This is a genomic window from Enterobacter sp. GD03975, assembly GCF_029838645.1.
GTDB classification, from domain to species: Bacteria; Pseudomonadota; Gammaproteobacteria; order Enterobacterales; family Enterobacteriaceae; genus Enterobacter; species Enterobacter quasihormaechei.
Window position 1 is genome coordinate 1 of sequence record NZ_JAOBZC010000002.1, and the last position, 56,609, is coordinate 56,609.

Genomic DNA, 56,609 nt, shown 5'->3' on the forward strand with positions numbered 1-56,609 from the left:
ACTGCGGGGCGGGTGGAATTTATATATATATACGTCCAATCCAATAACAGAAATTGACCCTCTTGGATTAGCGGGGTGGAATTCATTAGGTTCCTATATTAACCAACCAGGGTATAAATCAAAAGTTACAAATGTAGCCCAGGAAGGGGTCGATACTACAAATCCAGTTTCATTAAGGCCTGATGGTTACCCTTGGGGATATGGTTGCGGAGATGAAAGTACAGATAAATTTGTTCCAGATGGTCTGTATGGTGTTAGTTTTATGCAAGCTTGTAGAAATCATGATATCTGCTATGGAACATCAGGAAGCAGTAAGCAATCATGTGATACTCATCTTGGGAACGATATAGTGTTGGCATGTGACAGAATCTGGAAGGATACACTGAGCTCAGATGATATGCTTTATAAATGCTATACTGCTGCGGGTATTTATCAGTTAGCAGTGGAAAAAAAAGGTGGCCCCGCTTTCGAAGCGGCTCAACGAGAGGCGGCAAATAAAACATCAGGGAACGGTACAAACTAATGCACATAAAAAATATACCGTTTACCCCCCTAAAAATAGCGACCCTAACCCTTACATTATTCATTGTTTCCTGCGATGCCTATGAGGCTGAAAAAAATCTATCACTGACATCTATGGCAAGTTCACCTATTGCTATTGGTGGGTTAAAGGAGATATGGTTTTTTTGTGAAAAATGTTTGAAAAAAAACATGTGCAAACAAAATGAGTTTAACCAATGTTCATTAGTGACAACCCAAGAAAAGAATGAAGCGCTAAACTTAGCTGTAGGAAGCGCAAATATTGAGGCAGTACACTTTTTAGTTGAAGTAGCTCAAGCAGATGTAAATTCTGTTACTGGCAGGTATAATGAGACACCTTTAATAATTGCTGCATATTATGGAACGGAGAAGCATAGAGATATAGCTAACTATTTACTATCTCATGGCGCTGACATTGATGCAATAGCAAAATCACCAATAGATACTGCATTAATTACCGCCATTTGGAAAAACAATATTAACTTTGCAAAGTTATTGCTTGAAAAGGGAGCTAATCCTTCGCTTTCGGATGTTGGGCTAAAGCAAGATTATGCGTGTAAATATGCCATTCAAAAAAAGCAGGCAGAAATCTTGCCATATATACCAAATTGTTGTTCTTTGATCGAGCAGAATTCACATTGGGTTACGGATATAGGTTATTTTTGTCCTTAGATAGGCATACTGAGCAGTCAGCGGTGCGGCTCGATGCGGATAGCTGAACCTATACAACTTGCAGGACGGTATAGAATGTTTTTTTACAAATTACATCACATGGAATCGTACCGGAGGATCGAATCCGGAATTCAGCGTGACCTTCCCGCCGGAACTAAGGCTATGGTAGATAATCTGGAAGCGGAGCTACAGCGCGGGGAACTCAGTGAAGCAAACCAGCGGTGACTGGCGCAGGGCGGGGTGACACCGGAGCACCAGATAAAGGCGGAGTACGCGCCGAAAAGAAATATCCACCAGTACCACTGCGGCCACCGGCCCTGGTCAGCCATTCCGGGAAAAAACACTGGTCGGCAGAATACGATGCGTGGGGGAATGTGCTGCGCGGGCAGAACCCGCACAATCTGGCACAGCTCATCCGCCTGCCGGGGCAGCAGTATGATGCAGAGACGGGGCTGTACTATAACCGGCACCGGTATTACGACCCGCAGCAGGGACGGTATATCACGCAGGATCCGATAGGACTGCGGGGGGGGGGGGTGGAATTTTTATCAGTATCCGTTGAATCCAATTCGATTTATAGATCCACTAGGTTTGGCACAAATATGTACAAGACCGCTTAAAGGTTCGAGAGGTTTTAGGACAAATGGCAAGACAGGTTTCGATCTTGGCATTTTTCATGCACACATATTCTTTGATGATGGTACTAATATCGGCTATGGTGGTGATAGTGGATTATTCAGTGAACCTAGAACCAATGATTATACCTGTAATAAAGAAAAATATAGCGATGAAATAATGAAAAAAGCAGTGGAAATAGTCAAACATGAACCTGATAGCTTATTACTTCCGAAAGGAAGCAAACAATATGGAAGTGATAACTATGGTTTTATAGTAAATAACTGCCAAGACTGTGTAAGTGATGTTCTGGATGAGTACAAAAAAAATAGAAGGCGCGAAACAATGAACGGTTTCTTGGTAAGAATTTTTATTGCTGACATATCTATATTGTCAATTCAGGCCGCATTGCTACTTTACCATCCATTTAGCTCGCAGAAAAATGATGTAATATCTGATTTTATTATTCGTTTAACGTTTACTATAAAAAATGATACTATTCTTTTTATAAACCCTCCTTTGTTAGTTTTTATATATTACGCTCTATTTTTTTTAACAAATAAAACTGATGGATTGATACTGAGGTTATCTCTGTTAGGGATTTTAAATTTCATTACTCTGTATTTCTTTTCTTGGGTTGAAATGCTTCTGTTAATAGCCAATGACGTTAGGGTATAGAAGCACGAATACGATTAACTCTGAGAGGATGATTTTAGTTAAATGAACATGCCCCGTATCAGCAGTTGGCGGAACAACTGGAGAAAGAGTACCTATAGGAGATGAAAGTTCATCTGCATAACTGCAACCACCGGGGCCTGATGCTGATACACAGCGACGGCAGAATCGGATGGCGAGCGGAATATAGCGAATGGAGCAATGAGCTGCGGGAGGATAACCCGGAGAATCTCCGGCTACCGGGGCGAAAGCAAGATAAAGAGACGAGGCTGTGTATAACCGGTACCGGTATTACGACCCGCAGCAGGGGCAATATAAAACTCAGTACCCGATAGTATTGATGTGTGGGTGGAATATATATGATTAAGGAAAACATGAGCGTGATCCTGACCCACTTAAGGGAAGCCATGGTTGTATGGCAAAAAATGGCAGTTCTATTCATTGGCATTATGATGTAAATAATCAAAATCCCAAAACATGTGAGTGCAACCATGCTAAACATGAATTTGGTGGGTGCGGTGTTGTACCATGATACAAGGACAATGATTATGACACACGATTTTGAAAATATCTCATTGCATGACAATGCGATACATGGAATATTTTTGCCGGAAAATATTGATGGTAGAATATCTCCTTTACGTTTTGATATAGATCATATAATAGAATGGAGTGAGGATACTTTTAGTGGAAAGCCATTATTTTCAGTTTGCCAGGCTGTTGTTTCTTTTTCTGATGTTACAGATCTCAAAGTTGATATTGAATGGGCTGAAAGTAAGTACACCGCCTCAGAAACTGGTTTATACATTATTGATATAAATAAAATAAATGTAAAAACAACACTTCGATTTCCACAGTACTATAAATGGGAGATAATAACAAACAATAAAAATTGTTATTTTTCTTTCGGTGCATCAACATTTTCAATGAGTCTTTTAGGTGATACAAGATTGATTGGCAGACAATATCTATTGGGAGAAGAGAGGGCATCAACCTTACAACTTACTGACAAATAATCTTCACAAAAAGGGGGTTGTAAAATGGATGACAATAATTTTATTATACAGTAGCATGATTGAGGAGATAAGTAGTGGTATATACACAAAAGCGATAAATCTATATCTACCACTGCATCCGCCGATTCTTAGTAGGGTGACGAATAATTCGGTGGCGCTGATGTAGTCCTTGCAGGTCAGCGTTCAGAAATCTCTGCTGGTTGGCAAAGGGGATGACGCCAGCGTCACTGTGGGGAAAACGCGGACAGAAAGCTCCGGAAAGATGGCAGTCTACAGCGCCGGGGAGTATCACTTTCTGGCACGGTCATAAATGCTTCACTGTCGTCTGGTTCAACTTATTCTAAGCAATAACTACTGATGTAGGATTAGTGGCTAATGGCTCAGTATCGGTTCTTTCTCAATTAAATAAAAAAGGAAAAACCTACAGATATATCAGCAATTATGGGTGATGGTTAAGTATTGGAAATACCGCCAGAAATATGTCACATAAAAAACATCTAAGCTATTCTAATTAAGAAAAAATGATAACCGGAACGATAAATAGTTTCGGTTATCAACGAGAATCAAATACTTTGCTGCGTTAGTTGACCCTGACGATACTCCCCCTGCCGCTCCAGCATCCAGCCCGGATATTCACGCGGCAGCGCGCTGACGGCATCCAGTTGCTTAAGCTCGTCTTCGCTTAAGCGGATCCCGGTGGCGGCAATGTTATCGTCAAGCTGATCGACGCGTTTCGCACCAATAATAACGCTGGTCACTGCTTTCTGGTGCAGCAGCCACGCCAGGGCGATTTGTGCGACGGAGACGCCCTTGCTCCCGGCAATCTTGCGCATAACGTCCACGCAGTCGAAGGCGCGGTCTTTATTTACCGGCGGGAAGTCGAACGCCAGACGACGACCACCGGTCATGCTCTGCCCGTCTCGATCGTATTTTCCGCTCAGCAGACCGCCCGCCAGAGGGCTCCAGACCATCAGTCCGACGCCTTCGCTCTGCATCATTGGCACCAGCTCGCGCTCAAGGTCGCGTCCGGCGATGGTGTAGTACGCCTGCAACGACGCAAAACGCGCCAGCCCCAGACGCTCGGAAATGCCCAGCGCTTTGGCAATCTGCCATGCCGCCCAGTTCGAGACGCCGATGTAGCGCACGTGGCCATGCTGCACCAGGTTATCCAGTGCGTAGAGCGTCTCTTCAACAGGCGTTGCCGGGTCAAAGCCGTGAAGCTGATAGAGATCGATATGATCGAGCTGCAAGCGGCGCAGGCTCTCCTTCACGCTACTGATGATGTGATACCGCGAGCTGCCGCGCGAGTTCACCCCCGCGGTGCCGGTTTCACCAAACACCTTGGTGGCAACCACCACGTTTTCGCGCGGAATTTTCAGGTTCTTCAGCGCCTGCCCGGTAATCTCCTCTGAACGCCCTTCCGAGTAAACGTCAGCGGTGTCGATGAAGTTAATGCCGGCATCCAGCGCGCGGCCCACCAGCTGCTCGGCCTCACTCTGCTGTAGCTGACCAATCTTGCCCCACATGCCGCCTTCACCCCCGAAGGTCATGGTGCCGAGGCACAGTTCAGAAACAAACAGCCCGGTATTGCCCAGTTTTTGATAACGCATAAATCATTCCTCGCATGTCGTTTGGGTGTCTGTCAGTTATACCCGCCCCTCTGCCCTCGCGAATGTGGCGTTCCTGTCCGTTTCTTGCCCATTTCTCTGAATTTATCCGCGCGGAGCGTCGCCAAAGACAGCATAATCCGGCAGTCGCACCTGCTGATACGGCTCCCAGCCGCCGCCGAGGGCTTTATAAAGCGCCACCAGGTCAAGCGCGCTTTGCACCTGCGCCTGCGCGCGCTGCTGTTCGGCCTGGGCCAACTGACGCTGGGCGTCCAGCACGTCGATAAAGCTGGCGATCCCCTGCCGGTAGCTGTCGCTGGCGAGATCAAAGGCGTTTTGCAATGCGTCGATGGTTTTCGCCAGACCCGCCTCACGCTGCTGATCGGTGCGATAGCTCACCAGCGCGTTCTCGACATCGCCGAGCGCCGTCAGCACCGTCTGGCGATAGTCCAGCACTGCCGCGCCCTGCTGCGCGCGCGCCACCTTGACGCTGGAGACCAGCCGACCGCCCTGGAAAATCGGAATGGAAACCTGCGGGCCGAAGCTGTAGAAGTGGCTGCTCCAGTCGGTCAGCCAGCCGGATTCGCTGTTGCGCAGGCCAAACTGTCCGGAGAGGGTGAAGCTCGGGAACAGTTCAGCCACCGAGACGCCAATCTGCGCCGTGGCGGCGTGGAGGTTCGCCTCCGCTTCACGCACGTCGGGACGGCGGCGGGCCAGCGTCGACGGAATGCCGGTCTGCACGATATCCGGCAGCGCGGGCATCGGCTGCGCCGATTGCAGCTCGGCGTCCAGCGCTCCCGGCGGTTTACCGAGCAGGATCGCCAGCCCGTTCATCGCCTGGCGTTCCTGGGCCTGATACTGCGGCAGCTGGGCTTCAAGATTACCCAGCTGCGCCCGGGCGTTTTCCACGTCCATCTGCGGCGACAGCCCGCCGCGCTGGCGGCTTTCGGTCAGATCCAGCGTCTGCTGCGCGCTCTCAATTTGCGTATTGAGCGTGGCGATGATGCTCTGCGCCCCGCGCAGCTGTAGCCACGCCCGCGCCACTTCGGCCTCCAGCGACACCAGCGCATCGTTACGCTGTTCGATGGCGGCTTTCTGCTGTGCTTCAGCGGCTTCCACCTGACGGCGCACCTTGCCCCAGAGGTCGATTTCCCACTGGGCGTCAAAGCTGCCCTGGTAAAGATTGATCGGCTGCGTCAGCGGGCCTAACGCGCTTCGCAGCTGCGGATCGACATTATCCAGCTGGTCGTACACACCGTGGGATTTTAGCTCCCCTTCCAGCCCAAGCTGCTGGCGCGTTGCCTGCACATTGCCATTCACCGACGGGAAAAACGCCCCGCCCGCCTGGTTAATCTGTTCGCGCGCACCGGCAATGCGCAATACCGTTTGCTGTAACGTCAGATTCCCGGCGATGGCGCGCTCAACCAGGCTGTCGAGCTGCGGCGAGCCGAAGGTTTTCCACCAGCGCGGGTTAGTGGCGGCGGAAGACGTTTGCGATTTCACCGCGCTGTCGCCCTTATCGTTCCAGTGCGTAACGGCGGGCGGCGCGGGCGGCTGGTAGTCCGGCCCGACGGCGCAGCCCACCAGCAGCATCATTATCATCAGGGGGTGTAAACGTCTGTGTATCATCAGTGTGCTCCTGCACTCCCCTCGCTCTTAACCGGCGAGAGCAACAAACAAAACGGAATCAGTAAGAAGGCCACCGCGCTCAGAATGGTGAAGACGTCGATGTAGGCCAGGAAACGCGACTGCTCGATCATCGTCTGGTACATCCGCCCGGTGGCAATGCCGGTCGGGTCACCCACCTGGGTGGTGAAGTTCTGGATCGCCTGCGCGCTTTCACGTATTGCCAGCTGGAACTGCTCGTTAAACGGCGAAGCGTGGTAGGCCAGGTGCGCGCTGTGCGCCTGCGAGCGCTCGGTGATTGCCGCCGTCGACAGCGAAATGCCAATCGAGCCGGCCACGTTGCGGAACATGGTAAACAGCGCCGCCGCGTCGGCGTTGAGCCGCCTTGGGATCGAAATAAAGGCGATGGTGGTGAGCGGCACAAACAGGAACCCCAGCCCAATCGACTGGGCGCTGCGGAACAGAACCAGCGTCTCGAAATCGATGTCCGGGGTCAGGGTGCGGGACCAGAAGAACGACACCGCCAGGCAGGTAAAGCCAAAGGCGATGATCCAGCGCGTCTGCACCACCGGCATCAGCTTCAGCACCAGCGGAATAGTCAGCACAATCAACACCGCCCCGGGCGACAGCACCAGACCGGACCAGGTGGCGGTATAGCCCAAATCCTGCTGTGCCAGCTGCGGGATCACCACCGAGCTGCCGTACAGGATCATCGCCATTCCCGCCATCAGCAGGCTGGAGATCGCAAAGTTGCGATCCTTCATGCAGTGCAGATCCACCACCGGCTTTTTGGCATACATCAGCCAGTAGATCGCGCCAATAATGCCGATCAGGGTCAGTACCGCGAAGGTGCGGATAAAGTTCGAATAGAACCAGTCATCGTCTTCGCCCCGGTCGAGCATCACCTGCAAACAGCCAAGGCCGAGGGCGATCAGGCCGATCCCCGTCCAGTCGACGGTGAGCTTCTCTTCCGACTTTTTCTCCCACGGCGGATCTTCCAGCAGCTGGTAGATCGCCAGCACCGTCACAATCCCCACCGGAATATTGATGAAGAACACCCAGCGCCAGGAGTAGTTGTCGGTGATCCAGCCCCCCAGCGTCGGGCCGAGCACCGGCGCAACGATAATCGCAATGGAGGAAAGCCCAAACGCTTTGCCCCTGTCCTCCGGCTTGAAGTAGTCGAGCAGCACCGACTGCTGGGTGGGCTGCAACCCGCCGCCAAAGAAGCCCTGCATCACGCGGAAGAGGATGATTTGCCAAAGCTCGGTGGCGATGCCGCACAGGAACGAGCAGATGGTGAACATCACAATGCAGATCAGGAAGAACTGCTTGCGGCCAAACAGCCGGCTCAGGAAGGCCGAGATCGGCAGCACGATGCCGTTCGCCACCAGGTAGCTGGTCAGCACCCAGGTGGATTCGTCGTAGCTTGCCGAGAGCGACCCCGCCACGTGCGGCAGCGCCACGTTGACGATGGTGGTGTCCAGAATCTCCATAAACACCGCCAGGGTGACCACAATCGCCACCGCCCACGGGTTACTGGCGGGCTTCCAGTTTTCGTGGCTGCTGTCCGTCATTCCACGGTGACCTTCGGTTCAACCGACAGCCCAAGCGGCAGCGACTTGTTCGGATCCAGCCCTTTATCAATGACGATTTTCACCGGCACGCGCTGCACGATCTTCACAAAGTTACCGGTGGCGTTTTCCGACGGGAAGGCGGAGAAGCGCGAGCCGCTGCCCTGCTGGATGCTGTCAATATGGCCTTCCAGCGCCATATCCGGCCAGGCATCGACGGACACGGTCACTTTATCGCCCGGCTTCATGCGTTCAAGCTGCGACTCTTTAAAGTTCGCCACCACCCACACGTTCGGGGAGACCAGCGAGAACAGCGCCGTGCCCGCCTGCACCAGCGTACCGGGCTGGACGTTGCGCTTAGTGACAAAACCGTCGAACGGGGCGCGGACTTCGGTATAGGAGAGGTTCAGGTTGGCGGTTTCCAGCTGCGCCCTGGCCTGATCGACCTGCCGTTCCCGGGCTTCAACATTCGTTTCCTGCTGGCGGATTTGCAGCTGAACCTGCTCCGCCACTTCCAGCTGCGCCTGCGCGCTGGCCAGACCCGCCTGTGCGCTGCGCAACTGAGCGTTTGCGGAATCGATACTTTGTTGCGTCGTCGCGCGCGGGTCAACGCCGCGCTGACGGCGGTACTCCGCCTGCGCGTTGGCCATCTCCGCCTGCGCTTTCAGTACCTGGGCTTTGGCTTCATCACGCTGGGCGGGGTATTGCACTTTTGAGAGCGCCAGCTGCGCCTGGGCCTGATGCAGCTGCGCCAGCGCCAGCCCAAGCTGGGCCTGAGCCTGATCGCGCTGGGCGGTGGTATCGCGAGGATCGATCACCACCAGCACGTCCCCTTTCTTCACGCGCTGGTTATCCCGCACGCGAAGTTCAGTTACGTAGCCCGCCGTTTTAGGGGCAATGGTCACCACGTCGCCGTCGGTAAAGGCGTCGTCGGTGGTCTCTTCGTTGCGGGTTAAAAACCACCAGACCAGCGCCACAATCACCATCACGATGACCACAATGCCGAGGATAATTAACGGTTTTTTGCCCGGGCGCTTGCGCTCGTTATTGTTTTTATCCTGCTCGTCAGCAGGTGAAGTTTGATCTTCTGCCATAGTTCAGCAACGGTCCTGTCAGTGAGCGGCATCACACTATGCCGTTCACTAAAGCTAGGACGTTGCTATACATTTGCCAGGAAAAACTGACAAATTGCGCACTATATGAGAAGGAATAGTCCGAAACCTATCGCCGCTGACCAGAGCAGCATCGGGATTGACCATAGATGGAAGCGCCACCAGATGCGGCGATCGTTGGCCATGCGCAGGGCGATAAGGTTTGCCAGCGAGCCGGGCAGCAGCCCAAAGCCACCGACGTTGACCGCCCACGCCAGCAGCACCGTAGGGGGGACATAGTTAAGCAGTAAAATGGTGGACGGCACGTTACTGATTACCTGCGAAAGACCAATCGCCGTCAGCCATAATCCCGGCTGCGACAGACCGCTGACGCTCTGGAGAACGTTCTGCAATGCCGGAAGCTGAACCAGCAGGTGCACGTCAATAAACATCGCCATAAATACCAGCAGCAGCGTCCAGTCGACGCTCACCAGCACCCGCCGGGCGAGGAACAGGAAACCGCACGCCACCAGCAGCGCGCCCGCCAGCGCCTGGTTTAGCTCCAGCGCGGTGAGGAAAACGATATACAGCCCCAGGCAGCTCCAGACGAGACGCGGCTGCCACTGGGGGCCGGCTGTACCGCTGTGGTACTGCAACGTTTTATTGGGGAAGGCAAACCAGCAGACCCCCAGCAGCGTCGCCACGATCGCCAGCGCCAGCGGCGCCATCTGCCCGGTAAACGCGGTAAACGACAGGCCCGAGCGTCCCCACAGCAGAATGTTCTGCGGGTTACCGATCGGCGTAAGCAGCGAGCCCGCATTGACGGCCAGCGCTTCAAAAATAATCAGGCGGGTGACCGGTATTTCGCACAGCTTACGCAGCGTAAGCGTCAGCGGCACCACAATGAACAGCGCCACGTCGTTAGTGAGAAACGTCGACAGCAGCGCCGCCGAAAAGACCATGAACAGGGCCAGCTTGCGCTCGGTGGCAAAGCGGCGCACCATTTTGCGCCCCAGCACGTCAAAATAGCCGCTCAGCTCAACGCCTTTGGTGAGCATCATCAAACCGCTCAGGGTAATAATGGTGCGCCAGTCTATTGCCGCGGGCCAGGCCTGCGGCCTGAAGGGCACAAAGACGCTGAGCCCAACGCCAATGATGAGTAAAAGATGGAAAAAGCGATCGCGTTTCAGGGCCTGCAAACCGGGAATGTTCATTCAGCGGAGGGACCGTATTTGAGCGTAAATTCGCGGAACTTCACCAGCGTCTCTTCGCTGACGTGGTGCTCCATCCCTTCGGCATCCCGACGGGCAATGTCCGGGCTGACGCCCAGCACCAGTAAAAAGTTCTCGACGATCTGATGGCGCTCGCGGCTCTCCTGCGCCAGCTTTTCGCCTTCAGCGGTCAGAAATACCCCGCGCCAGGGGATCATTTCGATCAGCCCTACCGACGCCAGACGTTTTAACATTTTGGCCACCGTTGGCTGAGACACCCCCAGCCGGGCGGCCATATCGACCTGGCGCGCTTCGCCCACCTCACGGATCAGGTCGGAGATCAGCTCTACATAATCATCAATCAGTTCCCGGCGGTGCGCCTCACGCACCTGACGGAAGCCTTCCACATGCTCTTCAACGTTCACCAGTTGCGTCGTTTTTTTTGTTGTTGGCTTACCTGCGCGACGGTTCATTGTGCTTCCTCAATGGGGTTGACGCTTCCAGCGCCTTGTAACGGAGCGCACATTGTAAACCATAGCTCTACAAGCACAAAAAATTAACGAATTAGCCATAGCTATACAATATAGCCTGTGCTATATCTGTATGTAATGCAGTCACCCTTCACGGATCGAAGGGATCATGAATCAGGAGGTCTTATGAATGAATTCAAGAGGTGTATGAACGTGTTTACCCACTCTCCTTTTAAAGTGCGCCTGATGCTGGTGAACATGCTGTGCGATATGTTTACCACCAAACCGCAGCAGGACGACAAATCTTCCCACTAAGCGGCGTCGCGGTACGCCGCTTCATTTTCCCGTCATTTTTCCCCGGCACACTGTCCTTTTCCCGATTATTTTTGCGGATTTGCAGCCCCCTTCGCAAAACATCTGTTTAGCAACTGTTGACCTTACTTCACGCTCGCACTATCTTCTTGCAGCCCTGCATCCTTTGCGGCTCGCTGAAGCGGACCCCTCATTCCCTTTTCACGCACAGTCAGGCAGGCTTTGACCCTTGGCGCCAGGGTGAGCACATGGCGTTTTCGTGATAGCGATCTATGAACGTAACCCTGATTGATACACTTGTTACCCGCAGCCGGGCCTTAAGCCCGTGGACGGGATTCTATTTTTTGCAATCGCTGCTGATTAACTTTGCCCTTGGCTACCCGTTCAGCCTGCTTTATGCCGTCGGATTCACCTGCATCCTTCACCTGCTGTGGCAAAGCGCACCGCGCGTGCAAAAAGTGCTCATCGGGATCTGTTCTCTGGTTGCTGCCGCCTATTTCCCGTTTGGCCAGGCCTATGGCGCGCCGAACTTTAATACCCTGCTGGCGCTACACTCCACCAATATGGAAGAGTCCACGGAGATCCTGACGATCTTCCCGTGGTACAACTACGTGGTTGGCCTTTTCATTTTTGCCCTGGGCGTGATGGCGGTTCGTCGTAAGCCCGTCGAGAAAAAGCGGTGGGGTAAAATTGAAAGCCTGTGCCTGGCCTTTAGCGTGGTGACGTTTTTTGTCGCGCCGGTACAAAACCTGGCCTGGGGCGGCGTGTTTAAGCTGAAAGATACCGGTTATCCGGTGTTTCGCTTCGTTAAAGACGTGGTGGTGAATAACGAGGAAGTGCTCGACGAGCAGGCGCGTATGGCCGAGCTTTCCACAATGAAAGACACCTGGAACGTGCTGGCGGTAAAACCGAAGTATCACACCTACGTGGTGGTGATCGGTGAAAGCGCGCGTCGCGATGCGCTCGGCGCGTTTGGCGGTCACTGGGATAACACGCCGTTTGCCAGCGCCGTCAACGGTACGCTGTTTACCGACTACGTGGCGGCCAGCGGCTCAACGCAGAAATCTCTCGGTCTGACGCTCAACCGCGTCGTGGATGGAAAACCGCAGTTTCAGGATAATTTTGTCACCCTGGCCAACCGGGCCGGTTTTCAGACGTGGTGGTTCTCCAACCAGGGGCAGATTGGCGAATATGATACCGCCATTGCCAGCATCGCGAAGCGTGCCGACGAGGTACAGTTCCTGAAAAGCGGTGACTTTGAAGCGGACAAAAATACGCAAGATGAAGCACTGTTGAAAATGACCGCGCAGGTTTTTGCCACCCAGCGCACCCAGCCGCAGCTGATTGTTCTGCATCTGATGGGTTCCCATCCGCAAGCCTGCGACCGCACGAAGGGAAAATACGCAGATTTCGTGCAGTCGAAAGAGACCTCCTGCTACCTCTATACCATGACGCAAACCGACGATCTGCTCAGCAAGCTGTACGCACAGCTGCGCAACAGCGGCGACAGCTTCTCAATGGTCTATTTCTCTGACCACGGTCTGGCGTTTAAGGAGCGTGGAAAAGAGGTGCAGTATCTGGCCCACGATGACAAATTCCAGCAGAACTTCCAGGTACCGTTTATGGTGCTGTCGAGTGATGACAAAACGCATCGCATCATCAAAGCGCGTCGTTCCGCGAACGATTTCCTGAAATTCTTCTCCCAGTGGACGGGGATTAAGGCGAAAGAGATAAAAAATGATTACCCGTTTATCTCCGGCAAGAAGGGCCCGCCAGTGTACATTACCAACTTTAAGTTACAGAAAGTTGACTATAACCATCTGGGAACGGATATTTTCGATATTAAGAGTAAGTGATCTCTGCCGTCTCGTGCGGACTGATGCCTTCACGCTGGCCTCTCCCACCGGAAGAGGCACAAACACTAAAAACGGCAACCTCTGGTTGCCGTTTTGCTTTATCTTCCATAAAAAAAATCCGCCTCAAAGGGCGGATTTTTTACTGGCTCACCGAAGTGATTAGAAGCGGTAACCTACGCCCGCAATCCAGGTGCCAACGTCAACGTTGCGGATACGGCTCTGCTCATAGGAGAAGTCCAGAGCAACGTTTTCGATTGGGTTGAACTGCATACCTGCGCCATAGGAGAAACCGTAGTCGCTGTTGCTAGCAGTACGGTTCAGACCCTGGTTTTCGGTCTGCTGGAATTTACCGTAGCCAACACCTACAACACCGTAGATGCTTGCCCAGTCATTCAGGCGGTAAGCAGGACCCGCGGTGATGCCGTAGTACTGACCTTTATTGTAAGAGCCATTTTCAGTACGATCTTTCTCGGTGTAAGTGAAAGAACCGATCACACCCAGCGGGTTGTTGTCTTGCTCGTAACGGTACTTCAGGTTGAAACCGTTGGTTTTGTTCATCACGCCCTGCATATCGCTCTGAGCGTAACCACCAGTTACAGTAGAAGTTGCCGCTACAGCGGTACCTGCGGAAACAGCCAGAACAGCTGCCAGTGCTGAAAGACATGCAATTTTTTTCATAACCACCTCAAATGTGCTTCAAGTAAGTCCGTAAGTTTTAAATATATCAAAAAAATCTGTGAAACTCTTTGTCATTCACGATGTCTAATGCGACCTTTCCTGTAACAGAACATTTCCAGCACCAGCTATCTTGTTCAAATAACTCCAGATTTTCACCTTCAAACGTTAATAGTGCGCGTCATCGCCAGAAAGTTCATCCAGATTATTCCTAATCTTTCAGGCGATAAAAGCATCAACCTTTCCTCATTTTACGGATTTTCCCTGGATTTTTTTCAACAGTAGCTCAACCGTCGCAGCTTATTTCCATTACACTGCGACTTTTACCTCTTTTGACAAAAATTGACAGGAGAAAGGATGCCTGGTTTACCCCGTAAATCGTCGGTCTGGATGCCGGTGGTCGTCATACTTATCGCGATGATGTCCATTCAAAGCGGCGCGTCGCTGGCAAAATCGCTCTTTCCGCTGGTTGGTGCGCCGGGCGTTACGGCGCTGCGTATCGCGTTAGGCACCCTGATCCTCGTGGTTATCTTTAAGCCCTGGCGGCTACGTTTTAAAAAGGAGCAGCGCCTTCCCCTGCTCTTCTATGGGCTGGCGCTGGGAGGGATGAACTACATGTTCTACCTCTCTATTCAGACTATCCCGCTGGGGATCGCGGTTGCACTTGAATTTACAGGCCCGCTGGCGGTTGCCCTCTTCTCTTCTCGTCGTCCGGTGGACTTTATCTGGGTCATACTGGCCGTGCTGGGGCTCTGGTTCCTTCTGCCGCTCGGTCAAAGCGTTTCACAGATCGATCTGACGGGGGCTGCTCTGGCGCTGGGCGCGGGGGCTTGCTGGGCGGTGTATATCCTCACTGGCCAGCGTGCGGGGGAAGAGCACGGCCCTGCGACGGTCGCCCTGGGCTCGCTGATTGCCGCCATCATCTTTGTCCCGATCGGCATGGCGCAGGCCACGGATTCGATCTGGCAATGGTCCATCCTGCCGGTTGGGCTGGCGGTCGCCATTCTCTCCACGGCGCTTCCCTACTCTCTGGAGATGATCGCCCTGACGCGGCTGCCTACGCGTATTTTTGGCACGCTCATGAGCATGGAGCCCGCGCTGGCCGCAATCTCCGGCATGATTTTCCTCGGCGAAACCCTGACGCTGGTGCAGACGTTGGCGCTCTGTTCCATTATCGCGGCGTCAATGGGCTCCACGCTGACCATGCGCCCGGAACCAAAAGTTGAAAAAATTGACCTCAACTAGCCCTTAAATTCTGCATGGCTTACCGGCCATGCAGAATAGAGGTCTCGTCCGCGCTTCAAATAATTTCTTACAAACTCTCTTATATTGCCAAAATATTTCAGCTGCCCGCCTTGTCTGGGAAGGAATTAAGATTGATCTGCATCAATTTATATAAAATATATAAAAGTCAGTAACTTAAAACTTCAACCCACCTTTCGCTATTAAACCAATAGGCAGAGCCAAACCGCAGGGAAAAAATCCGGTGCTATACTTAATCCCGTAATTACCTGGGACACAAACATCAAGAGGATATGAGATTATGAGTACCGCTAAACTGGTGAAAACGAAAGCGTCTAATCTGCTTTATACCCGTAACGATGTATCGGATAGCGATAAAAAAGCGACCATTGAGTTGCTGAATCGCCAGGTGGTCCAGTTCATCGATCTTTCGCTGATCACCAAGCAGGCCCACTGGAATATGCGCGGTGCAAACTTTATTGCCGTTCATGAAATGCTGGATGGCTTCCGCACAGCACTGGTGACTCACCTGGATACCATGGCCGAACGCGCCGTACAGCTGGGCGGTGTGGCGCTGGGTACCACGCAGGTGATCAACAGCAAAACGCCACTGAAAAGCTATCCGCTGGATATCCATACCGTTCAGGATCACCTGAAAGAGCTGGCGGACCGTTACGCGATCGTCGCGAACGACGTGCGTAAAGCGATTGGCGAAGCGAAAGATGAAGACACTGCGGATATCTTTACCGCTGCCTCCCGCGACCTGGATCAATTCCTGTGGTTTATCGAGTCCAACATCGAATAATCCCTGCGGATTGTCTGAATAACCCTCGCCCCCGGCGGGGGTTTTGCACATTTATGGTGCGCACTTTTGCCCGCAATGGTCGCAAAAGTGAATGAAATGTAATAATCACCTCACACAACCGTTAACGGAAGATTGTTTTTTCGTCAGATTCTGCGCTAAATATCCCCCTGTCAGAAGACCTTAACGAAGCGCACCAAAACGGTGCTCCATTCTGGTGCAACATGACAGGATTGCCACGCTTTTTGTGCAATGCGTGACATCATCCCCTTTGCAAAACAACAGCTTGTAAAACTGGCATGATTTTTTCATTGTGCCAGAGGTTCTCGCAGGGGATCGCCCCGTGGATATAAAAGGAAATGCTATGAAGTCTGTATTAAAAGTTTCACTGGCTGCACTTACCCTGGCGTTTGCGGTGTCCTCGCAGGCCGCCGACAAACTTGTTGTGGCGACTGACACGGCGTTCGTACCGTTTGAATTCAAACAGGGTGACAAATACGTTGGTTTTGACGTCGATCTGTGGGCCGCTGTCGCAAAAGAACTCAAGCTGGATTACACCCTGAAGCCAATGGACTTCAGCGGTATCATCCCGGCGCTGCAAACTAAAAACGTTGACCTGGCGCTGGCGGGCATCACCATCACCGAAGAACGTAAAAAAGCGATCGACTTCTCTGACGGCTACTACAAAAGCGGCCTGCTGGTGATGGTAAAAGCGGATAACAACGACGTCAAAAGCGTGAAAGATCTCGACGGTAAAGTGGTCGCCGTGAAGAGCGGCACCGGTTCCGTGGATTACGCGAAAGCCAACATCAAAACCAAAGACCTGCGCCAGTTCCCGAACATCGACAACGCGTATATGGAACTGGGCACCAACCGCGCTGACGCGGTGCTGCACGACACGCCTAACATCCTGTACTTCATCAAAACCGCAGGGAACGGCAAGTTCAAAGCTGTAGGCGATTCTCTGGAAGCACAGCAGTACGGTATTGCGTTCCCGAAAGGCAGCGACGACCTGCGTAATAAAGTGAACGGCGCGCTGAAAACCCTGAAAGAGAACGGCACCTATAACGAAATCTACAAAAAATGGTTCGGTACCGAGCCTAAATAACTTCACCTGAACTCAGGTTTGTAACGCCCGGTGGCGCTCACGCGCGCCGGGCCTACGTTTTTCGTTTTTCACCACGGTATACAGGAATACATCATGCAGTTTGACTGGAGCGCCATCTGGCCTGCCATTCCTCTCTTGCTTGAAGGCGCTAAAATGACCCTGTGGATTTCGGTCCTCGGTCTGGTTGGCGGGTTGATTATCGGTCTGGTGGCCGGTTTCGCTCGTACCTACGGCGGCTGGATTGCAAACCACATCGCACTGGTTTTCATCGAAGTGATCCGCGGCACCCCCATTGTGGTGCAGGTCATGTTTATCTACTTCGCCCTGCCGATGGCCTTCACCGACCTGCGCATCGACCCGTTCAGCGCAGCCGTTGTCACCATCATGATCAACTCCGGCGCCTACATTGCGGAAATCACCCGCGGCGCGGTGCTGTCGATTCATAAAGGCTTCAGCGAAGCCGGTCTGGCGTTAGGCCTTTCCCGTCGCGAAACCATCCGTCACGTGATACTGCCGCTGGCGCTGCGCCGCATGCTGCCGCCGCTGGGTAACCAGTGGATCATCAGCATTAAAGACACCTCGCTGTTTATTGTCATCGGCGTGGCCGAGCTGACCCGTCAGGGCCAGGAGATCATCGCGGGTAACTTCCGCGCCCTGGAAATCTGGAGTGCGGTCGCCGTTGTCTACCTGATTATCACGCTTGTCCTGAGCTTTGTTCTGCGTCGTCTTGAAAGAAGGATGAAAATCCTGTGATTGAATTTAAAAACGTTTCCAAGCACTTCGGCCCAACCCAGGTGCTGCACAATATCGATTTGAACATCAGGCAGGGCGAAGTGGTGGTGATCATCGGGCCGTCCGGTTCCGGTAAATCCACCCTGCTGCGCTGCATTAACAAGCTCGAGGAGATCACCAGCGGCGATCTGATCGTCGATGGCCTGAAGGTTAACGATCCGAAAGTGGACGAGCGCCTGATCCGCCAGGAAGCAGGCATGGTGTTCCAGCAGTTCTACCTGTTCCCGCACCTGACGGCGCTGGAAAACGTCATGTTTGGCCCCCTGCGCGTGCGCGGGGCCAGCAAAGCGGCGGCGGAAGCGCAGGCCAAAGATCTGCTGGCGAAAGTGGGTCTGGCAGAGCGTGCCCACCACTACCCGTCAGAGCTGTCCGGCGGCCAGCAGCAGCGCGTGGCCATTGCCCGTGCGCTGGCGGTGAAGCCAAAGATGATGCTGTTTGACGAGCCCACGTCCGCGCTCGACCCGGAGCTGCGTCACGAGGTGCTGAAAGTGATGCAGGATCTGGCGGAAGAAGGCATGACGATGGTGATCGTGACCCACGAAATCGGCTTTGCCGAAAAAGTGGCGTCTCGTCTGATCTTCATTGATAAGGGCCGTATCGCGGAAGACGGCAATCCGCAGGCGCTGATTGCGAACCCACCGAGCCAGCGTCTCCAGGAATTCCTGCAACACGTCTCCTGATAGCCATACACTGAGCCGGGCATGCCCGGCTTTTTTACGCCGGATTGTTCCCAAAAACTCCCCTCCGCGTCTCGCCCTCTATACTTATCATTTTGCACGATATTTTTGTCGGAGGACGCCGTGCCGTGGATCCTGTTACTCCTGTTTAGCCTGTTTAGCGCGCCATCGCTCGCTGTAACCATTCCCGGCGTCACCACCGGAGCCACCGCCACCCAGCAAAATGCGGCCCCAGAACCGGACGCTGAAAAGAAAAAAGCCGCCTACAGCGCGCTTGCCGACGTGCTTGAGAACGATACGTCCCGGCAGGAGCTGGTCGATCAGCTGAGGAAGGTGGCCGCCACGCCGCCTCAGGATCCAGTTCCGACCATAGCGCCGCCGGAAGCCGAAGAAGAAAAGACGGTGCTGGAAAACGTCACCGACATCAGCCGCCACTACGGGGAAGCCCTGTCGTCGCGTTTTGCCCAGCTCTATCGCAACCTGATTGGCACCTCGCATAAGCCTTTTAACCCCCACACCTTCTCCGCAGCCGCCACGCAGTTTTCTATTCTGGCGGGTGCGGTATTTATCTTTTACTGGCTGCTGCGCCTGTGCGTCTGGCCGCTCTACCGGAAGATGGGCCAGTGGGGGCGTAAAAAGAATCAGCATAAAAGCAGCTGGCTGCATCTCCCGGCCATGATTACCGGGGCCTTTATCATCGATTTGCTGCTGCTGGCGCTGACGCTTTTTGTCGGTCAGCTGCTGGCCGACCGTCTTAATACCGGGAATAAAACCATCGCCTTCCAGCAGGGGCTGTTCCTGAACGCCTATGCCCTGATCGAGTTCTTTAAGGCGCTGCTGCGGCTAATATTCTGCCCGAACGTACCTGACCTTCGCCCCTTCGCCATTCAGGATCGGAGCGCCAAATACTGGGCGGTGCGGCTGAGCGTGCTGAGCGGGTTGATCGGCTACGGCCTGCTGGTCGCCGTGCCGATTATCTCCAACCAGGTTAACGTGCAGTTCGGGGCGCTGGCGAACGTGCTGATCATGCTCTGCATTACCGTCTGGGCGCTGTACCTCATCTTCCACAATAAAAAGGCCATCACCGACAGCCTGCTGAACCTGGCCGACCGCTCCCTCTCCTTTTTCAGCCTGTTTATTCGGGCCTTTGCGCTGGTGTGGCACTGGCTGGCCAGCGCCTATTTTATCGTGCTGTGCTTCTTCTCCCTGTTCGATCCGGGCAACAGCCTGAAATTTATGATGGGGGCGACGTTCAAAAGCCTGGCGATTATCGGCATAGCGGCGTTTGTTTCTGGCCTGCTTTCCCGCTGGCTGTCGAAAACCATCACCCTGTCGCCGCAGATTCAGCGGAATTACCCGGAGCTGCAAAAACGGGTTAATGGCTGGACGTCGGTGTCGCTGAAGGTGGCGCGCATTCTGACCGTCTGCGTGGCCATCATGCTGCTGCTGAACGCGTGGGGCCTGTTTGACTTCTGGAACTGGCTGCATAACGGCGCGGGGGAAAAAACCGTCGATATTCTTATTCGTATCGCGCTGATCCTGTTCTTCTCCGCCGTCGGCTGGACGCTGCTGGCAAGCCTTATCGAGAACCGGCTGGTGTCGGATGTTCACGGCAGGCCGCTGCCGAGCGCCCGCGCCCGCACGCTGCTGACCCTGTGCCGCAACGCGCTGGCGGTGATCATCAGTACCATTACCATCATGATTGTGCTGTCGGAAATCGGGGTCAATATCGCCCCGCTGCTGGCAGGTGCCGGTGCGCTGGGGCTGGCGATCTCCTTCGGCTCACAGACGCTGGTTAAAGATATTATCACCGGCGTTTTCATCCAGTTTGAGAACGGGATGAACACCGGTGATCTGGTGACCATCGGACCGCTCACCGGCACGGTGGAGCGGATGTCCATTCGTTCGGTAGGCGTGCGTCAGGATACCGGGGCGTACCACATTATTCCGTGGTCATCGATCACCACCTTTGCCAACTTTGTGCGCGGCATTGGTTCGGTGGTGGCGAATTACGACGTCGATCGTCACGAGGATGCCGATAAGGCTAAGCAGGCGCTGCGCGCTGCGGTGAGCGAGCTGATGGAGATGGAGGATATTCGCGGGCTGGTGATTGGCGAGCCGTCGTTCGCGGGCATCGTCGGGCTGACGAACACCGCCTTTACCCTGCGCGTGTCGTTTACCACCCAGCCGCTAAAACAGTGGACAGTGCGCTTTGCCCTCGACAGCATGGTGAAAAAACACTTCGATCTGGCGAACGTGAGAGCGCCGGTGCAGACGTATCAGGTATTGTCGCCGCCCGCTTCGCCGCTCCCTCCGCAGGAGCCGACGCTGTAACCGAGCCGGGTGGCGGCTTCGCCTTACCCGGCCTACGATGGGGTGCTATTTGCGGCGTTTGTTATCGTCCATAAAGGTCCAGGCGATAAAGCGGCTCTGCTTCTGGCCCTGCGCCATCTCTTTTTTGACGACCTTCACCGCACCGACGTCGGTGAGCGCACGGTACAGCGGCGGCAGGTTATCGCCACGGGAGACCAGCGTGGTAAACCATTTCACCTGGCGACCGAAGCCTTTACTCTCGGTAATCATGCGCAGAATGAAGGCCACTTCCCCGCCCTCGCACCACAGCTCCTGCTGCTGGCCGCCAAAGTTTAGCGCGCCATCTTCAGCCTGACCCAGGTTACGCCGCTTGCGTTCGCTTCCCGCCCGTGCGGAGGCGGCGGAGTCGTGGAACGGGGGGTTGCACAGGGTGGCATCATAATTTTCGTTCTTGTGAATAATGCCGTTGAAAATAGCGGCCGCATCCTTCTGACGACGCAGGCGAACGGCTCGGCTTAACCCCGGATTAGCGTTAATAATGGCCTGCGCGCTGGCGAACGCTTCGTTACCAATCTCGCTGCCGGTAAATCGCCACTGGTACTCATGCGCGCCTATCAGGGGATAAATCAGGTTCGCGCCGGTACCGATATCAAGAACGGTAGCCTGTTTCGGCACTACTCCATCGTGGTCTTCCGCCAGCAGATCGGCAAGGTGGTGGACGTAATCCGCACGCCCCGGCACCGGCGGGCAGAGAAAGCCTTCAGGGATGTCCCAGTGCGTAACGCCATAAAAATGGGCCAGCAGCGCTTTGTTCAGCGTTTTAACCGCCAGCGGATCGGCGAAGTTGATCGACGGCCCACCGGCTGGGGTCTGAACGATAAAATCCTGCAACTCAGGGCAGCTCTGGCACAGGGCTTTCATGTCGTAGCGGCTACGGTGGCGGTTACGCGGGTGCAATCCCGGCTTTTGGGAAGTCATGGCATTCTCCTTTAAACAGCCGCGTAAGATACCCTGTGACGGCGCGGGGGTAAATATCTCTCTGAGCCGCACAAAAAAACGACAAAAATCAGCCACCTGTATGTCTATGATCTGTCAGCAAATTGTCAGTATTTATCGTTCAAAAAACACGCAGATCATCATCAAATTTTTGCGTTAAATCACACTCGTCAGGCTTCTAAACTAAAAAGGAATCACCTGTTGTTTCCCTGAGGATGTGAAGATGAAAACGTATTTGACCTTTATTATTGCGGGTGCGCTGGCAGGCGCATCGTTCTCCGCCTGGTCCGTTCAGCCTCTGACCGACAGCACCGACACCGGTCAGCTACACGCTGCCGGGACTGTCTCCGTCAGCCGGGCCAGCAACCTTGATGACCTTCAGGACAAGCTGGCCGAAAAAGCCCGTCAGGAAGGGGCTAAAGGCTTCGTAGTAAATGCCGCCGGTGGCGATAACCATATGTACGGCACCGCGACTATCTATAAATAACCCACCTCCTTCCGGACTGCATCCGCCCTGCGGATGCAGTTCTCTTTCTCTGCGCCTTGACTGTGCGTTTTTTAACCCCATATTGATAATATGGCTTTAACCACTCAGGGGAACAGTATGGCTTCCGGTTGGGCGAATGACGACGCCGTTAACGAACAGATCAACAGTACCATTGAAGATGCGGTCGCGCGTGCTCGTGGCGAAATTCCGCGCGGCGAAAGTTTGACGGAATGCGAAGAGTGCGGGGAACCCATTCCCGAGGCACGGCGTAAAGCCATTCCCGGTGTACGGCTTTGCATCGCCTGCCAGCAGGGGAAAGATTCAAAAAACGCTTCACATTCAGGATATAATCGCAGAGGATCGAAAGACAGCCAGTTACGTTGACTTTCCTTTACCGAAGCTAACCCCACTTGCCGCTTCCTTTACGCTCACGACTTTTAGCGAAGCGCGTAGCAAAACGTGCCCTTGTCATCCGTTCTGTAAAGCGCTTCAGCAAGAAGTGTAAATCGTGCGTCTGAATTTATTAATAATCAATAAGTTATTTGTCATTCAAATTTTTTGAGCAACCACGTCAATTCTCTTCGATTTTATCTCTCGCAAAAAAGCGTGATACTTATCACATCGACGGAACATCGTCCCCTTAACAGAATATCCTGCGAGAATTTAGCCATGAAAACGATCAAATATGCTGTTGCTGCTGTTGCCCTGTCCGCCCTCTCTTTCGGCGCTTTCGCTGTAGAGCCTGTTTCTTCTACTCAGGCACAGAATCTGAATAAAATCGGTGTGGTGAGTGCAGAAGGCGCAACCACGCTGGACGGTCTGGAAGCAAAACTGGCTGAGAAAGCAGCGGCTGCCGGCGCAAGTGGATACACCATTACCTCCGCTAACGGTAATAACAAACTGAGCGGTACTGCGGTTATCTACAAATAATCGAACGAATTTTGCTCCACCCTCACCCTCCCTCTGGTGAGATGCTCCAACCCTCATTGACCCTGTTGTTGTTACCCTTTGTTTGCCCGTCCGCCACTGGACGGGCTTTTTTTTATTTAAAAGGACTGCGCCACGCGCTGCATTCCGGCTTCTACCGTCTCCACTTCTCCCGTAGCCAGCAGGCAGCAGGCCATTTGCAGCCGGATCGACTGCGGAACCGGCACCTTTCCGGCCAGACACTGCACGATCCAGTGCGCGGTAACCTGCGGATCTTTCGATTCAGGCAGAATGACATCGCTGCTTTCTTCCCCACGTTCGAGCACAACGCGGGTCCCGGCAGGCTCAATGAGCATCATCTGCGGACAACGCTGGGGATTGGCGTAAACCTCCCCTTCGGTTCCATGCATCAGCAGCGCCCGCCCACCGATTTCGGCAAAGAATTGCCCGACGCGCGTCACGTACTCCGGATGGGAGACGCTGGAAAGACGCAGCGCGGCGTCTTCGGCAAACGGCGTCACCAGCTTTGCCAGCGTGTGAGCGCTGTTACGTACGCCCATGCGCCAGCGCATGTCCAGCTGCTTTTCCAGCGGCGGGCAGAGCGCACTCACGGGGATATAGACCGGCTGGTTCCCTTCCAGCTTTGCCTGCGCCTGGCCGGCATGGAGGGTCGGTTCGATGCCTAACAACTCAAGTATGGTTTCTGTCAGCACGCGCGTCGGATCTTCGCTCACGCCATGGACCACCACCGGGAAACCGAGCTTCTGCAACAGAATAGCCAGCAGCGGCGTGAGGTTTGCCTGTTTACGCGCGCCGTTATAGGTCGGGATCACAATCGGCATCGGCTTCGTGACGGGCGGGGTTAAGCGCATTGTCTGCGACTGCATGGCCTCATAAAAGCCGCGCATCTCCGCCTCACCTTCCCCTTTAATACGCAGCGCAATCAGTATGCCGCCCATTTCCAGTTCCGGCACGTCGCCATTCAGCATGTGCGTGTACAACGCACGGGCTGTTTCCTGGTCCAGATCGCGAGCGTGGTTTTTTCCACGCCCTACCTCTTTGATAATTTTGCGGTAATCCACGACATTTCTCCTGACTGCATCATCTTGTTAACAATATAGCCCTGATGACTGGCTGGCCGTTAGTTTTTTATCAGGCAAGGCAACCTTCTGTTTTGATGATAAAAAATAAACACAACCTTTTTTTCAATTATTTGTGATTTCTATGGCTAATTCATAACCATACATTTTTTGATTAAATAACCCACGAAAAGTCATTAAGGGTCAACGGTGAAACGTCCAGGCAACGTTCTCGCCAGAAACATATCAGGATTTGCTATGAACAAGGTTGCTTTAGGTTTAATCATCGCCGCAGCGGTGGGATGTTCTGCATCCACGTTTGCGGCAACAAACGGTGAAGGACAAATAAACTTCACCGGTGAAATTATCGATTCTGCTTGTCAGGTCGTGAATGGATTAAGTAATCCATTAAATGTGCAGTTGGGTAAAGTGTCTAAAACGGTATTTACCGGTGCAGGCTCTACCAGCACCTTAACGCGGTTTGATATTAAGTTAACGAATTGCCCTGACACGGTCACCTCCGCTGCGATTAATTTCGGCGGTAAGCCGGATGCGAATAACAATTCAACGCTTGCCTTAACGCCAGATACCGATGCGGCGACGGGCGTGGCGATTCAGCTGGTGGATGCGTCAGAGCAGCCGGTCAGCCTGTATACGCCGTCGCAGCAGTATCAATTAACCTCCGGTACGGCGGTTAACGATCTGGAGTTCGGCGCGCGCTATATTCAAACCGGCGCGGCAATTACCGCAGGCCCCGCTAACTCTGTATCGACCTTCACCGTTATTTATAACTGATCTTATCAATCCGGAGAGAGTAATGCTTTTGCGAGCATTACTCTCTCCTCTATTAATTGAGAAATCTTTATGCGCCACGGTTATTTACTGAGCACGCTTTTACTGGTAGCCGCCACTGCACATGCAGGCGTCATTATTAATGGCACCCGGCTGGTCTATCAGGGAGATAAGAAGGAATCTTCTCTTGGTCTTTCAAATCCAGATGCGACGGATTATCTGGTGCAGTCCTGGGTCGATTCCGGCGGTAAAAACCAGGCCAAAGCCCCGTTCCTGATCACCCCGCCGCTTTTCCGTCTGGATGCGCAGGAAGATAACGTTCTGCGCGTGGTGCGTACGGGCGGAAATTTACCGGAAGACAGGGAATCCCTGTACTGGTTGAACATTAAAGCGATCCCTTCCTCAAAGCACGTTGAGGGCGTGAATACGCTGCAAATTGCAATCAACACCCGCATCAAACTGCTGTATCGCCCGTCTGCGGTAAAAGGCCGACCGGAAGATGTGGCCGATAAACTTGAATGGCATCGCGAAGGCAACGACCTGGTGGTGAATAACCCTACGCCCTTCTATATGAATTTCCAGACCGTCACGCTGAACGGTCAGAAAGTCACGAAAGCGACCTGGGCCGTTCCGAAAACGGAAACGCATTTTGCCTTACCGGGTAATGTCGGGGGCTCGAACGTGACGTATTCCATTATTACTGATTACGGCAGCATCAGCCATACGTTCTCGAAATCCGTTCATTAATACTTCCCCGGTAATAAAATAATCATGTACAGCGATAAAAAGCCGTTCACCTGCCGAATTTCATCACTGCTGGTCATTCTTTGTGGCCTGGCAATGGCGATCTTTGCCCAGCAGGTAATGGCTGATGATTATTTTAACCCGGCCCTGCTGGATATTGATAATCCCCAGCAGGGAAAAACCGATCTGTCCGTTTATGAAAAAGGGCCCGGTCAGGCACCGGGAAAATATGAGGTCGCGGTGTTTATCAATAATAATAAAATTGATACCCGCAACGTGACCTTTACGCTTGAGAAAGATCCGCAGGGCAACGGCACGCTGCAACCATGTTTTAGCCTGGACGATTTAAAAAGCCTCGGTATCAAGACCAAAAAATTTCCGCAGCTGATGGCCAAAGGCCAGTGCGCCAATTTACGCGTCATCCCTGCGGCATCCGCAACCTTTCGCGTTCGCAACCAGCAGCTGCTGCTGAGCATTCCTCAAACGGCGCTGGGCCAGGTGCCTCGCGGTTACATTGACCCGGAAGCGTTTGACGAAGGCATCACTGCGGGCCTGCTTAACTACAGCGCAAATGCCAGCCACAGCCGTGCTCGCCAGCGCGGCGAGCAGGATAACAGCAGCCAGTACGTTAACCTGCGTCCGGGTTTGAACGTTGGCGCATGGCGCGTTCGCAACTATTCCACCTGGAATCGCAGCACCACGGGTAAGGAAGAGGAGCAAAAATTCACCTCCGTTTATACCTATGCGCAGCGCGATATTGTGGCGATGAAAAGCGACGTCACCGTCGGCCAGAGCTCATCGCCTGCCGATGTTTTTGACAGCGTGCCCTACACCGGCGTGGAGCTGAAATCCGACAACGACATGCTGCCGGACAGTGAGAAAGGCTATGCGCCCATTATTCGCGGCACCGCCCACAGCAACGCGCTGGTGGTGGTTCGCCAGAACGGCTACGTCATTTATCAAAACACGGTCGCGCCGGGCGCGTTCGAAATTAACGATCTTTATCCCACCGGAAGCAGCGGCGACCTCCAGGTGACCGTGAAAGAGACCGACGGCAGCGAAAGCCATTTCGTGGTGCCGTTTGCCTCCGTGCCGGTATTGCAGCGTGAGAAAAACCTGCGCTACAGCGTGACCGCCGGGCGCTATCGTTCTTATGACAAAGACGTGGAAAAGGCTCCGTTTGCCCAGGGCAGCGCCATCTACGGTTTACCCTACGGTGTTACCGCCTACGGTGGCGTGCAGCAGAGCAGCCATTATCAGTCTCAGGCGGTCGGCGTCGGGAAAAACATGGGCGATTTAGGCGCCTTCTCCATTGACGTCACCCGTGCCAAAGCCCTGCTGAAAAAACAGCAGGCCAGCAAAGGCCAGTCGTGGCGCGTGCGCTACAGCAAAGATATCGTCCGCTCGGGCACTAACTTCTCGCTGGCCGGCTATCGCTATAACAGCAAAGGGTTTTACACCCTGGAAGACACCTTGGAGTCCTATACCCGCGCTGACGACTGGTCTGCACCGCAGCAGCGCCGCGCCCGCACCGAAGCCACCGTTGACCAGACGCTGCCGGAAGGCTGGGGGTCCCTGACCCTGAGCCTGGTGAAAGAGACCTACTGGAGTCAGAGCCAGAACATGACCTCCGTGAGCGTCAGCTACAACAACAGCTGGCACGGCGTGAGCTACAGCCTCAGCTACAGCATGAACAAAAACACCAACGACAGTGACGAAGACGGCAATGAGGTGACGAACGATAACCAGTTCGCGCTGAGCGTCTCGGTTCCGCTGGATCGCTGGATGCATAACACCTGGGCCACGTACAACCTGAACAACACCAAAGAGGGCACCACGCAAAACATCGGTCTGAACGGTACGGCCCTGAAAGAGGACAACCTGAACTGGAACATTCAGGAAGGGCTGAGCAGTACCGGCAGCGGCAACTCCACCAGCCTCAACGCCGATTACAAAGCAACGTACGGCGAACTGAGCGGCGGCGTCAGTCAGGATAAATATCAGCAGAGCGTGAACGTCGGGCTACAGGGCGGCGTGGTGGCCCACGCAAACGGGATAACCCTGAGCCAGCCGCTCGGTGAGACCATCGCGCTGGTGAAAGCGCCGGGCACCCACGGGACGCACATTACTAACCAGACCGGCGTTGAAACCGACTTCCGCGGCTACACCGTCGTGCCGTTCGTCACTGCGTATCGCCACAACACCATTGCGCTGGATACCGAAACGCTGCCGGACGACGCCGACGTCACCCACGCGGCGCAGATCGTCACCCCAACCCGCGGGGCCGTGGTGCGCGCCAGCTTTAACACCCGCGTGGGCAACCGCGTGCTGATGACGCTCACGCACAACGGCAAACCGCTGCCGTTCGGCGCGACGGTCACCACGGAGGATAAGGACAGCGAATTTATCGTCGGTAATGACGGCCAGACCTATCTCTCAGGTCTGCCGCAGCAGGGGCATCTCGCCGTTTCCTGGGGACAGGACGCGAGCGAGCGCTGCATCGCTGACTATGCGCTAACGGATGAGAAAGAGAAAACCAGCATCATTAACGCTGCCGCGCAGTGTCACTGATCCACCGTTCAGGCTAACGATTATGCAAATGATTAAACAGTGCTTTTTCTTACTGGTTCTCGGGACCGCGGCGTTATTTATCCCGCACGCGAAGGCAACCTGTACGTCGTCCGATTTGCCCCGGCAGATTAACGTCGCCGCCATCTCCGTCTCCAGCACCCTGCCCGTGGGCGCCACTATCCCGGGTACGGAACAAACCGTTCACGTGGCGGGTAACTGCTATAACCCTTCTGACTACGGGCTGCCGATTGTGGCGTGCTACTACGGCTCGGGTCTTGAAATACCGGGGCTCTCCGGCGTTTATGAGTCGGGCGTTGAGGGCGTTGGCGTGGCGCTGATGAATGATAAAGGTCAGCGAATTACCGGCGCGGGCGGCATGTACTGTAATTCCACCGCCACGCCGCTCGGGTTTGTTTCAACGGATTCCAGCGAGGCGTTCAATTTTAACGTGACGCTGGAGCTGGTTAAAACGAGCGATACGGTGAAATCCGGTTCGCTTTCTCAGGCGCAATCAAAATTTGGCATCGGCGTTTATCAACATGAAGGCATCAGCGATCCGAACACCATTTCCTATGCCGGGAACGTTGAACTTCAGAACGTGACCTGCTCCGTCCTGCCGAAAAACCTGACCGTAAACCTGGGCGATTTCCCGGTGAGCGATTTTGTCAGCGTCGGGATGCTGTCAAGTCCGGCGCAAAACTTTGACGTTACGGTGAACTGCAACAGCACCGTGCAGCCAGAGGTTAAGGTCACCAGCGCCAACGGCTATGAATCGGCGTTCGAAGGGGTGCTTAAGCTCACGCAGCAGACCGGCGTGGCAACCGGCGTCGGGGTGAGAATGCTGTTTGATGACCATATCGCCACCTTTGATACCTATGTGAACACGCAAAGCGAGGCCATTGCCAACGAAACGCTGGTGATCCCGTTTGAGGTTCGTTACGAGCAGGTCAGCGATGTCGTTACGCCAGGGCCTGCCAACACCGTTGCCACCATTACCCTCGCCTATAAGTGACCGACATGAAAAAGCGTATTGCGATTCTGGCGCTGGGGCTGATCGCCCAGGCCCACGCCGACGATATCCAGATCCAGATGAACGGGAATATTTACGCCAACACCTGCATCATTGACAGCGCCAGCCGCAACCTGACGGTAGATTTAGGCCAGGCGGTGTCGGGCAGTTTCAAAGACGTGGGGGATACCGGCGAGTGGAAAGACTTTTCGCTCTCGGTGTCGCACTGCCCGGCTACGCTTGCGCTTGCCACGGCCTATTTCTACGGCCAGGCCGACAGCGTGCACCCGACGAAATTCGCCAATATCGGCAGCGCAAAAGGGCTGGCGCTCGAGCTGGCAGACCGTCAGGACAAAATCCTGATTGCCCCGCAGGCCGCCTTTAACGCCGCCATTAACCCGAGCGATCATACGGCCACGTTCCCGCTGTCCGCACGCTACTACGCCACGGCCATGCCCGTCACCGCCGGCACGTTCAGCAGCGTGATTCAGGTGACCTTCACTTACCAGTAGGACCGCGCCCCTTAGCACGGATGCTTTTCCTGCGCCCGGCGGCCAGTTTTGCCGGGCGTTTTTTTACCTCCGGCACTTCCGGCTGCTCAATCGGGAAGATCGGCAGCGCGTTCAGCAGTCGCTGACCGTAGCTTTTGGTGAGCAGACGCTTGTCATAGATCACCACTTCCCCCCAGCAGCCGTGACTACGAATCAGACGCCCCACCTGCTGAATCAGGTTAAACGAGGCGGCGGGCAGGCTTTGCACCTCAAACGGATAGCGGTTGAGGCTTTTCAGCCACTCGCCCTCGGTGATCACCACCGGGCTGTCGATGGGTGGGAAGGCGATTTTATGGATATGCACCTGCGTCAGGTAATCTCCCTTCAAATCCAGCCCTTCAGCAAAGGACTGTAGCCCCACCAGCACGCTGCGCTCGCCGCTGTCGATGCGCTTGCGGTGGGTTTCCACCAGCCGGTAACGGGGCTGGTCGCCCTGCACCAGCAGGAGTAAACGCAGGTCAGTGACGTGCTCCAGGAAACGCTGCATCGCCCGTCCGCTGGCAAACAGCACCAGCATGCCGGGGTATTTTTTACTCTCGACCTGCTCGCGGAAGTAGGCCGCCATCTCCGCAATATGCTGCTCTTCATTGTCGATGAGCGGCTCGTACTGCATGCGTGGAATAACCAGCTTGCCCTGCTCGCAGTGGTTGAACGGCGAGTCCAGCGCCACAAAGCGGTCGCCCGCTTTCTCTTTCAGGCCGCTCATCTCCTGCAACCGTGAAAAACTGTTCAGGGAGCGCAGGGTCGCGGAGGTCACCACCACGTGCGGCACGCTGCGCCAGATGAGCTTTTCCAGCTGATCGGCCACGCGGATGCCCACGCAGTGGAAGAACAGGTGGACCTGCCCGTCCCGCACTTCGCGGGTGGCCCATTTGGTGACCGGTGCGCCCGACGCCTGCGCCATAGAGGCCAGCCGCCAGAGCTTGCTCTGGGCTTCAAACATGCCCAGCGCGCGGTTCATTTGCAGCAGAATACGGTGCAGACGCACCACGTCATGGCTACCGGTTTTCTCGCTGAGATCGTTTAAGAACATCTCCGCCAGCCCGCGCAGCTTTTCGAGGTGCTTCGCCAGCTGCTGGCAAATGTCCATCACCTCTTCCGGCAGCTCCCCCATTGCAAAGCGGTGTTCCGCTTCCTGGGCGGCGGGAAGATAGAGGTTGAGAATGTTATTGAGCGAGGAGATAAGGCCGTACACCTCTTCGCAGTGCTCGCTCAGCCGCTCCGGAACCGCCAGCGGCGGCGTGGTTTTCGGGCGGAATTGCTCCATGCAGGTCGCCACCAGCTTGCAGAAGAGATCCAGCTGAAGTCGAAACCACGGGGCGGTGATTTCTGCGCTCATCTCCAGCGCATCCCGCGCCACGTCAGGCAGATGGTGGCCTTCATCCAGCACCAGCAGCAGGTTTTTCGGCTCCGGCAGCACCGCCTCACTCTCCAGCGCGGCCATGACCAGCGCATGGTTGGCGACAACCACCTCCGCTTCCTGAATTTCACGTCGGGCGACGAAAAATGGGCACTCACGGTAGTAGTGACAGTTACGGTTCAGGCAGCTGGCTTTATCGGTGCTGAGCCTGCGCCAGAGGTCGTCGCCGATCGCCTGGCTGGTGTGATCCCGCAGGCCGTCCCACTTGTAGCCATCAAGATCGGCCTTCAGCTTTGCGCACTGCTCCTGCTCCGCCTTGTTATTCGGCGTCAGCTCGTCATCAAGAAACGCGAGCAGATCCTGCTGCGAGGGCTCGCTGCTGGCCAGTGCCGCCAGATTGCGCGGGCAAACATACCGCCCGCGCCCAAAGGCGGCGGTGAAGCGAAGATCGGGGATGATTTTGCGCAGCAGCGGCAAATCTTTGCTGAAGATCTGATCCTGCAAGGCCACGTTCGCGGTGCTGACTACCAGCGTTTTGTCTTCTTCCCGCGCGATGGCGATGCCGGGAATGAGATACGACAGGGTTTTCCCGACGCCGGTCGGGGCTTCAATCGCCAGATGTCGCCCGTCGTCCCCGGCGAGCGTTTTTGCCACGTCGGCAATCATCTGCCGCTGCGGCGCTCGGGGGATAAAGTCGGGGATCTGCTGCTGTAGCGCCTTATACCAGGCGCCTATTTGCGCTTTCAGCGCGGCGGTTAAAGCCATTGGAAAACCTGAAATACTGTATAAACAGCCACTATTGTGGCACTTTCTCTTCGCCGTCGCAAAAAGAAAAGCCCGGCTTTACGACCGGGCTTCCAGATTACTGCGGGTTAGCAGGCTTGCGCGGGCGGCGTCGGCGCTGCCCCTCGCCTGCCGGTTTGCCTTCACCGCTGCGCCACGGGTTTTCACCGGCCGGTTTGCCGTCGTTATTACGACGCGGCGGTTTGCCCGATGACTTCGGCGCGCCGCCTTCGGAACGACGCGGCTGCTGGCCACGACCGCCGCCGCCCTGACCGCGACCGCCGCCCTGACGACCGTTCTGAATCGGCTCGGCTTTGATGGACGGGTCAACTTCATATCCCGGGGTTTCGATGCGCGGGATCTCTTTCTTCAGCAGGCGTTCAATGTCGCGCAGCAGTTTGTGTTCATCCACGCAAACCAGAGAGAGCGCTTCACCGGTGGCCGCCGCGCGACCGGTACGGCCGATACGGTGTACGTAGTCTTCCGGCACGTTTGGCAGCTCGTAGTTCACCACGTGCGGCAGCTCTTCAATGTCCAGACCGCGGGCGGCGATGTCGGTCGCCACCAGCACGCGAATATCGCCAGATTTGAAGTCCGCCAGCGCGCGGGTACGCGCGCCCTGGCTCTTGTTGCCGTGGATCGCCGCGCTGCGGATGCCGTCTTTATTCAGCTGTTCCGCCAGGTGGTTGGCGCCGTGCTTGGTGCGGGTAAAGACCAGCACCTGCTGCCAGTTGCCCTGGCCGATCATCTGGGAGAGCAGTTCCCGCTTGCGCTTCTTATCAACGAAGTGCACGTGCTGCGTCACCTGTTCGGAGGCGGTGTTGCGGCGCGCCACTTCCACTTCCAGCGGGTTATGCAGCAGCTTTTCCGCCAGCGCCTTGATCTCGTCGGAGAAGGTCGCGGAGAACAGCAGGTTCTGACGACGCGCCGGCAGCTTGGCCAGCACGCGGCGAATGTCGTGAATAAAGCCCATATCCAGCATGCGGTCGGCTTCGTCCAGCACCAGAATTTCAATGCTGTCGAGCTTCACCGCGTTCTGGTGCTCCAGATCCAGCAGACGACCCGGCGTTGCCACCAGTACGTCCACGCCGCCGCGCAGCTTCATCATCTGCGGGTTAATGCTCACCCCGCCGAACACCACCAGCGAGCGAATATTGAGGTAGCGGCTGTACTCACGCACGTTCTCGCCAATCTGGGCTGCCAGCTCGCGGGTTGGGGTGAGGATCAGCGCGCGCACCGGACGGCGTCCTTTGGCGTGCGGCTGGTTTTTTACCAGCAGCTCTAGCAGCGGCAGGGTAAAGCCCGCAGTCTTACCGGTACCGGTCTGCGCGCTGGCCATCAGGTCACGGCCCTGCAACACGGCCGGAATGGCCTGCTGCTGGATAGGGGTTGGCTCAACGTAGCCCTGCTCTGCGATGGCGCGCAGAATTTCCGGGTTCAGACCAAGGGAATCAAAAGACATAAAAACTCCGAACCGCCCCGACCATCACAGGTGTAGTTTTCAGGGAGATATAACGAATAAGAGGACAAAAACCACAATGTCGCGAAGGTGCGGAGTGTAGCAGCTTTTGTGACGTGGCGCATAAAATATCCCCGGTGATGGCTCGACGTTTGCGGAAATCAGGCATAATCTTAATCAATCGATTGATTAATTTTTAATGACGCTATGAATACAACCCCAACGACGACCAAAGGCGAACAGGCGAAAAGTCAGCTGATTGCCGCCGCGCTGGCACAGTTTGGCGAGTATGGTCTGCATGCCACCACGCGGGATATCGCCGCCCAGGCCGGGCAGAATATAGCGGCCATTACCTACTATTTTGGTTCAAAAGAGGATTTATATCTCGCCTGCGCCCAGTGGATCGCGGATTTTATCGACACCAGCTTTCGTCCGCACGTGGAAGAGGCCACCGCGTTATTCAGCCAGCCAGAGCCGGACCGGGCGGCCATCCGCCAGCTGATCCTTAACGCCTGCCACAATATGATCCGCCTGCTGACGCACGACGATACGCTGAACCTGAGCAAATTTATCTCCCGCGAGCAGCTCTCCCCCACTGCCGCCTACCAGCTGGTGCACGATCAGGTGATCGCCCCGATGCATAGCCATCTGACCCGGCTGATCGCCGCCTATACCGGACGGGACGCCGGCGATACCGACACCATTTTGCATACCCACGCCCTGCTGGGCGAAGTGCTCGCCTTCCGTCTGGGGCGCGAGACCATCCTGTTACGTACGGGCTGGACACAGTTCGATGAGGATAAAGCCGGGCAAATTAGCCAGGTCATTACCTGTCACGTTGATCTCATCCTGCAAGGCTTAACGCAAAGGAGCCAGAAGTCATGAAAAAACCTGTCGCCATCATACTGGTGGTTGTTGTTTTGCTTGCTGCGGGAATCGGCGGCTGGCTGTGGTATCAGAGCCAGCAGGATCGCGGCCTGACGCTGTACGGCAACGTGGATATCCGCACCGTGAATATGAGCTTCCGGGTTGGCGGGCGTCTCGCCTCGCTGAGCGTTGACGAAGGCGACGCCATCAAAGCCGGGCAGACGCTGGGGATGCTGGACAAAGCCCCGTTTGAGAACGCGTTGATGCAGGCAAAAGCAGGCGTCTCCGTCGCCCAGGCGCAGTACGACCTGATGCTGGCGGGCTATCGTGACGAAGAGATTTCCCAGGCGGCGGCTGCCGTTAAGCAGGCCAAAGCCGCCTATGACTACGCGCAGAACTTCTACAACCGCCAGCAGGGGTTGTGGAAAAGCCGCACCATTTCCGCCAACGACCTGGAAAACGCGCGTTCATCTCGCGACCAGGCTCAGGCGACGCTGAAATCGGCACAGGATAAGCTCAGCCAGTACCGCTCCGGTAACCGCGCGCAGGATATCGCCCAGGCGAAAGCCAGCCTCGAGCAGGCGCAGGCGCAGCTGGCTCAGGCGGAGCTGGATCTGCACGATACCACGCTCATCGCCCCGTCTGACGGCACGCTGATGACCCGCGCCGTGGAGCCGGGCAGCATGCTCAGCGCAGGCAGCACCGTGTTGACGCTGTCCTTAACCCGTCCGGTCTGGGTGCGGGCCTACATTGATGAACCGAATCTCGGCCAGATGCAGCCGGGCCGCGAGCTGCTGCTCTATACCGACGGTCGCCCGGACAAGCCGTATCACGGTAAAGTGGGCTTTGTCTCTCCTACCGCCGAATTCACGCCGAAGACCGTTGAAACGCCGGACCTGCGCACCGACCTGGTGTACCGCCTGCGCATCATCGTCACCGACGCGGACGATGCGCTGCGTCAGGGCATGCCTGTTACCGTGACCTTAAACGACGGGGAACGACATGAATGATGCGGTTATCCAGCTCAATAATCTGGTCAAACGTTTCCCGGGAATGGACAAACCGGCGGTCGCACCACTGAACTGCACCATTCAGAAAGGCTATGTGACCGGGCTGGTGGGGCCGGACGGCGCGGGTAAAACCACGCTGATGCGGATGCTGGCGGGCTTACTGAAGCCGGACGAGGGATCGGCCCGCGTGCTTGGCCTCGATCCGATCAAAGACGACGCGGCGCTCCACGGCATACTCGGCTATATGCCGCAGAAGTTTGGCCTGTACGAAGATCTGACGGTAATGGAAAACCTCAATCTGTATGCCGATCTGCGTAGCGTCACCGGCGAAACCCGGCAGAAAACCTTCGCCCGACTGCTCGAATTTACCTCCCTCGGCCCGTTCACCGACCGCCTGGCGGGCAAGCTTTCCGGCGGGATGAAGCAGAAGCTGGGGCTGGCCTGTACGCTGGTGGGCGAACCAAAAGTGCTGCTGCTGGATGAACCCGGCGTGGGCGTGGACCCGATATCCCGCCGCGAGCTGTGGCAGATGGTGCACGAGCTGGCGGGTGACGGCATGCTGATCCTCTGGAGCACCTCTTACCTTGATGAAGCGGAGCAGTGCCGCGACGTGCTGCTGATGAACGAAGGCGAACTGCTCTATCAGGGCGAGCCCACCGAGCTGACGCACACCATGGCCGGGCGAAGTTTTCTGCTGCATAGTCCGCAGGAGTCCAACCGCACGCTGCTGCAACGGGTGCTGAAGCTGCCGCAGATCAGCGACGGCATGATTCAGGGCCGCTCGGTGCGCGTGATCCTCAGCAAAGAGGCGACCGCCGAGAGTATCCGCCAGGCGCAGGGGATGCCTGAGATTGAGATGCAGGAAACCGCCCCGCGCTTTGAAGATGCGTTTATCGACCTTCTGGGCGGGGCGGGAACCTCAGAATCACCGCTTGGCGCCATTCTGCACACGGTGGAAGGCACACCGGGCGAAACGGTCATCGAGGCGAAATCGCTGACCAAAAAATTCGGCGATTTCGCCGCCACCGATAACGTCAATTTTGCCGTGAAGCGTGGCGAGATTTTCGGCCTGCTCGGGCCGAACGGGGCGGGAAAATCCACCACCTTTAAAATGATGTGCGGCCTGCTGGTGCCGACGTCCGGCAAGGCATTGGTGCTGGACATGGATCTCAAGGTCAGCTCCGGCAAGGCGCGCCAGCATCTGGGCTATATGGCGCAGAAGTTTTCGCTCTACGGCAACCTGACGGTTGAGCAGAACCTGCGATTTTTCTCCGGCGTCTACGGCCTGCGGGGGCGGGCGCAGAACGAGAAAATCGACCGCATGTGCGAGGCCTTCGGTCTGACCGATATCGCGTCACACGCTACCGACGCGCTGCCGCTTGGCTTCAAGCAGCGGCTGGCGCTGGCCTGCTCACTGATGCACGAGCCGGATATCCTGTTTCTTGATGAACCCACGTCAGGCGTGGACCCCCTCACCCGCCGCGAATTCTGGCTGCATATCAACAGCATGGTGGAAAAAGGCGTGACCGTGATGGTCACTACCCACTTTATGGATGAGGCGGAGTACTGCGACCGCATCGGGCTGGTCTATCGCGGCAAGCTGATTGCTCACGGCACGCCGGACGACCTGAAAGCGCAGGCCGCCGACGACGTACAGCCAGACCCGACCATGGAGCAGGCGTTTATCACCCTCATCCACGACTGGGATAAGGAGAATGCTCATGCGCAGTAACGCCCTTTCCTGGCGCCGGGTGCGCGCCCTGTGCATCAAAGAGACGCGGCAGATCGTGCGCGATCCCAGCAGCTGGCTGATTGCGGTGGTGATCCCCCTGCTGCTGCTGTTTATCTTTGGCTACGGGATTAACCTCGACTCCAGCAAGCTGCGGGTCGGTATTTTGCTGGAGCAGCAGAGCGAAGAGGCGCTGGACTTCACCCACGCCATGACCGGTTCGCCCTACATCGACGCTACCATCAGCGACAGCCGGCAGGAACTGATTCAGAAAATGCAGGCCGGGAAAATTCGCGGCCTGATCATCATCCCGGTGGATTTCGCCGCCAACATGGCGCGCCCGGGCGCCGATGCGCCGATTCAGGTGATTACCGACGGCAGCGAGCCGAACACCGCCAACTTCGTGCAGGGCTATGCGGAGGGGATCTGGCAGCTGTGGCAGATGCAGCGCGCCGAAGACCGGGGGGAGACGTTTGAACCGCTGATTGACGTGCAGACGCGCTACTGGTTTAACCCCGCCGCCATCAGCCAGCACTTTATTATCCCGGGGGCGGTGACCATCATCATGACGGTGATTGGCGCGATCCTCACCTCGCTGGTCATCGCCCGCGAGTGGGAGCGCGGCACCATGGAGGCGCTGCTTTCAACCGAAGTGACGCGCGTCGAGCTTTTGCTCTGTAAGCTCATCCCCTACTACTTTCTCGGCATGCTGGCGATGCTGCTGTGCATGCTGGTCGCCGTCTTTATCCTCGGCGTGCCGTACCGCGGCTCGCTGGTGCTGCTGTTCTTTATTACCAGCCTGTTTTTACTCAGCACGCTGGGGATGGGGCTGCTCATATCCACCATCACCCGCAACCAGTTTAACGCCGCGCAGGTGGCGCTGAACGCGGCTTTTCTGCCGTCGATTATGCTCTCCGGGTTTATCTTCCAGATAGACAGCATGCCGGCGGTGATCCGCGCCGTGACCTACATCATTCCGGCGCGCTACTTTGTCAGCACCCTGCAAAGCCTGTTCCTGGCGGGGAATATCCCGGTGGTACTGATTATCAACACCCTGTTTTTGCTGGCGTCGGCGGTGATGTTTATCGGCCTGACGTGGATGAAAACGAAAAGAAGATTAGATTAGCCATCGGATTTTGTAGGTCGGGTAAGCGCAAGCGCCACCCGACAGGAGGACGACGCGATGTTTCACCGTTTATGGACATTGATCCGCAAAGAGCTGCAATCGCTGCTGCGTGAGCCGCAGACCCGCGCCATTCTGGTGCTGCCGGTGCTGCTTCAGGTTGTACTGTTTCCGTTTGCCGCCACGCTGGAGGTCACTAACGCCACCATCGCGATTTACAACGAAGACAACGGCAAGCATTCCGTCGAGCTGACCCAGCGTTTCGCCCGCGCTAAGGCCTTTACTCATGTCCTGTTGCTGAAAAGCCCGCAGGCGATCCAGCCCACCATCGACACGCAGAAAGCGTTACTGCTGGTGCGCTTCCCGGCGGATTTCTCCCGGAACCTGGACACCTTCCAGACCGCGCCGATGCAGCTTATCCTCGACGGGCGTAACTCCAACAGCGCCCAGATTGCGGCAAACTACCTGCAACAGGTGGTGAAGGATTATCAGCAGGAGCTGATGACGGGTAAACCCAGGCCCAACAACAGCGAGCTGGTGGTGCGCAACTGGTACAACCCGAATCTGGACTACAAGTGGTTTGTGGTCCCGTCGCTTATCGCCATGATCACCACCATTGGCGTGATGATCGTCACCTCGCTGTCCGTGGCGCGCGAACGTGAACAGGGTACGCTGGATCAGCTGCTGGTCTCTCCGCTCGCCACCTGGCAGATATTTGTCGGCAAGGCGGTGCCGGCGCTGATCGTCGCCACCTTCCAGGCCACCATCGTGCTGGGCGTCGGGATTTGGGCCTACCAGATCCCGTTTGCCGGATCGCTGGCGCTGTTTTACTTCACGATGGTGATTTACGGCCTGTCGCTGGTCGGGTTTGGGCTGCTGATTTCCGCGCTCTGCTCAACCCAGCAGCAGGCGTTTATCGGGGTGTTTGTCTTTATGATGCCGGCGATTTTGCTCTCAGGGTACGTTTCGCCTGTTGAGAACATGCCGGTGTGGTTACAGAATTTGACGTGGGTAAACCCGATTCGTCACTTCACGGATATCACCAAGCAAATCTATCTGAAGGATGCGAGTCTGGATATTGTGTGGGGAAGTTTGTGGCCGCTACTGGTCATCGCGGCCACAACGGGCTCAGTGGCCTATGCGATGTTTAGACGAAACATCGCGTAGCTTTTTCTCTTTGGTGAGCAACGACACCACTGCCGGCCCTGCGAGGATAGCCAGACCCGCCAGGGCCAGCAGCAGGTTATTTTGCAGCACGCGTGACAGCAGCCACAGGACGATCATTGCCGCACCAAAATACCAGGTCGTGGTGAGCTCTTCGAGCACATCACCCACTTCACGCCAGCGCGCGTCGTGGTGACGCTGTAAAAACAGCATCGACAGCACGGTCACGCCGTAAAGCACACATAGCCCTAAGCCCACACGCACCAGCGTGCCGCTCATCCAGCCCATTACAAGTACGGCCACGACCAGTAAATGCAACATTATCTGCCAGCAACTCAAACCGGTTGCGACACGAACGCGTTGTTGCCACTTCATGGCTTCTCTCCTGAAGGATTTTTCTCTGCTAGTTCAGACTACCGCACTTTACGGAAAATTCCGTAACGCCGCATCTTTTTGTGACGCCTACTACACTTTATTTTCATCGGGATAGTCACCCAGGAAGGTGTTTATGAGCAAAAAAACGCAGCATTTCTCACTCAAGGTGCTGACGATTAACATTCATAAGGGCTTCACAGCATTTAACCGCCGCTTCATTTTACCGGAGCTGCGCGACGCGGTACGCACCGTCAGCGCCGATATTGTCTGCCTTCAGGAGGTCATGGGCGCGCACGAGGTGCACCCGATGCATTTCGAAAACTGGCCCGACACGCCACACTACGAATTTCTGGCGGACACGATGTGGAGCGATTACGCCTACGGGCGCAATGCGGTCTACCCGGAGGGGCATCACGGCAACGCGGTGCTGTCGCGCTATCCGATTGAACATTATGAAAATCGCGACGTGTCGGTCGGCGAGAGCGAAAAGCGTGGGTTGCTTTACTGCCGCATCGCGCCGCCGGATCTCGATTTTCCTGTTCACGTGGGCTGCGTTCACCTAGGCCTGCGTGAAGCCCACCGTCAGGCCCAGCTTCAGATGCTGGCCGAGTGGACGAATGCGCTGCCCGAGGGCGAACCCGTGGTGGTGGCCGGTGATTTTAACGACTGGCGTCAGCGCGCCAACCATCCGCTGAAGGTCAATGCGGGGCTGGAGGAGATTTTTACACGCGCCCGCGGTCGGCCCGCGCGGACGTTTCCGGTGCGCTTCCCCCTGCTGCGCCTTGACCGCATCTACGTAAAAAATGCCCACGCCAGTAGCCCGACGGCGCTGGCCTTGCTCAACTGGCGACATCTCTCCGACCATGCCCCACTCAGCGCGGAGATCCACTTATGAAATGCACATGGCAGGAAGGTAACCGTATTACGCTGCTGGAAAATGGCGATAACTTTTATCCGGCGGTCTTTGAGGCGATCAGCCACGCACAGCAGAAAGTATTCCTGGAAACGTTCATCTGGTTTGAAGACGACGTGGGCAGGCAGTTGCACAGCGCGCTGCTGCATGCCGCCCGTCGCGGTATAAAAATTGAGGTTCTGCTCGACGGGTATGGTTCGCCGGATCTGAGCGATGAATTTGTTAACGAACTCACCGCCGCAGGGGTAGTGTTCCGCTATTACGATCCCGGCCCGCGTCTGTTCGGCATGCGCACCAACCTGTTCCGCCGAATGCACCGCAAAATTGTGGTGGTGGACGAAACGGTGGCCTTCGTGGGCGGCATCAACTACTCCGCCGAGCATATGTCGGATTACGGTCCTGAGGCCAAACAGGATTATGCGATCCGCATTGAGGGACCGGTGGTACAGGACATCCAGCTGTTCGTGCTGGAAAACTTACCCGGCAAAGAGGCCGCTCGCCGCTGGTGGCGACGCCGTCATCGCCCGGAAGAGAACCGCAAGCCCGGCGAGGCGCAGGCGCTGTTTGTCTGGCGGGACAACGAGGAGCACCGTGACGATATCGAGCGTCATTACCTGAAGATGCTGGCGAACGCCAAACGCGAGGTGATTATCGCCAACGCCTATTTCTTCCCCGGCTACCGGATTTTACACGCCATGCGCAACGCGGCCCGACGCGGCGTAAGCGTGAAGCTCATCGTCCAGGGCGAGCCCGATATGCCGATTGTGAAGGTGGGCGCGCGTCTGCTCTATCGCTATCTGGTTAAAAGCGGCGTACAGATCTATGAATATCGCCGCCGCCCGCTGCACGGCAAAGTGGCGGTGATGGATGACCACTGGGCGACCGTCGGCTCCAGTAACCTCGATCCGCTGAGCTTATCGCTCAACCTGGAAGCGAACCTGATTATCCACGATCGTCAGTTTAATCAGACCCTGCGCGATAACCTTCAGGGTCTGATCAATAAAGACTGCGTGCGGGTGGATGAGTCCATGGTGCCGAAACGCAGTTGGTGGAACGTGGGCATCGGCGTGGTGGTGTTCCACTTCCTGCGCCACTTCCCGGCCATGGTGGGCTGGCTACCGGCGCATACGCCGAAACTGGCGCTGGTGGATCCGCCCGTGCAACCCGAAATGGAAACCCAGGACCGCGTAGAGGCGGAAGATGGAGGGAAAACCTGATGTCGAAATCTCATCCTCGCTGGCGGCTGGCGAAAAAAATCCTGACGTGGCTGTTCTTCATCGCCGTCGCGGTACTGCTGGTGGTGTACGCGCAAAAGGTAGACTGGGAAGAGGTGTGGAAAGTTATCCGCAACTACAACCGGACGGTGCTGCTGGGCGCCATTGGGCTGGTGATAGTAAGTTACCTGATGTACGGCTGCTATGACCTGTTAGGGCGCGCCTACTGCGGGCACAAGCTGGCAAAGCGGCAGGTCATGCTGGTGTCGTTCATCTGCTACGCCTTTAACCTGACGCTGAGCACCTGGGTGGGCGGGATTGGCATGCGCTATCGCCTGTACTCCCGCCTTGGATTGCCGGGCGGCACCATCACGCGCATTTTCTCGCTGAGTATTACCACCAACTGGCTGGGGTATATTCTGCTGGGCGGGGTGATTTTCACCATTGGCGTGGTACAGCTGCCTGCGCACTGGTACATCGATGAAGCGACGCTGCGCATTCTTGGCATCGTGCTGCTGTTGATTATCGCGGCCTACGTGTGGGCCTGCGCCTTTGCCAAACGTCGCCATATGACCATTAAAGGGCAGAAGCTGGTGCTGCCTTCATGGAAGTTTGCCGTCCTGCAAATGGTGGTATCCAGCGCCAACTGGATGGCGATGGGGGCCATTATCTGGCTGCTGATTGGGGAAGATGTGAATTACTTCTTCGTGCTGGGCGTGCTGCTGGTAAGCAGTATTGCTGGCGTGATTGTGCACATTCCGGCGGGGATTGGCGTACTGGAAGCGGTGTTTATCGCGCTGCTTGCGGGTGAGCATGTCTCTCAGGGAACGATTATCGCCGCCCTGCTCGCGTACCGCATGATCTACTATTTCCTGCCGCTGGCGCTGGCAACGGTCTGTTATCTGGTGCTGGAGAGTCGGGCGAAGAAGTTGCGCGCGAAGAATGAGAGGATGTTAGCGAAGTGAATAAGTCGGGTGGCGGCTTCGCCTTACCCGACCTACGGTTCGCCTTTCGTAAGTCGGGTGGCGGCTTCGCCTTACCCGACCTACGGTTCGCCTTTCGTAAGCCGGGTAAGGCGAAACCGCCACCCGGCAAAACAATCCTAGCGACGGTTGCCGAAAATACGCAGCAGCATCAGGAACAGGTTGATGAAGTCCAGATAAAGCGTCAGCGCGCCCAGAATGGCGTGTTTGCGCAGGTTTGAACTGTCGCGAACATCAATTTGTTCACCAATGTTTTTCAGCTTCTGGGTGTCGTAGGCGGTTAAGCCAACGAAGATCACCACCCCGATATAGGTCACCGCCCACATCAGCGCTTCACTCTTCAGCCACAGGTTCACCAGCGACGCCAGCACAATCCCGATCAGCCCCATGAACAGCATGCTGCCGAAACCGCTCAGGTCGCGTTTCGTGGTGTAGCCGTACAGGCTCATCACGCCAAACATCCCGCCGGTTACCACAAACGTGCTGGCAATGGAGGAGTAGGTGTAGACGATGAAAATACTGGAGAGCGTCAGCCCGGTCAGCGCTGAATAGAGCATAAACAGCGTAGTCGCCATGCCCGCGCTGAGCTTGTGTACCAGCCCGGAGAGAACGAACACCAGCGCCAGCTGCGCAATGATCAGCCCAAAGAAGGTGATTTTGCTGGAGAAGACGAACATCATCAGTTCAGGCGTGTTTGCCGCATACCACGCGATAAACGCGGTAAGCAGCAAGCCGACCGTCATCCAGCCATACACCTGAGCCATGTAGGTTTGCAGCCCGCTACGGGTCTGCTGTACTATCGAATCGGAACGCGGAAATCGGTCCATGATTCACTCCTGATTAAGTAAAGACACACGTTAAGACTAACACATCCTCATAAACCTGTTACCAGCGGCTGGCAGCCTGTTTGTCGCTGTCCCGCGATTCCACCCAGCGCTCGCCTTCCGGCGTCGCTTCACGCTTCCAGAACGGCGCTTTGGTTTTGAGGTAATCCATGATGAACTCCCCCGCCGCAAAGGCGCTTGTGCGGTGTGCGCTGGTGACGCCGACAAACACAATCTCTTCACCGGGCCACATTTCGCCGATGCGATGGATAACCGTCACGCGCCCCAGCGGCCAGCGGCCTCGCGCCTCTTCGACAATGGCCGCCAGCGATTTTTCGGTCATCCCCGGATAGTGCTCCAGCGTCAGCGCTTTTACGCTGTCGCCGAGATTATGATTGCGCACTTTCCCGGTAAACGTCACGACCGCGCCGTCTTCATCGCGCTCTGCCAGCCAGCTGTATTCGGTACCGACGCTAAAGCGTTCAGGGCCGACCAGAATTCGGGTGTCCGTCATCTTAACCCCCTGTGACCGGCGGGAAGAACGCCACTTCATCGCCGTCAGCCAGCGGGTGCGTAAATTCAACCAGCGTCTGATTCACGGCGGCCAGCAGCTTGCCTTCATCCAGCGCCAGCGCCCAGCGGTCGCCCTGCGCCGCCAGGTGCGCACGCAGGGCGGCGACGTCTGCAAAAGCGCCGTCCAGCGTCAGGCTGTCGGTATTGACCAGCTCACGGACCTGGGCAAAAAAGAGCACCTTAATCATGGTTTTCCACCTTAAAATCACCGGATTTGCCGCCGCTTTTTGCCAGCAGACGCACCGGGCCAATCACCATATCTTTCTGTACCGCTTTACACATGTCGTAGATGGTCAGCGCCGCCACGGAGGCTGCCGTCAACGCCTCCATCTCCACGCCGGTTTTCCCGGTTAAGCGGCACAGAGACTCGATGCGCACGCGGTGATGCTCCGGCTGCGCCTGCAAATTCACTTCCACCTTGCTGAGCATCAGCGGATGACAGAGCGGGATGAGGTCCCAGGTACGCTTCGCGGCCTGAATACCGGCGATGCGGGCGGTCGCAAACACATCACCCTTGTGATGGCTGCCGTCGATAATCATCGCCAGCGTCTCCGGCAGCATGGTAACGAACGCTTCAGCACGCGCCTCGCGCACCGTTTCGGCCTTGGCGGAGACATCCACCATATGCGCTTCGCCAGCGGCGTTAATATGGGTCAGTTGTGACATAGCTTATTTCTTTAAATGAGGATGGAAATTACACGGACGGGTGCGGGCATCCAGCTGCGGGGCAATAATATTTTCCCACGCGGTGCGGCAGGCTTTGGTCGAGCCCGGCATGGCGAAAATCAGCGTATTGTTCGCCATCCCCGCTACGGCACGGGACTGGAGCGTGGAGGTGCCAATCTCTTCAAACGAGAGCATGCGGAACACTTCGCCGAAGCCTTCCACTTCGCGATCGAACAGCGGAAGCAGCGCTTCTGGCGCCTGGTCGCCTGCGGTAAAGCCGGTGCCGCCGGTGATCAGCACCACCTGGACGTCGTCACTCGCAATCCACTGCGAAACCTGCGCGCGAATGGCGTAACGGTTCTCTTTGACGATCGCTTTATCAACAATCTGGTGTCCGGCTTCGTGTGCCGCCTCGCGCAGCCAGTGGCCGGAGGTATCATCCTCTTCACCACGACGATCGGAAACGGTAAGAATAGCAATGCGTGTCGGGATAAATTCCGCGCTTACCTGACTCATCTTCTGGTTCCTTCTAAAGCATGATTACCCGCCGATATAGGACAGGTTCTGAGTAATGCCGGTGTTGCCCTGATGCAGGAAATGGGTCTGCTTTTTGTGCGTCAGCGCCTCGGAAATGCGTGCTTCAAGTGCGCCCTGCTGGGCATCGTCTTCCAGCAAATCGCGCAGTTCTACGCCACCATCCCCGAACAGGCAGAGGTGCAGCTTGCCAACGGAGGAGACGCGCAGGCGGTTGCAGCTGGCACAGAAGTCTTTCTCATAGGGCATGATCAGGCCGATTTCGCCTTCGTAGTCCGGGTGACAAAAGACCTGCGCCGGGCCATCGCTGCGCTGGCGGATCTGGTGGATCCAGCCGCGTTTCAGCAGTTCGTCGCGCAGCACCATGCCGGAGATGTGATGCCGACGGAACAGATCGCTGCCCTCACCGGTCTCCATCAGCTCAATAAAACGCAGTTGAATGCGGCGTGGTTTGATCCACGCCAGGAAGGTGTCCAGCTGATGATGGTTCACGTCACGCATCAACACGGTATTGACTTTGACCTTATCGAAACCGGCGGTGAACGCGGCATCGATGCCGTCCATCACCTGGCGGAACTTGTCCTGGCCGGTAATCGCGTGGAACTGACGGGCGTCAAGGCTATCAACGCTGACGTTAATCGCCGTCAGACCCGCATCGCGCCAGTTCGCTACGTCACGCGCCATGCGGTAACCGTTGGTGGTCACCGCAATCTGGCGGATACGTTCGTTTTCACGCACGGCGGCGATGATGTCGGGGAAATCACGACGCAGGGAAGGCTCTCCCCCGGTCAGACGCACTTTTTCCGTGCCGAGTTCCGAGAACGCACGCGTGACGCGGCGTACTTCATCCACGGAGAGAAAGCCGTTGTTGGTGACGCTGCCGGGCTTGTAGCCATCGGGCAGGCAGTAGGTGCAACGGAAGTTGCACACGTCGGTAATCGACAAACGTAAGTAGAAAAACTTACGCGCGAAAGCATCAGTAAGTTGTGAAGCCATGTACACCTTTCCAGATCGGGAGGCACAGTCATTTCTTTCTGTACCCTGGTGGCAAATCCGCCACGGCCAGGGCGCCATATCTCTCGACACAGGCGCCAGGGCTAGAGTGTATGTTTTCAGTTTTGAAAACGTGGTTATGGCGATAGTAGCGTGGAAATCGCCACTTCGCCATTGTCGCTTTTCGCTATATAATCTTATACATAACGGTGATATCGTGCATTTTCCCTACAGAATACGCAAAAACCGCGCTTTCGCATTGATATACGTCATTATGGATTGTGAGAGGCATCGTCTTTTAGGAGTAGTTGCGTTACTGTGACGCAAGCTAAACAGGATAAGGAATGGGTATGCGCAATCGCACTTTTGCGGATCTGGACCGCGTGGTCGCTCTTGGCGGGGGTCACGGTCTGGGACGGGTCATGTCGTCGTTATCGTCACTGGGCTCACGCCTGACGGGCATTGTGACAACAACGGATAACGGCGGCTCGACCGGGCGGATCCGACGTGCTGAAGGCGGGATCGCCTGGGGTGACATGCGCAACTGCCTTAACCAGCTCATAACGGAGCCCAGCGTGGCTTCAGCGATGTTTGAGTACCGTTTTGGCGGTAATGGCGAACTTTCCGGCCATAACCTTGGAAACCTGATGTTAAAGGCGCTGGATCACCTGAGCGTGCGCCCTCTGGAAGCGATTAATTTAATTCGTAACCTGCTTAAGGTGGATGCGTTTCTGATCCCGATGTCCGAACAGCCGGTAGATTTGATGGCGATCGATGCCGACGATCACGAAGTGTATGGTGAAGTGAATATCGACCAGCTTCACCTGCCGCCAAAAGAGCTGATGACCTACCCCAGCGTACCCGCGACGCGGGAAGCGGTTGAAGCGATTGGCGAGGCCGATCTGATCCTGATTGGGCCGGGGAGTTTTTACACCAGCCTGATGCCGCTCCTGCTGGTCAAAGAGCTGGCGCAGGCGCTGCGCAGAACGCCTGCACCCATGGTCTATATCGGTAATTTAGGCCGCGAACTTAGCCCGGCGGCGGCAAGCCTGTCGCTGGCGGACAAGCTGAACCTGATGGAACAGTACGTCGGTAAGAAAATTATCGACGGGGTCGTGGTTGGGCCGAAAGTGGATGTGTCAGGGATTGGCGATCGCGTGGTGGTACAGGAGCCGCTGGAAGCCAGCGATATTAAATATCGTCACGACCGCCACCTGCTGCGCGAGGCGCTGGAGAAAGCGATTCAGGAATTGGGTTAACAAAAACCCCGGTGGCGCTGCGCTTACCGGGGCTACAAAAGACGCGAAACCTGTAGGCCCGGTAAGCGCAGCGCCACCGGGCAAAAAACTCACGATGCCGCGATAAACAGATCCCGCAGCTGATGCAGCTGATCGCGGATTTGCGCAGCCTCTTCGAACTCCAGGTTCTGCGCGTGCTGCATCATCTGCCCTTCCAGCTCGTGGATCTTCTGCTGCAACGCTTTCGGCGTCAGCGCAACGGTATCCTCTTCCACCACTGTACGGGCCTTGCCGCGGCCTTTCGCTTTGGTCTTCGCTATGTTCTGACCCAGCGCCAGGATATCCACCACCTTCTTGTTCAGCCCTTGCGGCGTGATGCCGTGCTCTTCGTTGTAGCGCTGCTGTTTCTCGCGACGGCGCTCCGTTTCGCCAATGGCTTTGGCCATCGACGGGGTAATTTTATCCCCGTACAGAATCGCCTTCCCGTTGACGTTACGCGCGGCGCGGCCAATGGTCTGAATCAGCGAGCGCTCAGAACGCAGGAAGCCCTCTTTGTCCGCGTCCAGAATCGCCACCAGCGACACTTCCGGCATATCCAGACCTTCTCGCAGCAGGTTGATACCCACCAGCACGTCGAACTCGCCCAGGCGCAGGTCGCGGATGATCTCCATACGCTCCACGGTATCGATATCCGAGTGCAGATACCGCACCTTCTCGCCGTGTTCTTCCAGATACTCCGTCAAATCTTCCGCCATACGTTTGGTGAGCGTGGTCACCAGCACGCGCTCGTTGATGGCGGAACGGGCACGGATTTCCGAGAGCAGATCGTCCACCTGCGTCGCCACGGGCCGCACCTCGATAATCGGATCCAGCAGCCCGGTCGGACGCACCACCTGGTCCACCACGTCATCACCGGATTTTTCCAGTTCGTAGTTGCCCGGCGTTGCCGATACGTAGATGGTCTGCGGGGCGAGCGCCTCAAATTCTTCAAACTTCATCGGACGGTTGTCCAGCGCCGACGGCAGACGGAACCCGTACTCCACGAGCGTCTCTTTACGCGCCCGGTCACCACGATACATCCCGCCGATCTGTGGGATCGTAACGTGAGATTCGTCGATCACCAGCAGGCCGTCCGCCGGAAGGTAGTCAAACAGCGTCGGCGGCGCTTCGCCTGGCCCGCGCCCGGAGAGGTAGCGCGAGTAGTTTTCAATGCCGGAGCAGTAGCCCAGCTCGTTCATCATCTCCAGATCGAACTGGGTACGCTGGCTCAGGCGCTGCTCTTCCAGCAGCTTGTTGTTCGCCAGCAGCACCTTGCGGCGGTCCGCCAGCTCGCCTTTGATCTCCTCCATCGCCTGCACGATACGCTCGCGTGGCGTCACGTAGTGCGTTTTGGGGTAGATGGTGAAGCGCTGGATCACCGACTCGACGTGACCGGTTAGCGGGTCGAACAGCGACAGGCGTTCAACCTCTTCGTCGAACAGCTCAACGCGCAGCGCCATGTCGTCCGATTCCGCCGGGAAGATATCAATCACCTCACCGCGCACGCGGAAGGTCCCGCGCTGGAACGCCTGATCGTTACGAGTGTACTGCAACTCCGCCAGACGGCGCAAAATCGCCCGCTGATCGATAATCATCCCCTGCGTCAGGTGCAGCATCATCTTGAGATAGAGATCCGGATCGCCCAGGCCGTAAATCGCCGACACCGAGGCCACCACCACCACATCGCGACGCTCAAGCAGCGCCTTGGTCGCAGACAAACGCATCTGCTCGATATGTTCGTTCACCGAGGCATCTTTCTCGATAAACGTGTCAGAGCTGGGAACGTAGGCTTCCGGCTGGTAGTAGTCGTAGTAAGAGACGAAATATTCCACCGCGTTCTCCGGGAAGAACTCTTTCATCTCACCATACAGCTGCGCCGCCAGCGTTTTGTTCGGCGCGAGGACCATCGTCGGACGCTGGAGATCGGCAATGACGTTGGCAATGGTGAAGGTTTTACCCGAACCGGTTACCCCCAGCAGGGTCTGGTGCGCCAGCCCGTCTTCCAGCCCCTCTTCCAGGCGACGAATGGCCTCGGGCTGATCCCCGGAAGGACGGAAAGCAGAATTCAGTTTGAACGGTTTACTCATTGGCGACGACCTGATGACAGAATAAGCGGCAGGTGAGTAATTTTACTCGTTGTGGCCAGGATTGCCAGTAAAAAACACTGGATGAAAAACCAGTAGCGTGTCAGGATATTTAGCGTAGCACGGAGAGGATTAGTGCCTTCGCGAGCCAAATTTCGACTGTGACCCTATAAAACACCAGCCTCAGGGGGTTATCCCCAGAACTATTACTTTTTTAACATTTGTCAAGGGCAGTTATGAAAGTTTTATGGCAACAGGTCTCGCCAGGATTGAGGGAATTGCTTTTATCTAATTCGTTAAAAAATATAGACTATTTCCTAAAGCCGCGTTTCGCATCAATTTGGGCGTAACCCGCGTATTCTCTCGCTTATCGCGTGTTTTCTAACTCTAATGCACAAGGTTATCCACAGGAATAGTGGATAACTGCCTCCAGCCCGTACAGCATGCACTCCCGCAAATTCCCGGTTTTTCCCACGAAGCGGCAATAAAATATTTTTATCACTCTTTTTTGCCTGGAAAACGTTCATTTTTTCATAAGCACCTGGCGAGATCTTAATCACATTTCCGTCATTTTCACTGCACCACAACCCGACAAGCACGGCACCGGAAGCGTGCATTTCGAACAAACGTTGCGCTTTTAGCAGTGAGTTATTCCTAAAAATGGCCTTTTTTTAATCATTATGAAGTTCCTGGCAGGTGTTTTGCAGATATCAATCTGAGCATCACCCCACACATTTTTAAGGAGAGAAAGATGTTGAGTCTGCGTGCTGTAAATCAGTTTTACGGAAGCCAACATACGCTATGGAACGTGAATATCGATTTCCCGCAAGGCATCTGTACAGGCATCGTTGGCCTGCCGGGTATGGGTAAGTCCACGCTCATGAACTGCATTACCGGGAAAGTGCCCGTCGAGAGCGGCACCATCATCTGGCACGAGGCCGGTGCACCGCCGCAAAATTTGCTCAGCCCTGGCTCAGAATTTCCGGCGACGCCAACGATAGGCTACGTCCCGCAGGACCGGCGGATATTTTCCCAACTGACCGTCGATGAAAATTTGCATATCGCCATGCGGGCGACGGGGAAACCCGATCCGGCATTAAAAAATGAGGTATACGCCCTGTTTCCGGAGCTTTATACGCTGCGACAGATCCGGGCCTCTACGCTGTCCCCTGACGACCAGTATCAGCTCGCCCTCGCCAGCGCGCTGGTTAATCGCCCGCGCGTGCTGATCCTGGACGAGCCTATGCATGGAACAGGACAACGTTTTGCCCGCAGGCTCGGGCAACTGCTGGTGCGGCTAAATCGGGAGCTGGGCATGACGGTGCTGTTAGCGGAGCAACAGCTGTCGTTCATCCGCCGGGTCGCGGATCGTTTCTGCATGCTTTATCGCGGGCGTAACGTGGCGCAGGGCCACGTTAACGAGCTGGATGACGATCTTATTGCCCACTGGATGGCGCGGGACATAAGGCGCTGAGATCAAGATAGCGCCCGGTTTCCGCCTGCTCTGCGCCGACGGCAAGCCACGGGATCTCCCCGAGGAACGGCGCAGGCAGCATTCGCTTCAGCGTCGCCAGATACTCAGCATGACGTTTACCCGGCGCAACCACGTCGTTGGCAATCCACCCAGCCAGACGCAACCCGGCCTGCTGCACCGCCTGCGCGGTCAGCATGGCGTGGTTGATGCAGCCAAGCTTCACGCCCACCACCAGAATGACCGGAAGCTGTTCGGCCTGCACCCAGTCAGCAAACGTCTGCTCGTCAGTCAGCGGGGTGAACCAGCCACCGGCCCCTTCCACCAGCACCCAGTTGGCCTGCATTTCCAGAGCGCGTAACCCGGAAGAGAGAACCGAAAAATCAATCGGCCGATCTTCATCAGCGCTGACGATGTGCGGCGAGGTGGGTTCAGCAAAGGTATAGGGGTTTACCGCAGAATAGGCCAGCGCAAGGCTGCTGTTACGCTGTAGCGCCAGCGCATCGGTATTGCGTAAGCCTTCCGGCGTCATCTCGCTGCCAGAGGCCACGGGCTTGTACCCCGCCGTCGTTTTCCCCAGCAGACGCGCCGCCTGCAACAGCGCGGCGCTGGCAACGGTTTTACCGACCTCGGTGTCCGTGCCGGTAACAAAATAACGTTCAGTCACGTTCAATAATCCCATGAAAAAGATGATAAGAGAGCGGGAACTGGCCCCGTTCCTGCGGCCACGCCAGCTCCAGACGCTGGAGCTGGCCGCGGGTAAGGGGTTTCTTCTCCCGCCCGGCGTGCAGGTGCGTAGCGCCTATGCCCTTAAGAGAGCGCATGGCGCTTAACGCATCGCTAAATTCGAGGGTGACGGTCTGGACCACGCTGCGATAGCGCCAGCCGGCCAGCGCCTGAATGACCTGCTCGTGAGCGAGAAACCGGTTGGCGTGCGGCTGCTCGTCCACCGCCTTCCACGCCTGATTCAGCTCCGGCAACGAACTTTCCAGCAGGGTGGTAAAGGCCACCGTTCCGCCGGGACGCGCCATGCGGTAAAGCTCGCGTAGTGCCTGCGGCAGGCTGGCGCACCACTGCACCGCCAGATGGCTCCAGACGAGGTCAAACTGGGCATCCTCCAGCGGAATGGCCTCGATGTCGGCCACCAGATAGCGGTCTGCTGACTGCTGCTGGCGGGCTTCATCCAGCATCTGCGCGGATAAATCCAGCGCCGTCACGTGGCCGCCCGCTGCGCGCCAGTAGCGGCTATTGCCTCCTGGCCCGCAGCCGGCGTCCAGCACCTGCGCAAACCGTCTCTCACCGAGCGCGGCCAGCAGCCCGCGCGCGCTCAGGCGTTGAAGTTCATCGTGCCGGGAATAGCTTTGCGCTGCCCGGCCAAACGCGGCGGCAACGGCCTGTTTATTGACAGGAGACATGCAGAGCCTCCAGAAGCGTATCGATATCCTGCGGCTCGTGCGCTGCCGTGAGCGTCAGACGCAAACGCGCTGTACCCGGCGGCACGGTGGGCGGACGGATCGCCGTTACCCACTGCCCGCGTTCTCGCAGCATCTGTGCCAGCGCCAGCGCGCGCGGGTTTTCACCCACCATTACGGGCTGAATGGCGCTGCGGGAGTCGGTTAGCCGGAAAGAGAGCTCGCTGACTCCCCGACAAAAACGCTGAATATGTTCAGCCAGGCGCGCGCGGCGTTCAGCGCCATCCTCGCCGCGGATCACGTCCAGCGAGGCAGACAGCGCCACGGCCTGCGCCGGGGGCATGCTGGTGCTGTAGATCAGGTGTCGGGCGAACTGCATCAGGTAGTCGGCCACCGGCTCGCTGCATAACACCGCGGCGCCGCTGACGCCAAAGCCTTTTCCAAAGGTGACCACCAGCAGTTCCGGCCTGACGCCCTGCTGATAAGCGCTTCCGCGTCCCTCCTCGCCGATAACGCCAATGCCGTGGGCATCGTCAACCAGCAGCCAGGCGTTCTGCTGCTTTGCGGCGTCGTGCAGCGCGGCAAGGGGCGCGCTGTCGCCATCCATGCTGAAGATCCCTTCCGTTACCGCCAGCTGAAGTCCTGTGCAGGGTTTCCCCAGAAGGACGTTCAGCTGAGCGGCATCGTTATGGGCAAAACGCCGCAGCTGTGCCGGGCTGAGGTGTGCCGCTTCAAGCAGGGAGGCATGGCTCAGGCGGTCCGCGACAATGCGGTCGTCTTTGCCCATCAGGGCGGCAATGACCGCCTGATTCGCGGCAAAACCGGAGATAAACAGCAGCGCTCGCGGGTAACCCAGCCAGTCGGCCAGCGCCTCCTCCAGCGCCTGATGCGCCGTGGTGTAGCCGCTGACGTGCCCGGAGCCACCGCTGCCCACGCCGTATCGTTCCGCGCCCTGCTGCCAGGCGCGAACGATCTGCGGGTGCTGGCTCAGGCCAAGATAATCATTGCTGGAGAAATTACAGAACCGCCGGCCTTCCCGGGTGAGAAAACGGCCTGCGCCGTTTTCCACTACCCCGCGTACCCGAAACGCATCCGCTGCCCGACGCTCGTCGAGCGCGGAATTGATACGTGCCTGCCAGGTCATACGGCTGCCGCGTTGTAGAACTGGTCGGTGTCGGCGTTGAAAATCTGCTGCTCCAGCTCCTGCTGTTGCTCATTATCCCCCGACAGCACCTCTGTCTGGTGCGGGTTCAGCCCCAGCTTGCGGAACAGCTGGACGTCTTTGTCCTCTTCCGGGTTCGGCGTGGTCAGGAGCTTGCAGCCGTAGAAAATAGAGTTGGCCCCGGCCATAAAGCACATCGCCTGGGTCTGCTCGCTCATCTGCTCGCGACCGGCAGAGAGGCGCACGTAGGAGGTCGGCATCATGATGCGCGCCACCGCGATGGTACGGATAAAATCGAAGGCATCCACGTCCTCGTTATCCGCCAGCGGCGTGCCTTTTACCTTCACCAGCATGTTGATGGGCACGCTTTCCGGCGGGGTCGGCAGGTTCGCCAGCTGTAACAGCAGGCCGGCACGATCTTTTACCGTCTCGCCCAGCCCCACGATACCGCCGGAACAGACCTTGATCCCCGCATCGCGCACTTTATCCAGCGTGTCCAGACGCTCCTGATAGGTGCGCGTGGTGATGATATTGCCGTAAAATTCCGGCGAGGTATCAAGGTTGTGGTTGTAGTAATCCAGCCCCGCCGCCGAGAGGCGCTGCGCCTGCTCCTCGTTCAGCGTGCCGAGGGTCATGCAGGCCTCAAGCCCCATCTCCTTCACGCCCTTCACCATCTGCTCCAGATAGGGCATGTCGCGGTCATGTGGATTCTTCCACGCGGCGCCCATGCAGAAGCGGGTCGAGCCGGCGTTTTTGGCCTTACGCGCGGAGTCGAGTACCTGCTCGACTTCCATCAGGCGTTCGGATTCGAGACCGGTTTTGTAGCGCGCGCTTTGCGGGCAATATTTGCAGTCTTCCGGGCAGGCCCCGGTTTTGATCGACAGCAGCGTGCTGACCTGCACATGGCGAGGATCGAAGTGCTGGCGGTGCACCTGTTGCGCTTCAAACATCAGCTCCAGGAAAGGTTTATTGAATAATTCAGTGACTTGCGACATCGTCCAGCGTGCGTGGTGAGCCATCGGGCTTCTCCAAAGGGTTTTGTTAATTGTCGGTTCGGTTTATACTTGTAAACCTAAAACTTTTCAAAATGGTTTACAAGTCGATTATGACCCAGGACGATCTCGCCTTCGACAAGCAGCATATCTGGCACCCTTACACCTCCACGACCCGCCCCCTTCCCGTCTATCCGGTGGCCTCAGCCCACGGCTGCGAGCTGCATCTCGCCAGCGGCGAGCGGTTGGTTGACGGAATGTCCTCCTGGTGGGCGGCGATCCATGGCTACAACCACCCGCGGCTGAACGCGGCGATGAAGGCGCAGATTGACCGGATGTCACACGTGATGTTTGGCGGGATCACCCATCAGCCTGCGGTCGATCTGTGTCGCCGCCTGGTCGCAATGACCCCCGACGCGCTGGAGTGCGTGTTCCTTGCCGATTCCGGCTCGGTTGCCGTGGAGGTGGCGATGAAAATGGCGTTGCAGTACTGGCATGCGAAGGGCGAAACGCGCCAGCGGTTTCTCACCTTCCGCAACGGCTATCACGGCGACACCTTCGGGGCGATGTCGGTGTGCGATCCGGACAACTCCATGCACAGCCTGTGGAAAGGCTATCTGCCGGAAAACCTGTTTGCCCCGGCTCCGCAAAGCCGCTTTGACGGCGAATGGGACGAGAGGGACATGGTGGGCTTCGCGCGGCTGATGGCGGCCCATCGCCATGAAATTGCCGCCGTTATTCTCGAACCGATTGTGCAGGGCGCGGGCGGAATGCGGATGTACCACCCCGAGTGGCTGAAGCGCATTCGCAAGATGTGCGACCGCGAAGGTGTTCTGCTGATTGCCGATGAGATTGCCACCGGCTTTGGCCGCACCGGGAAGCTTTTCGCCTGCGAACATGCGGGGATCGCACCGGATATTTTGTGCCTGGGTAAAGCGTTGACCGGCGGCACCATGACGCTCTCCGCCACGCTCACCACCCGGCATGTTGCCGACACCATCAGCGACGGCGACGCGGGCTGCTTTATGCACGGCCCGACGTTTATGGGCAACCCGCTGGCCTGCGCCGTGGCAAGCGAAAGCCTCACCATTCTGGAAAGCGGCGAGTGGCAGGCGCAGGTGGCGGCGATTGAGGCGCAGCTGAATCAGCAGCTGAGCGCGGCGGCGGAAGCGGAATACGTTGCGGACGTCCGCGTGCTGGGCGCCATCGGCGTGATCGAGACAACGCATCCGGTAAACATGGCCGCATTGCAGCGCTTCTTCGTTGACCAGGGCGTGTGGGTGCGGCCCTTCGGCAAGCTGATTTACCTCATGCCGCCGTACACCATTTCTCCGGAGCAGTTACGCAAGCTGACCGACGCAGTGGTCAAAGCCGTTCACATGCCAGCGCATTTCACGATTTAGCCCCATGCGTTACACTTTCTGAATGAGTCAGTAACGAGGGAAATCGGATGAAAATCATCAGTAAAGATTTGCGCGACGGTGAAAAGCTGCCGGAACGTCACGTGTTTAACGGGATGGGCTATCAGGGGGATAACATCTCTCCCCATCTGGCGTGGGACGACGTGCCGCCGGGAACCAAAAGCTTTGTGGTGACCTGCTACGATCCGGACGC

54 protein-coding genes, 1 pseudogene and 1 riboswitch (1 of these 56 running past the window's edge) are annotated in these 56,609 nt (G+C 56.4%); of the genes and pseudogenes, 32 read left to right on the forward strand and 23 right to left on the reverse strand.

Annotation, left to right across the window (positions count from 1 at the left end; all coding sequences use genetic code 11):
• The 4 genes and pseudogenes from N5C09_RS03640 to N5C09_RS03655 form a co-directional block, all read left to right on the forward strand.
• Window positions 1-523 (forward strand): hypothetical protein (locus N5C09_RS03640; protein WP_347881064.1); only part of this gene is annotated, 523 nt, incomplete at its 5' end.
• On the forward strand, window positions 523-1,212 hold the full coding sequence (locus tag N5C09_RS03645; protein WP_279748474.1) for an ankyrin repeat domain-containing protein: 690 nt from the start codon (window positions 523-525) through the stop codon (window positions 1,210-1,212). The genes N5C09_RS03640 and N5C09_RS03645, both read left to right, overlap by 1 nt.
• A 106-nt stretch (window positions 1,213-1,318) precedes the next feature.
• Window positions 1,319-1,809, forward strand: a pseudogene (locus tag N5C09_RS03650) (RHS repeat-associated core domain-containing protein); the annotation flags it as partial.
• Window positions 1,810-3,050: 1,241 nt separating this feature from the next.
• Window positions 3,051-3,518 carry a hypothetical protein gene (locus tag N5C09_RS03655; RefSeq protein ID WP_279748475.1) on the forward strand — a complete coding sequence of 156 codons (468 nt, stop codon included), beginning with the start codon at window positions 3,051-3,053 and terminating at the stop codon, window positions 3,516-3,518.
• A 563-nt stretch (window positions 3,519-4,081) separates the two neighbouring features.
• Here the strand turns inward: N5C09_RS03655 and N5C09_RS03660 are convergent.
• The 6 genes from N5C09_RS03660 to mntR form a co-directional block, all read right to left on the reverse strand.
• Window positions 4,082-5,128 carry an aldo/keto reductase gene (locus N5C09_RS03660; RefSeq protein WP_279748476.1) on the reverse strand — a complete coding sequence of 349 codons (1,047 nt, stop codon included), beginning with the start codon at window positions 5,126-5,128 and terminating at the stop codon, window positions 4,082-4,084.
• Window positions 5,129-5,230: 102 nt separating this feature from the next.
• Window positions 5,231-6,754, reverse strand: coding sequence for an efflux transporter outer membrane subunit (locus N5C09_RS03665; RefSeq protein WP_193035847.1), 1,524 nt, complete (start codon window positions 6,752-6,754; stop codon window positions 5,231-5,233).
• Entirely contained in the window at window positions 6,754-8,325 is a 1,572-nt protein-coding gene (locus N5C09_RS03670) for a DHA2 family efflux MFS transporter permease subunit (RefSeq protein ID WP_063866180.1), read from the reverse strand. The genes N5C09_RS03665 and N5C09_RS03670 overlap by 1 nt, the downstream gene beginning before the upstream one ends.
• Complete coding sequence (locus N5C09_RS03675) at window positions 8,322-9,416, reverse strand: HlyD family secretion protein (RefSeq protein ID WP_279748477.1); 1,095 nt, start codon at window positions 9,414-9,416, stop codon at window positions 8,322-8,324. Before N5C09_RS03675 ends, N5C09_RS03670 begins: the two co-directional genes overlap by 4 nt.
• Window positions 9,417-9,517: 101 nt before the next feature.
• Window positions 9,518-10,627 carry an anion transporter gene (locus N5C09_RS03680; RefSeq protein ID WP_279748479.1) on the reverse strand — a complete coding sequence of 370 codons (1,110 nt, stop codon included), beginning with the start codon at window positions 10,625-10,627 and terminating at the stop codon, window positions 9,518-9,520.
• Window positions 10,624-11,097 (reverse strand): manganese-binding transcriptional regulator MntR, encoded by a 474-nt coding sequence (gene mntR, locus N5C09_RS03685; RefSeq protein ID WP_063449275.1) that lies wholly within the window; start codon window positions 11,095-11,097, stop codon window positions 10,624-10,626. Before mntR ends, N5C09_RS03680 begins: the two co-directional genes overlap by 4 nt.
• 183 nt (window positions 11,098-11,280) lie before the next feature.
• On the opposite strand from mntR, the gene mntS reads away from it, so the two are divergent.
• Together mntS and N5C09_RS03695 are read left to right on the forward strand one after the other, a co-directional pair.
• Window positions 11,281-11,409 (forward strand): manganase accumulation protein MntS, encoded by a 129-nt coding sequence (gene mntS / locus N5C09_RS03690; RefSeq protein ID WP_063449276.1) that lies wholly within the window; start codon window positions 11,281-11,283, stop codon window positions 11,407-11,409.
• Between the two features lie 269 nt (window positions 11,410-11,678).
• Window positions 11,679-13,262 (forward strand): phosphoethanolamine transferase, encoded by a 1,584-nt coding sequence (locus tag N5C09_RS03695; RefSeq protein WP_193033906.1) that lies wholly within the window; start codon window positions 11,679-11,681, stop codon window positions 13,260-13,262.
• A 159-nt stretch (window positions 13,263-13,421) separates the two neighbouring features.
• Here the strand turns inward: N5C09_RS03695 and ompX are convergent, their stop codons facing one another.
• Window positions 13,422-13,940, reverse strand: a complete 519-nt coding sequence (gene ompX / locus N5C09_RS03700; protein ID WP_003858450.1) for an outer membrane protein OmpX — start codon at window positions 13,938-13,940, stop codon at window positions 13,422-13,424.
• 354 nt (window positions 13,941-14,294) lie between these two features.
• Here ompX and rhtA point away from each other — a divergent pair, with 354 nt between their 5' ends.
• From rhtA to ybiO, 6 genes are all read left to right on the forward strand, one after another.
• On the forward strand, window positions 14,295-15,182 hold the full coding sequence (gene rhtA, locus N5C09_RS03705; protein WP_063449278.1) for a threonine/homoserine exporter RhtA: 888 nt from the start codon (window positions 14,295-14,297) through the stop codon (window positions 15,180-15,182).
• Between the two features lie 298 nt (window positions 15,183-15,480).
• Window positions 15,481-15,984: a DNA starvation/stationary phase protection protein Dps gene (gene dps / locus N5C09_RS03710; RefSeq protein ID WP_000100801.1), complete on the forward strand. Its 504-nt coding sequence runs from the start codon at window positions 15,481-15,483 to the stop codon at window positions 15,982-15,984.
• Between the two features lie 361 nt (window positions 15,985-16,345).
• Complete coding sequence (glnH, locus tag N5C09_RS03715) at window positions 16,346-17,089, forward strand: glutamine ABC transporter substrate-binding protein GlnH (RefSeq protein WP_003858455.1); 744 nt, start codon at window positions 16,346-16,348, stop codon at window positions 17,087-17,089.
• A gap of 93 nt (window positions 17,090-17,182) precedes the next feature.
• The gene (glnP, locus tag N5C09_RS03720; protein WP_003858462.1) at window positions 17,183-17,842 is read left to right on the forward strand and encodes a glutamine ABC transporter permease GlnP; all 660 of its coding nucleotides are present in this window, start codon (window positions 17,183-17,185) and stop codon (window positions 17,840-17,842) included.
• On the forward strand, window positions 17,839-18,561 hold the full coding sequence (gene glnQ / locus N5C09_RS03725; protein ID WP_063866174.1) for a glutamine ABC transporter ATP-binding protein GlnQ: 723 nt from the start codon (window positions 17,839-17,841) through the stop codon (window positions 18,559-18,561). The genes glnP and glnQ overlap by 4 nt, the downstream gene beginning before the upstream one ends.
• Window positions 18,562-18,681: 120 nt before the next feature.
• Window positions 18,682-20,892, forward strand: a complete 2,211-nt coding sequence (gene ybiO, locus N5C09_RS03730) for a mechanosensitive channel protein (protein WP_279748663.1) — start codon at window positions 18,682-18,684, stop codon at window positions 20,890-20,892.
• 45 nt (window positions 20,893-20,937) lie between these two features.
• On the opposite strand, the gene rlmF is transcribed toward ybiO, so the two are convergent.
• A complete protein-coding gene (rlmF, locus tag N5C09_RS03735; RefSeq protein ID WP_279748480.1) occupies window positions 20,938-21,849 on the reverse strand; it encodes a 23S rRNA (adenine(1618)-N(6))-methyltransferase RlmF in 912 nt (303 codons plus the stop codon).
• A gap of 241 nt (window positions 21,850-22,090) precedes the next feature.
• On the opposite strand from rlmF, the gene mcbA reads away from it, so the two are divergent.
• From mcbA to ybiJ, 3 genes are all read left to right on the forward strand, one after another.
• Entirely contained in the window at window positions 22,091-22,354 is a 264-nt protein-coding gene (gene mcbA, locus N5C09_RS03740; protein ID WP_279748481.1) for a DUF1471 family periplasmic protein McbA, read from the forward strand.
• A 117-nt stretch (window positions 22,355-22,471) separates the two neighbouring features.
• Window positions 22,472-22,738, forward strand: coding sequence for a DksA/TraR family C4-type zinc finger protein (locus tag N5C09_RS03745; RefSeq protein ID WP_279748482.1), 267 nt, complete (start codon window positions 22,472-22,474; stop codon window positions 22,736-22,738).
• Between the two features lie 285 nt (window positions 22,739-23,023).
• On the forward strand, window positions 23,024-23,284 hold the full coding sequence (ybiJ, locus tag N5C09_RS03750) for a DUF1471 family protein YbiJ (protein WP_107534976.1): 261 nt from the start codon (window positions 23,024-23,026) through the stop codon (window positions 23,282-23,284).
• Window positions 23,285-23,400: 116 nt separating this feature from the next.
• Here the strand turns inward: ybiJ and ybiB are convergent, their stop codons facing one another.
• Window positions 23,401-24,363, reverse strand: coding sequence for a DNA-binding protein YbiB (ybiB, locus tag N5C09_RS03755; RefSeq protein WP_107534975.1), 963 nt, complete (start codon window positions 24,361-24,363; stop codon window positions 23,401-23,403).
• 255 nt (window positions 24,364-24,618) lie between these two features.
• Here ybiB and N5C09_RS03760 point away from each other — a divergent pair, with 255 nt between their 5' ends.
• The 5 genes from N5C09_RS03760 to N5C09_RS03780 all read left to right on the forward strand — a co-directional run bounded on the left by N5C09_RS03760 (window position 24,619) and on the right by N5C09_RS03780 (window position 29,988).
• Window positions 24,619-25,155, forward strand: coding sequence for a fimbrial protein (locus tag N5C09_RS03760; protein WP_063449285.1), 537 nt, complete (start codon window positions 24,619-24,621; stop codon window positions 25,153-25,155).
• Between the two features lie 69 nt (window positions 25,156-25,224).
• On the forward strand, window positions 25,225-25,899 hold the full coding sequence (locus N5C09_RS03765) for a molecular chaperone (RefSeq protein WP_193033903.1): 675 nt from the start codon (window positions 25,225-25,227) through the stop codon (window positions 25,897-25,899).
• A 24-nt stretch (window positions 25,900-25,923) separates the two neighbouring features.
• Complete coding sequence (locus tag N5C09_RS03770; protein ID WP_279748483.1) at window positions 25,924-28,467, forward strand: fimbrial biogenesis outer membrane usher protein; 2,544 nt, start codon at window positions 25,924-25,926, stop codon at window positions 28,465-28,467.
• Window positions 28,468-28,489: 22 nt separating this feature from the next.
• Window positions 28,490-29,479, forward strand: coding sequence for a fimbrial protein (locus N5C09_RS03775; RefSeq protein WP_279748484.1), 990 nt, complete (start codon window positions 28,490-28,492; stop codon window positions 29,477-29,479).
• 5 nt (window positions 29,480-29,484) lie between these two features.
• Window positions 29,485-29,988, forward strand: coding sequence for a fimbrial protein (locus tag N5C09_RS03780; RefSeq protein ID WP_193527621.1), 504 nt, complete (start codon window positions 29,485-29,487; stop codon window positions 29,986-29,988).
• Here the strand turns inward: N5C09_RS03780 and dinG are convergent.
• Together dinG and rhlE are read right to left on the reverse strand one after the other, a co-directional pair.
• Window positions 29,975-32,152 (reverse strand): ATP-dependent DNA helicase DinG, encoded by a 2,178-nt coding sequence (dinG, locus tag N5C09_RS03785; protein WP_204641815.1) that lies wholly within the window; start codon window positions 32,150-32,152, stop codon window positions 29,975-29,977. The genes N5C09_RS03780 and dinG overlap by 14 nt on opposite strands.
• Before the next feature lie 97 nt (window positions 32,153-32,249).
• Window positions 32,250-33,632 (reverse strand): ATP-dependent RNA helicase RhlE, encoded by a 1,383-nt coding sequence (gene rhlE, locus N5C09_RS03790; RefSeq protein WP_279748485.1) that lies wholly within the window; start codon window positions 33,630-33,632, stop codon window positions 32,250-32,252.
• Window positions 33,633-33,836: 204 nt separating this feature from the next.
• On the opposite strand from rhlE, the gene cecR reads away from it, so the two are divergent.
• From cecR to N5C09_RS03815, 5 genes are read left to right on the forward strand one after another with little or no spacing between them, the layout of a single operon-like run.
• A complete protein-coding gene (gene cecR, locus N5C09_RS03795; RefSeq protein ID WP_063866163.1) occupies window positions 33,837-34,514 on the forward strand; it encodes a transcriptional regulator CecR in 678 nt (225 codons plus the stop codon).
• The gene (gene hlyD / locus N5C09_RS03800) at window positions 34,511-35,506 is read left to right on the forward strand and encodes a secretion protein HlyD (protein WP_107534968.1); all 996 of its coding nucleotides are present in this window, start codon (window positions 34,511-34,513) and stop codon (window positions 35,504-35,506) included. The genes cecR and hlyD overlap by 4 nt, the downstream gene beginning before the upstream one ends.
• Window positions 35,499-37,238, forward strand: a complete 1,740-nt coding sequence (locus N5C09_RS03805; RefSeq protein WP_279748486.1) for an ATP-binding cassette domain-containing protein — start codon at window positions 35,499-35,501, stop codon at window positions 37,236-37,238. Before hlyD ends, N5C09_RS03805 begins: the two co-directional genes overlap by 8 nt.
• The gene (locus tag N5C09_RS03810; protein ID WP_204641809.1) at window positions 37,228-38,361 is read left to right on the forward strand and encodes an ABC transporter permease; all 1,134 of its coding nucleotides are present in this window, start codon (window positions 37,228-37,230) and stop codon (window positions 38,359-38,361) included. Before N5C09_RS03805 ends, N5C09_RS03810 begins: the two co-directional genes overlap by 11 nt.
• Before the next feature lie 57 nt (window positions 38,362-38,418).
• Window positions 38,419-39,525: an ABC transporter permease gene (locus N5C09_RS03815; protein ID WP_279748487.1), complete on the forward strand. Its 1,107-nt coding sequence runs from the start codon at window positions 38,419-38,421 to the stop codon at window positions 39,523-39,525.
• Here the strand turns inward: N5C09_RS03815 and N5C09_RS03820 are convergent.
• Entirely contained in the window at window positions 39,487-39,897 is a 411-nt protein-coding gene (locus tag N5C09_RS03820; protein ID WP_006809522.1) for a YbhQ family protein, read from the reverse strand. The two genes, N5C09_RS03815 and N5C09_RS03820, sit on opposite strands and share 39 nt — an antisense overlap.
• A 133-nt stretch (window positions 39,898-40,030) precedes the next feature.
• Between N5C09_RS03820 and N5C09_RS03825 the strand changes: the two genes are divergently transcribed.
• The 3 genes from N5C09_RS03825 to N5C09_RS03835 are packed head-to-tail and all read left to right on the forward strand — an operon-like array spanning window position 40,031 to window position 42,989.
• A complete protein-coding gene (locus N5C09_RS03825; protein WP_063866157.1) occupies window positions 40,031-40,792 on the forward strand; it encodes an endonuclease/exonuclease/phosphatase family protein in 762 nt (253 codons plus the stop codon).
• On the forward strand, window positions 40,789-42,027 hold the full coding sequence (gene clsB, locus N5C09_RS03830; RefSeq protein WP_063449296.1) for a cardiolipin synthase ClsB: 1,239 nt from the start codon (window positions 40,789-40,791) through the stop codon (window positions 42,025-42,027). The genes N5C09_RS03825 and clsB overlap by 4 nt, the downstream gene beginning before the upstream one ends.
• Window positions 42,027-42,989, forward strand: coding sequence for a YbhN family protein (locus tag N5C09_RS03835; RefSeq protein WP_063866156.1), 963 nt, complete (start codon window positions 42,027-42,029; stop codon window positions 42,987-42,989). The genes clsB and N5C09_RS03835 overlap by 1 nt, the downstream gene beginning before the upstream one ends.
• 137 nt (window positions 42,990-43,126) lie before the next feature.
• On the opposite strand, the gene N5C09_RS03840 is transcribed toward N5C09_RS03835, so the two are convergent.
• From N5C09_RS03840 to moaA, 6 genes are all read right to left on the reverse strand, one after another.
• A complete protein-coding gene (locus N5C09_RS03840; protein WP_063866155.1) occupies window positions 43,127-43,834 on the reverse strand; it encodes a Bax inhibitor-1/YccA family protein in 708 nt (235 codons plus the stop codon).
• Between the two features lie 58 nt (window positions 43,835-43,892).
• Window positions 43,893-44,345, reverse strand: a complete 453-nt coding sequence (gene moaE / locus N5C09_RS03845; protein WP_107534963.1) for a molybdopterin synthase catalytic subunit MoaE — start codon at window positions 44,343-44,345, stop codon at window positions 43,893-43,895.
• A 1-nt stretch (window position 44,346) separates the two neighbouring features.
• On the reverse strand, window positions 44,347-44,592 hold the full coding sequence (gene moaD / locus N5C09_RS03850) for a molybdopterin synthase sulfur carrier subunit (protein ID WP_063449300.1): 246 nt from the start codon (window positions 44,590-44,592) through the stop codon (window positions 44,347-44,349).
• Complete coding sequence (moaC, locus tag N5C09_RS03855) at window positions 44,585-45,070, reverse strand: cyclic pyranopterin monophosphate synthase MoaC (RefSeq protein WP_063449301.1); 486 nt, start codon at window positions 45,068-45,070, stop codon at window positions 44,585-44,587. Before moaC ends, moaD begins: the two co-directional genes overlap by 8 nt.
• A 3-nt stretch (window positions 45,071-45,073) precedes the next feature.
• Entirely contained in the window at window positions 45,074-45,586 is a 513-nt protein-coding gene (gene moaB / locus N5C09_RS03860; protein WP_063449302.1) for a molybdenum cofactor biosynthesis protein B, read from the reverse strand.
• Window positions 45,587-45,610: 24 nt separating this feature from the next.
• A complete protein-coding gene (gene moaA / locus N5C09_RS03865) occupies window positions 45,611-46,600 on the reverse strand; it encodes a GTP 3',8-cyclase MoaA (protein WP_063866152.1) in 990 nt (329 codons plus the stop codon).
• Window positions 46,588-46,721: riboswitch (molybdenum cofactor riboswitch) on the reverse strand. It overlaps the preceding gene by 13 nt.
• A gap of 226 nt (window positions 46,722-46,947) precedes the next feature.
• Between moaA and yvcK the strand changes: the two genes are divergently transcribed.
• Window positions 46,948-47,856, forward strand: a complete 909-nt coding sequence (yvcK, locus tag N5C09_RS03870) for a uridine diphosphate-N-acetylglucosamine-binding protein YvcK (RefSeq protein WP_279748488.1) — start codon at window positions 46,948-46,950, stop codon at window positions 47,854-47,856.
• 89 nt (window positions 47,857-47,945) lie between these two features.
• Here the strand turns inward: yvcK and uvrB are convergent, their stop codons facing one another.
• The gene (gene uvrB / locus N5C09_RS03875) at window positions 47,946-49,961 is read right to left on the reverse strand and encodes an excinuclease ABC subunit UvrB (protein WP_279748489.1); all 2,016 of its coding nucleotides are present in this window, start codon (window positions 49,959-49,961) and stop codon (window positions 47,946-47,948) included.
• A gap of 748 nt (window positions 49,962-50,709) precedes the next feature.
• Between uvrB and N5C09_RS03880 the strand changes: the two genes are divergently transcribed.
• Window positions 50,710-51,432, forward strand: a complete 723-nt coding sequence (locus N5C09_RS03880) for an ATP-binding cassette domain-containing protein (RefSeq protein ID WP_279748490.1) — start codon at window positions 50,710-50,712, stop codon at window positions 51,430-51,432.
• Here N5C09_RS03880 and bioD read toward each other — a convergent pair.
• The 4 genes from bioD to bioB are packed head-to-tail and all read right to left on the reverse strand — an operon-like array spanning window position 51,395 to window position 55,022.
• Window positions 51,395-52,096, reverse strand: coding sequence for a dethiobiotin synthase (gene bioD / locus N5C09_RS03885; protein WP_279748491.1), 702 nt, complete (start codon window positions 52,094-52,096; stop codon window positions 51,395-51,397). The genes N5C09_RS03880 and bioD overlap by 38 nt on opposite strands.
• Window positions 52,089-52,844, reverse strand: coding sequence for a malonyl-ACP O-methyltransferase BioC (gene bioC, locus N5C09_RS03890; protein ID WP_279748492.1), 756 nt, complete (start codon window positions 52,842-52,844; stop codon window positions 52,089-52,091). The genes bioD and bioC overlap by 8 nt, the downstream gene beginning before the upstream one ends.
• The gene (gene bioF, locus N5C09_RS03895) at window positions 52,828-53,985 is read right to left on the reverse strand and encodes an 8-amino-7-oxononanoate synthase (protein ID WP_279748493.1); all 1,158 of its coding nucleotides are present in this window, start codon (window positions 53,983-53,985) and stop codon (window positions 52,828-52,830) included. Before bioF ends, bioC begins: the two co-directional genes overlap by 17 nt.
• The gene (bioB, locus tag N5C09_RS03900) at window positions 53,982-55,022 is read right to left on the reverse strand and encodes a biotin synthase BioB (protein WP_279748494.1); all 1,041 of its coding nucleotides are present in this window, start codon (window positions 55,020-55,022) and stop codon (window positions 53,982-53,984) included. Before bioB ends, bioF begins: the two co-directional genes overlap by 4 nt.
• Before the next feature lie 68 nt (window positions 55,023-55,090).
• Between bioB and bioA the strand changes: the two genes are divergently transcribed.
• A complete protein-coding gene (gene bioA / locus N5C09_RS03905; RefSeq protein ID WP_279748495.1) occupies window positions 55,091-56,398 on the forward strand; it encodes an adenosylmethionine--8-amino-7-oxononanoate transaminase in 1,308 nt (435 codons plus the stop codon).
• 47 nt (window positions 56,399-56,445) lie between these two features.
• Window positions 56,446-56,609, forward strand: the 5' portion of a protein-coding gene (locus N5C09_RS03910) for a kinase inhibitor (protein ID WP_131636209.1). Its footprint extends 313 nt past the window's final position; the window shows 164 of its 477 coding nt (coding positions 1-164); the start codon lies at window positions 56,446-56,448; the stop codon falls past the right edge of the window.

Excerpts from the sequence above, each read along its gene's own strand:
- N5C09_RS03645 (WP_279748474.1), top strand. The coding sequence starts at position 523 with ATGCACATAAAAAATATACCGTTTACCCCCCTAAAAATAGCGACCCTA.
- N5C09_RS03655 (WP_279748475.1), top strand. The coding sequence starts at position 3,051 with ATGACACACGATTTTGAAAATATCTCATTGCATGACAATGCGATACAT.
- N5C09_RS03660 (WP_279748476.1), bottom strand. The coding sequence starts at position 5,128 with ATGCGTTATCAAAAACTGGGCAATACCGGGCTGTTTGTTTCTGAACTG.
- N5C09_RS03665 (WP_193035847.1), bottom strand. The coding sequence starts at position 6,754 with ATGATACACAGACGTTTACACCCCCTGATGATAATGATGCTGCTGGTG.
- N5C09_RS03670 (WP_063866180.1), bottom strand. The coding sequence starts at position 8,325 with ATGACGGACAGCAGCCACGAAAACTGGAAGCCCGCCAGTAACCCGTGG.
- N5C09_RS03675 (WP_279748477.1), bottom strand. The coding sequence starts at position 9,416 with ATGGCAGAAGATCAAACTTCACCTGCTGACGAGCAGGATAAAAACAAT.
- N5C09_RS03680 (WP_279748479.1), bottom strand. The coding sequence starts at position 10,627 with ATGAACATTCCCGGTTTGCAGGCCCTGAAACGCGATCGCTTTTTCCAT.
- mntR (WP_063449275.1), bottom strand. The coding sequence starts at position 11,097 with ATGAACCGTCGCGCAGGTAAGCCAACAACAAAAAAAACGACGCAACTG.
- mntS (WP_063449276.1), top strand. The coding sequence starts at position 11,281 with ATGAATGAATTCAAGAGGTGTATGAACGTGTTTACCCACTCTCCTTTT.
- N5C09_RS03695 (WP_193033906.1), top strand. The coding sequence starts at position 11,679 with ATGAACGTAACCCTGATTGATACACTTGTTACCCGCAGCCGGGCCTTA.
- ompX (WP_003858450.1), bottom strand. The coding sequence starts at position 13,940 with ATGAAAAAAATTGCATGTCTTTCAGCACTGGCAGCTGTTCTGGCTGTT.
- rhtA (WP_063449278.1), top strand. The coding sequence starts at position 14,295 with ATGCCTGGTTTACCCCGTAAATCGTCGGTCTGGATGCCGGTGGTCGTC.
- dps (WP_000100801.1), top strand. The coding sequence starts at position 15,481 with ATGAGTACCGCTAAACTGGTGAAAACGAAAGCGTCTAATCTGCTTTAT.
- glnH (WP_003858455.1), top strand. The coding sequence starts at position 16,346 with ATGAAGTCTGTATTAAAAGTTTCACTGGCTGCACTTACCCTGGCGTTT.
- glnP (WP_003858462.1), top strand. The coding sequence starts at position 17,183 with ATGCAGTTTGACTGGAGCGCCATCTGGCCTGCCATTCCTCTCTTGCTT.
- rlmF (WP_279748480.1), bottom strand. The coding sequence starts at position 21,849 with ATGACTTCCCAAAAGCCGGGATTGCACCCGCGTAACCGCCACCGTAGC.
- mcbA (WP_279748481.1), top strand. The coding sequence starts at position 22,091 with ATGAAAACGTATTTGACCTTTATTATTGCGGGTGCGCTGGCAGGCGCA.
- N5C09_RS03745 (WP_279748482.1), top strand. The coding sequence starts at position 22,472 with ATGGCTTCCGGTTGGGCGAATGACGACGCCGTTAACGAACAGATCAAC.
- ybiJ (WP_107534976.1), top strand. The coding sequence starts at position 23,024 with ATGAAAACGATCAAATATGCTGTTGCTGCTGTTGCCCTGTCCGCCCTC.
- N5C09_RS03760 (WP_063449285.1), top strand. The coding sequence starts at position 24,619 with ATGAACAAGGTTGCTTTAGGTTTAATCATCGCCGCAGCGGTGGGATGT.
- N5C09_RS03765 (WP_193033903.1), top strand. The coding sequence starts at position 25,225 with ATGCGCCACGGTTATTTACTGAGCACGCTTTTACTGGTAGCCGCCACT.
- N5C09_RS03770 (WP_279748483.1), top strand. The coding sequence starts at position 25,924 with ATGTACAGCGATAAAAAGCCGTTCACCTGCCGAATTTCATCACTGCTG.
- N5C09_RS03775 (WP_279748484.1), top strand. The coding sequence starts at position 28,490 with ATGCAAATGATTAAACAGTGCTTTTTCTTACTGGTTCTCGGGACCGCG.
- N5C09_RS03780 (WP_193527621.1), top strand. The coding sequence starts at position 29,485 with ATGAAAAAGCGTATTGCGATTCTGGCGCTGGGGCTGATCGCCCAGGCC.
- dinG (WP_204641815.1), bottom strand. The coding sequence starts at position 32,152 with ATGGCTTTAACCGCCGCGCTGAAAGCGCAAATAGGCGCCTGGTATAAG.
- rhlE (WP_279748485.1), bottom strand. The coding sequence starts at position 33,632 with ATGTCTTTTGATTCCCTTGGTCTGAACCCGGAAATTCTGCGCGCCATC.
- cecR (WP_063866163.1), top strand. The coding sequence starts at position 33,837 with ATGAATACAACCCCAACGACGACCAAAGGCGAACAGGCGAAAAGTCAG.
- hlyD (WP_107534968.1), top strand. The coding sequence starts at position 34,511 with ATGAAAAAACCTGTCGCCATCATACTGGTGGTTGTTGTTTTGCTTGCT.
- N5C09_RS03805 (WP_279748486.1), top strand. The coding sequence starts at position 35,499 with ATGAATGATGCGGTTATCCAGCTCAATAATCTGGTCAAACGTTTCCCG.
- N5C09_RS03810 (WP_204641809.1), top strand. The coding sequence starts at position 37,228 with ATGCGCAGTAACGCCCTTTCCTGGCGCCGGGTGCGCGCCCTGTGCATC.
- N5C09_RS03815 (WP_279748487.1), top strand. The coding sequence starts at position 38,419 with ATGTTTCACCGTTTATGGACATTGATCCGCAAAGAGCTGCAATCGCTG.
- N5C09_RS03820 (WP_006809522.1), bottom strand. The coding sequence starts at position 39,897 with ATGAAGTGGCAACAACGCGTTCGTGTCGCAACCGGTTTGAGTTGCTGG.
- N5C09_RS03825 (WP_063866157.1), top strand. The coding sequence starts at position 40,031 with ATGAGCAAAAAAACGCAGCATTTCTCACTCAAGGTGCTGACGATTAAC.
- clsB (WP_063449296.1), top strand. The coding sequence starts at position 40,789 with ATGAAATGCACATGGCAGGAAGGTAACCGTATTACGCTGCTGGAAAAT.
- N5C09_RS03835 (WP_063866156.1), top strand. The coding sequence starts at position 42,027 with ATGTCGAAATCTCATCCTCGCTGGCGGCTGGCGAAAAAAATCCTGACG.
- N5C09_RS03840 (WP_063866155.1), bottom strand. The coding sequence starts at position 43,834 with ATGGACCGATTTCCGCGTTCCGATTCGATAGTACAGCAGACCCGTAGC.
- moaE (WP_107534963.1), bottom strand. The coding sequence starts at position 44,345 with ATGACGGACACCCGAATTCTGGTCGGCCCTGAACGCTTTAGCGTCGGT.
- moaD (WP_063449300.1), bottom strand. The coding sequence starts at position 44,592 with ATGATTAAGGTGCTCTTTTTTGCCCAGGTCCGTGAGCTGGTCAATACC.
- moaC (WP_063449301.1), bottom strand. The coding sequence starts at position 45,070 with ATGTCACAACTGACCCATATTAACGCCGCTGGCGAAGCGCATATGGTG.
- moaB (WP_063449302.1), bottom strand. The coding sequence starts at position 45,586 with ATGAGTCAGGTAAGCGCGGAATTTATCCCGACACGCATTGCTATTCTT.
- moaA (WP_063866152.1), bottom strand. The coding sequence starts at position 46,600 with ATGGCTTCACAACTTACTGATGCTTTCGCGCGTAAGTTTTTCTACTTA.
- yvcK (WP_279748488.1), top strand. The coding sequence starts at position 46,948 with ATGCGCAATCGCACTTTTGCGGATCTGGACCGCGTGGTCGCTCTTGGC.
- uvrB (WP_279748489.1), bottom strand. The coding sequence starts at position 49,961 with ATGAGTAAACCGTTCAAACTGAATTCTGCTTTCCGTCCTTCCGGGGAT.
- N5C09_RS03880 (WP_279748490.1), top strand. The coding sequence starts at position 50,710 with ATGTTGAGTCTGCGTGCTGTAAATCAGTTTTACGGAAGCCAACATACG.
- bioC (WP_279748492.1), bottom strand. The coding sequence starts at position 52,844 with ATGTCTCCTGTCAATAAACAGGCCGTTGCCGCCGCGTTTGGCCGGGCA.
- bioF (WP_279748493.1), bottom strand. The coding sequence starts at position 53,985 with ATGACCTGGCAGGCACGTATCAATTCCGCGCTCGACGAGCGTCGGGCA.
- bioB (WP_279748494.1), bottom strand. The coding sequence starts at position 55,022 with ATGGCTCACCACGCACGCTGGACGATGTCGCAAGTCACTGAATTATTC.
- bioA (WP_279748495.1), top strand. The coding sequence starts at position 55,091 with ATGGTTTACAAGTCGATTATGACCCAGGACGATCTCGCCTTCGACAAG.